This window comes from Nocardiopsis sp. NPDC058789, assembly GCF_042745575.1.
GTDB classification, from domain to species: domain Bacteria; phylum Actinomycetota; class Actinomycetes; order Streptosporangiales; family Streptosporangiaceae; genus Nocardiopsis; species Nocardiopsis eucommiae.
On the sequence record NZ_JBHYOW010000013.1, the window covers coordinates 44,062 to 100,593 of the forward strand.

The following is a 56,532-nucleotide window of genomic DNA, read 5'->3' on the forward strand; positions in this document are numbered from 1 at the left end:
GCTACCCCCTGCTGGCCCCCCTCCCCCCCCCCTATAGCCGGGGGGGCGCCCCCCCCCCCCCCGGTTGCGGGGGGGGCCCCCCCCCCCCGGGGGGCCCCCCCCCCTCCGTGGTTCCCGGACCCCGCGCCCGCCCCTGGCTGCCTCCTGGCACCTCCGACGGACCGGGGACGACCACTGACCCGGGCGACGGCCCCGGAGGCCCCAGCGACGGCCTGAGGGCCCCGGGGAGGCCTCCGGTGGAAACACGACGGACCCGGCCGCGCGATGCGGCCGGGTCCGTCGTCACGACAGGTGGACCCTAGTGGCCCTTGTCGTCCCCGTGAGAGGAGTGGTGCAGGTGGTGGCCGGTGTGGGCCTCCACGCCCTCGAAGGACACGTTGTCCTTCGTGTACCAGTGGGCGAGCGCACGGCGCAGCTTGCCGGTCGGCTTGCGGGCCGCCGGGTTCTCCACGCCGTTGTCGTCGGTCGCGTCCTCTTCCAGAGCGGTCGAGGTGATGACCGGCTTGCTCTCCAGCACGTGGGTGGTCTCGTCGGAGTTCTCCTTGTGAACCTCGATGAACTCACCGCTGGGCAGCTGCTGGATGATGCCGCTCTCGTAACCGTGTTCCAGGGTCTCCCGGTCACGGCGCTGGAGACCGAGGCAGATCCGCTTGGTCACGATGTAGCCCACGATCGGACCGGCGATGACCAGCACACGGAAGATGTACGTGGTCAGGTACAGGTCGATCGAGAAGGTCTCCGACAGGATGTCGTTCGACCCGGCGAGCCAGAGCACACCGTAGAAGACGATGCCCGCGACACCCAGACCGGTGCGGACCGGGGCGTTGCGAGGACGGTCCGCGACGTTGTGGGCCCGCTTGTCGCCGGTGATCCACTGCTCCACGAACGGCCAGGCGCCCATGGCACCGAAGATCAGGCCCGGCACCACCAGACCCGGGACCAGGACCGCCGTCATGACCGGGTACCCGGCGCCGATCGGGATCGTGAAGTCCAGGGTGTTCGGGAAGATACGCAGCGAACCCTCCATGAAGCCCATGTACCAGTCCGGCTGGAGACCGGAGGTGATGGACGTCGGAGTGAACGGGCCGAACAGGTGGATCGGGTTGATCTGGACGAACGCGCTCAGACCGGCGATCACGGCGAACGTGAAGAAGAAGAACCCGCCCGCCTTGACCGCGAACGCGGGGAACATGGGTGTTCCCACCACGGTCTTGTCCGTTCGCCCCTGTCCTGGGTACTGCGTGTGCTTCTGGTGCCAGAGGATCATGAAGTGCGCGACGATGAGCCCCAGCAGCAGCGCGGGGATCAGCAGCACGTGCAACATGTACAGGCGCGTGATGATGTCCTCGCCGGGGAACTCCCCGCCGAAGAGGAACATCGACACGTAGGAGCCCACCAGCGGCAGCGCCAGCATCACGCCCTGGAGGATGCGGACACCCATGCCCGAGGGCAGGTCGTCCGGCAGCGAGTAGCCGAAGAGGCCCTCGACCATGGCCAGGGTGAAGATGGCGACACCGATGAGCCAGTTGATCTCACGCGGCTTGCGGAACGCACCGGTGAAGAACACCCGGAGCGCGTGCACCACCAGCGAGGCCACGAAGATCAGCGCGGCCCAGTGGTGGATCTGTCGAACGAGGAACCCGCCACGGACGTCGAAGTCGATGTAGAGGGTCGAGGCGAACGCCTCACTCATCGGAACGCCCTGGAGGCGCTCGTAGGAGCCGTCGTAGACGACCTCGATCATGCTCGGCTTGAACCACAGCGTGAGGAACACACCGCTGACGAGCAGGATGATGAACGAGTACAGCGCGATCTCGCCCAGCATGAAGGACCAGTGGTTCGGGAAGACCTTGCGAAGGTTCTTCTCACCGGTCTTGGCCAGGTGGAAGCGGTCGTCGATGAAGTTTCCGACGCCGCGCAGCGCCTTGGGGGCTTGCGTGGTCTTACTCATCGACTAGTCCTTCCTGTATTCCCAGAACGTCGGCCCGGTCGGCTCGTTGAAGTCGCCCTTGGCGATGAGGTAGCCCTCATCGTCGACGCCGATCGGCAGCTGGGGCAGGGGACGGTGCGCGGGACCGAAGACCACCTTGGCGCCGTCCGAGGCGTCGAACGTCGACTGGTGGCACGGGCACAGGATGCGGTGCGTGGTGCGCTCGTAGAGCGCGGCGGGGCAACCCACGTGCGTGCAGATCTTCGAGTACGCCACGATGCCGTCGTGGGTCCAGTTGAGGCGGGTCTCGTCGCTGCCCTCGCGGACGGCGTCGTTCATCCCGCCCTTCCAGTCGTCCTCCGGCATCTTGATGAGCAGGATGACGGACTTGGCCTGGTCGGTGAGGCTGATCCCGTGCGGGTACCGCTCGTCGTCCAGGGCGGGGAGGGCGGAGATCATCCCGTACGGGTCGTTCTCCAGGTCCTCGGCCCTGATCTTGCGGTGGGTGCCCTCGACGTACATGTGCATGCCGTCGACCCACGGGGTGACCTTCATCTGCTCGCCCGGCAGAGGGCCGGTGTCGCGCAGCAGGACGATCGGCGCGATGCCCAGCGGCAGCATGGCCGCGATGAGCGTACGACGCATGAGCGGCCGTTTGGTGAAGCCGCTCTCGTCCGCGCTCTTCATGAAGAAGTCGCTGAACGACCCCTTCTCCTCCGAGCTGGACGGAAGCTCCTCGTACGGCGACGCCACCTCGTAGTGCGGCATCACGTTGCGCGCCCAGACCGTCATACCGGCGCCGATACCGAACATGGCGATGGTGAGCGTTCCACCAAGCAGCACGTTCGAGTACTGGCCGATCTGCGGGTCGGCGATCGCAGGTCCCGCCGCCGTGGGCGGGAACAGGAAGTACGAGACGATGAACCCCACACCGCCGAGGAAGGCGATGATGAACCACACCGAGGCGAGCTTCTCGCCACGGCGCTGCTTCTCCTCCGAGTGCTGGTGAGTCTCCGAGGCCAGGTACGGCCCGTTGTGCTCGCTCTCAGCCTTCGCGGAGGTCTCGGTCACCACGTCGGTGGTGTCCGTCGGGGTGCCGACGACGCGCTCCTTGGCGTCGTCCCCCGTGTTGTTGTCGTTGTTGTTCTCAGTCATGGGCACGCTGCTTCGCGGTGATCCAGATCGCGCAGGCGATGATCAGGGAGAGACCGACGGTCCACCCGATGAAGCCCTCAGCCACCTGGCCGACTCGGTCCAGGTCGAAGATGCCGCCGGCGTTGGGTTCCGCCTGGAGCGTCTTGACGTAGGAGATGAGCTCCTGCTTCTCCTCGGGGGTGATCGCGCCGTCGCTGAACATCGGCATGGCGCCGGGCCCGCTCACCATGGCCTCGTAGATCTCGCGCGGAGAGGAGTCATGGATCTCGGGGGCCCAACGGCCGTCGGTGAGAGCGCCGCCGCCACCGGACCAGCTGTGGCAGTGCGCACAGTTGGTCAGGTAGAGCTTCATGCCCATGTCGGTGTTGCTGGCGCCCTCGATGTAGGCGTCGTACTCGTCCTCGTACGCGGAGACGGCCTCTTCGTAGGCCGCCTCGTCGTCGAAGTCGGCACGCTGCGGACCGGCGTCGGGAACCTCGGTGGGCACCTCGGCTCCGGCACCGTTGGTCCTGATCTGCGCGTTGTAGTACGCGATCAGGTCCGCCAGGTCCTGCTCGGACATGGCCATCGGCTTGCGCGGCATCTGGCTGTCCGGGTCCATCGACGGCATACGACCGGTGCTGACCTGGAAGTCCAGGGCCGCGGGGCCGACCTCGCGGAGGTCGGGTCCGTTCAGAGCGGAACCCGAACCGTCCAGGCCGTGGCACGAGGCACAGGTCTGGTCGAAGATGGTCTTGCCCTGGGCGATGTCCACGTCGTCGGCGGACGGCGCCTCAGCGGCAAGGGTCTGCGCCTGCGCCTGGTCCGAGGTGGGGGCCAGTGCGGCGTACCCCACCCCGAACAGGGCTAGCGCGAGGATGACGACGACATACCCCGCCAGGGGATGCCGTCGCCGCGCGGTAATCCATTTCACGGTTTCCCCGTTTCGGGTTACTGGATGAAGTAGATGGTTACGAACAAAGCGACCCAGACGACGTCGACGAAGTGCCAGTAGTAGGACACGACGATCGCACTGGTCGCCTGCTGGTGAGTGAAGCGCTTCGCGGCGTACGTGCGTCCCAGCATGATGAGGAACGCGATCAAACCACCGATGACGTGGAGTCCGTGGAAGCCCGTGGTCAGGTAGAACATCGACCCGTAGGCGCTCGACTGGAGAGTCAGGCCCTCGTGGAAGATGAGCTCGTAGTACTCATACGCCTGTCCAAGGATGAAGAACAGGCCCATGAAGAACGTGATGAAGAACCACATGCGCAGCTTCTTGACGTCGCCGCGCTCCGCGGCCCAGACGCCGAACTGCGCGGTGAAGCTGGAGGCCACCAGGACGATGGTGATCGTCGAGGCCCAGGGCACGTTGAGGTGGACGTCCGCCCACTCGCCGAGCTCGGGGTTCCCGTTGGTCACCGATCGGATGGTGAAGTACATCGCGAACAGCGCGGCGAAGAACATGAGTTCGTTGGCAAGCCAAACGATGGTGCCAACACTCACCAGGTCAGGACGCTTTGCCACACCATGAGCTGATGCGGTTGCTGATTTTGGGTTCGCGGTTGCTGTCGCCACGGGAGCATTATTACGGCTTCTCGCGAAGGTCCGTACTCGACCCCCCGTAAGGAGGCGGATCGGTCCCGGTATCGACCGGTCTCGGCGCCCGGGACGGCGCTCCCACCGTGACTCCGGCGTTACTGTGGCCGCCCGCCCACCCAGGGTCGGCCCCAGCCGCGCTCGCCAGGGCTCAAGAGCGCGATCCGGCGCTGTTGAGGCGATCCGTACCCGGCTCAAAGGCGCTTGAACCGCCCCCAGCCAACGCCAAGGTATCGAAACGATCACCGTTGGACAACGCCGCGCCCGGGGCGGGTTAGCGCGGGCCCTCGTGTCCCTGGCATCCTGTGGTGTCGAAGGTCTCAACCCCTTCACCGGTCCGCCGACTCCCCCCAGGGGTCCGGCGGCCCCGAGGCAATACAGTCATAGGCAGAGAGCCAACGAACGCCACGGTCGCACCCCCCACGGCGGCGGCCGCGGTCAGACGCGATGGGACGGTTGCGCGATGGTGGTCAGCGGTACGGACACGGGTGCCAGGATGCGCGTGCTGGTCTACAGCGACAAGGCGGACACCCGCGAGCAGGTGCGGACGGCCATCGGCCGCCGCCCCGCCGCCGACGTCCCCAAGGTCGAGTTCGTCGAGTGCGCGACCGCGCCCGGCGTCCTGCGCAAGCTGGAGTCCACGGACCCGGCCGAGCGCGTCGACGTGGCCGTCTTCGACGGCGAGGCGGCGCCCACCGGCGGGATGGGCCTGTGCCGCCAGGTGAAGGACGAGATCTACCGCTGCCCGCCGGTGCTCCTGCTGGTGGGGCGGCGCGACGACGGCTGGCTGGCGACCTGGTCGCAGGCCGACCAGGTGGTGAGCCACCCGATCGACCCGGTCGCGCTGGCCGAGTCGCTGGCCGAGCTCATGCGCCAGCGCGTCGCGGCGCTCAGCGGCTGAACCCGTGGGGTGTGACGAGATGACCGACAGGACGAACGGCGACAGGGACCTGCGCCGTCGCATCGTGGTGGGCGGAGCCCTCAACCACGGCGCCGACATCGGGCGATGGCGTGGCCACACCACGCCCCTCCCCGTCACCCGGAGCCGTTGAGGGGGCGGGCCCGCGCGCCCGCCCCGGCTCCCCCGCCCGTCCTCCCAGGAGTCCACGTACATGAACGTCCCCGTCACACCCGAACCCCAGTCCGCCTCCGCCGTCGAGGAGCGGACCTGGTCCCACCTGATCACCGCCCTGCTGGGCGGGGTCACCCTCAGCGCAGCCGACACCGCGTGGGCGATGAACGAGATCATGGCGGGCTCGGCCACCGACGCGCAGATCGCGGGCTTCGCCGTGGCCCTGCGCGCCAAGGGCGAGAGCGTGTCCGAGGTGACCGGCCTGGCCCAGGGCATGCTCGACAACGCGGTCCGGATCAGTGTCGAGGGCCCGACCCTGGACATCGTCGGGACCGGCGGCGACCGGGCCCACACGGTGAACGTGTCCACGATGGCGGCGATCGTCGCCTCCGCCGCGGGCGCGCGCGTGGTCAAGCACGGCAACCGGGCGGCCTCCTCCTCGTGCGGTACCGCCGACGTGCTGGAACGGCTCGGCGTGGTCCTGGACCTGCCACCGGAGCTGACCGTGAGGGTGGCTCAGGAGGCGGGCGTGACCTTCTGCTTCGCCCCGTTGTTCCACCCCTCGCTGCGGTACGCGGCCAAGCCGCGCCGCGAGCTGGCGGTGCCGACCGTGTTCAACTTCCTGGGCCCGCTGACCAACCCCGCGCAGCCGACCGCCTCGGCGATCGGTGTGTTCGACGAGCGCATGTGCGAGGTCATCGCCGGCGTGTTCGCCCGCCGGGGCTCCTCCGCTCTGGTGTTCCGGGGCGACGACGGCCTGGACGAGCTGACCACGGCCACCACGTCCACGGTCTGGGTGGTGGAGGGCGGTCACGCGCGGCGTGAGCGCCTGGACCCGGCCGACCTGGGTGTGGCGCGGTCCGCTCCGGACGCCCTGCGCGGCGGGGACGTGGAGTTCAACGCGCAGGCGGTGCGGGACCTGGTCGCGGGACGGCCGGGTCCGGTGCGCGACGCCGTGCTGCTGAACGCCGGTGCCGCGCTGGCAGCCGTGGACGGGGTGGGCGGGTCCCTCACCGACGCGGTGCGCGCGGGGTACGCCCGGGCCGCTGAGGCGGTGGACAGCGGTGCGGCCGAGCGCCGCCTGGCCTCCTGGGTGGAGACCAGCCAGGGGCTGGCCAAGACCCTGTAGGGGCCCTGCCTGGGCCGGTCCCCGGGAGGGCGACCGGCCCGCTGCCCCCGGCTACCAGCCGATGGCGAAGGCCGACTCCAGGTCGTGCTTGGAGTAGGTCTGGAACGAGATGTGGGTGTCGGAGGAGAGCACGCCGGGGACCTTGTTGACGTGGCCGGGGATCACGTCGGAGAGGTCCTCGTGGCGGCGCACCCGGACCATGGCGATGAGGTCCACCCCGCCGGTGACGGAGTAGACCTCGCTGACCCCGTCGATCGCGGCGATCGCCTCGGCGACCTCGGGGATGCGGTGGACGTCGGCCTTGATCATGACGATCGCGGTGATCACTGTGCCTCCTGGGCGGTTCGGTGCGGGACGCGGTACGGGCCGGGCGCCGGGGTCGTGTTCCCTGGACCGCTCCGGTGACGGCTCCGCCGCCACCGGCCACGGCGTCCACGAGGACACTCCCTAGTAGGCGTCGGAGAGTCGTGTCCCCGAGCGCCAGCGCAACCGGTGGACCACCAGTCCCGCGATCACCCCCGCGATGAATCCGTAGACGTGTGCCGCGTAGGCCACGTTGGAGCCGGCGCCGGGGGCGGTCGAGGATGTGACGTAGAGAAGATACTGAAGTGCGAAGTAGCTTCCCACCACGGCCCACCCGGGCAGACGCATCGGGATGACGCCGAACACCAGTGTCGTGACCCGGCTGCGGAACTGCACCACCAGGTAGGCGCCGAGGACGCCCGAGATCGCCCCGGAGGCGCCGACCATGGGGACGGTGCCGTCGGAGTCGACCAGGGCGAAGCCGAGGGCGGCCACGATCCCGGTGCCCAGGTAGAGGGCGAGGAAGCGGAGCTTGCCGATGCGGTCCTCGACGACCGGCCCGAACACGAACAGGTACACCATGTTCCCGAGCAGGTGCATCGCGCCCGCGTGCAGGAACATCGAGCTGAACACGGAGAACCAGACGGACTTGCCCGCGATCCCCTCGCACGTGGGGCTCAGCGGTCCGGCCAGGTCGACCCGGCCCAGCAGCTCGTCGGGGATGGCGCCCCAGCGCATGAAGTAGTCGTCGATCGCGCAGTAGCGTCCGACCGCGTCCGCCGGGTACCAGACGGCCGTGGCCGACTGGGGCGAGACGAGGTAGACGAGGACGTTGACCGCGATCAGCCCGAAGGCGACGACGGGTGCGCGTCGGACGGGGTAGTCGTCATTGAGCGGAAGCGCGGCCATGCGCCCAGTGTGTCATCCCGGTGTGCGCTTCGGCGCTCCGCAACGGGCATGTCCACTCACCTTCCATCTCGACCAGGCGGGTCCCGGGGCGTTCGAGCCAGTCCAGGACCAGCTCGGTCTCCCCCGCGGTGGCGTTGGGGACGGGACCGAACCCCGCCGGGACGCGCTCCGCGGTGGCGGTGAGGGAGCTCAGGAAGGCGGCGGGGTCGGTTCCGGGGCTCAGGACGGCGCTGGCGGCCAGTCGGCCGTGCCGGACCACCACGGTCTCCCACCCGGTGGGGCCCGGCCCCGTGGCGACCAGGTGCGGGACGGCGGCGATCGCGGCGAGGCGCTGGGCGCGGCGGGCTCCGCGCAGGAAGGCGGAGAGGCGGTCGCGCAGGGCCGCCGCCTCCTCGTAGCGGAGTTCGGCGGAGAGTTCACCGATGCGGCCGGTGATCGCGTCCACGACCACCGCCGGGTCTCCGGTCATCGCGGTGCGGGCCGCGTCGGCGTGCGCGGTGTAGTCGGTCAGCGACTCCGTCCCGTCGCAGGGGGCGCCGCAGCGTCCCAGCTGGGCGAGGACGCACGGCTTCACACCGTTGGGGACCACCCTGAGCGGCGCGCTCCCGGCGCTCCGCCCGCCGCCGCGTACCTCCTCGACGGTGAACGTGTGGGTGCACTGGCGCAGCGGGAGCGCGTGCAGGATCGCCTCCCGGGCCTCCTCCGCCGCGCGGGGCGAGGGGTAGGGGCCGAGGTAGGGAGCACCGTCGTCCTTGATCACCCGCACCACGGACAGACGCGGCAGGGCGCCGGGGGTGAGCGTGACCCAGGAGGCGCGCTCGGGGTTGCGGGACCTGCGGTTGAAGGGCGGTTTGCGCTCCGCGATGATGCGCAGCTCGCGGACGGACGCCTCCAGTTCCGTGGTGCACACGATGGGGGTCACGCCCTCGACGAGCCCGGCCATCTCCCGGATACGCCTGCGGGACTCGGCGGCGGTGAAGTAGGTGGCGACCCGGCGGCGCAGGTTGTTGCTCTTGCCGACGTAGAGGCTCGCGCCCCGGGCGTCGGTGAAAACGTAGACGCCGGGGCGTTCGGGCAGGTCCTCGGCGAGGTGGCGACGGGCCCGCTGGGCACGGCTCGGTGGCTTGTTGACCGCGCGCAGCTCCTCCAGGCTGGTCACTCCCAGGGGCGCGAGCCGGGCCAGGAGGCCGTTGAGCACGTCGACGGTCGCGCGGGCGTCGTCCAGGGCCCGGTGGTTGGGCGTGGTGGGGGCGCCGAAGTAGGCGGCCAGGGTGCCCAGGCGGTGGTTGTGGACCTCAGGCCGGACCAGGACGGCCCGGGCCAGGCGCAGGGTGTCCACGACCGGGTAGCCGGGCCACTCGACGCCCTCGCGCTCGCAGGCGGCCTTGAGGAAGCCGGTGTCGAAGGCGGCGTTGTGCGCGACCAGCACCGTGTCGGGTTCGGCGGCCAGGAAGGCCAGCAGGTCCGGCAGCGCCCGGGTGAGGGGCGGAGCGGTGGCCACCATCGACTGGGTGATGCCGGTCAACAGGGTGATGTTGGCGGGGATGAGCACGCCCGGGTCCACCAGAGTGGTGAACTCGTCCGTCACCCGCCCGTCGCGGACGCGGACCGCGCCGATCTCGGTGATCCGGGACCGGGAGGCGCTGGTACCGGTGGTCTCCAGGTCGACCACGACGAAGGACACCCCGGCCAGCGGCGTGCCCAGGTCGCCGATGCTGGTTTGGACGCCCTCGGGCGCCGCTGACTGTCGAACCACGCGGTCAGGGTAGTCGGGGCCCACGACCAAACTCCTCCGGGCTACGGTCAGACCCGCCCGACATGGAAAGATGTGGGCCGTGGGACGGCAGAGGCCGCCGTCCCGTGAAGCACGACGCAAGGAGGAACCGTGGGGATCGCGATGCCGGGTGACAGTGAGCGTTGGCGATGCACCGCGTGCGGGAACCTCACGCGGTTCGACGTGACCCGGACCGTCCGCTCCCAGGACTTCGTGCATCAGGAGCTGTCCGGCGTCGGCGCGGTCGAGGAGCGCACGGTGCTCTCCGAGACGGTCGAGCGGGTGAAGTGCCGCTGGTGCGGCGCCACCGACAGCGTGGAGATCGTCCCCCGCCCTGACGCCGACTCGTCGGTCTCCGACGCATCGGCGGAGAGCCCGACGGGTCGGGCATGAGCGCCCGCCCGGACACGGGCGGCGGCACCGGTGACCAGGGCCGTGACCGCGCCCCCGACGCCCCGGGCCGCGAGGAGGGGGAGGCCTCGGTGCCTTCGGAGGAGGGCGGGGAACGGCTGCGCCGTCCCCTGCCCGAACCGGTGCGCGCCCGGGTCGTCGAGTACGGGTCCGACGTGCTCGGCGGCATGCGGGCCTCCGACCTCCCCCCGGTGCTGCGCCGGGTCGCGAGGTTCGAGCCCCGCCGCCGGGCGCGGCTCGCCGGGCCGCAGATCGCCGCCCAGCTGGAGAACGACCACGCGTTCCGGGGCCTGGTCGCCGCGCGGGTCGAGCAGGTCTGGCCCGAGCTGGCCGAGGGGATGCGCGCCGGGGTGGTTCCGCCGGCCGCCGACCCGGTGGCGGTGGCGGCCAGCGCCTACCTGCTGCGCCCGAAGGGGTGGCCGGAGATCGTCGAGGGCGTCCACGAGGAGCTGGAGCGCCAGACCAGCGCTCGGGAGGTGGACGAGGCCGCCGAGGCCCTCGACGACGTCCGTCGACGTCTGGAGGAGACCCAGCAGGGGCACCAGGCGGAGCTGGAGCGGCTGCGCGGGCAGATCGGTGCGCAGCGCACCGAGATCGCGGAGCTGCGCCGCAAGGTGCACAACGAGCGCCAGCGTGCCCGGAAGGCGGTGGCCGAGGCCGAGCGGGCGGTGACGGAGACCGCCGACCGGCGCCACGAGAACGAGAGCCAGGTCAGCGCTCTGGAGGTGGAGAACCGCAGGCTGCGGTCGCGGCTCGCGGACGCTGAGGCCCAGGTGGAGAACGCCCGCCGCGCGGTGCGCACCGGCCGCAACGCCGACGAGGCCCGTCTGAGGGTGCTGTTGGACGTGCTGGTGGACGCCTCCCACGGTCTGCGCCGTGAACTGGCGCTGCCCACGTCCCTGGACAGCCCGGCCGACCTGGTGGCGGAGGCCCAGGAGGAGCACCGCCGGGTGTCGCTGGGCGGACTGCCCGACGACGCCCCCGGTCTGCTCGAGCACCTGCTGACGGTCCCTCGGGTGCACCTCCTGCTGGACGGCTACAACGTCACCAAGACCGGGTACGGGACCCTGCCGCTGGCCGACCAGCGCACGCGTCTGCTCACCTCCCTGGAGGGGCTGGCGAGCAGGACCAAGGCGGAGATCACCTGCGTCTTCGACGGAGCCGACGTGGAGGCGCCGCCGGTGACGACCAGCCGCCGGGTGCGCGTGCTCTTCAGCGCGCCCGGGGAGACCGCCGACGCGCTGATCGTACGGCTGGTGCGGGCCGAACCACCCGGTCGGCCGATCGCGGTGGTCACCTCCGACAAGGAGATCGTCACCGCGGTCAGGCGAGCGGGCGCACGTGCCGTGCCCTCCGTGGTCTTCCTGCGCCACCTGGAGGCCCACTCCTGAGCGGCCCGGGCCCGGTGCGCCGCCTCCGCCGCCCCCGTTCCGGCTGAGAGCCTCACCACGCGTGGGCGCGCCGGGCCCGCGACCCTCCCCCTCCGACCTGGCCTGTCCACACCCTCCGGGCCCGGGCGACCCGCTCCCCCGGCGTGATCGTCACGGTGCCGTGGTTGAGGCGCGCAGGCCCTTCCGCTAGGTTCTTGCAGGAACGTGAGTGCCCCGTCTGGCAGTAGGCCACCCTTGCGCCTCCCCACACCGGCCGGGACCCGCACACTCCCGTGAGGCCCGTGCCCACACACGGGACCCCTGATCTTCCGTCACCCAGCACCCCATGCGGACTTCCCAACCTCAAGGAGCGTGGACCGCCATGAAGAACCCCGGTGGTCGGCGTACGGCTCGCCGAATCGCTACGACCGGTCTCGGCGTGGTCGCCGCCGGTACCTTCCTCGCCCCCGGAGTCGCTCACGCGGAGCCGACCCAGGAGGAGGTCGAGGACCGCATCGAGGAGCTGAACCAGGAAGCCTCCACAGCGGTCGAGAACTTCAACCAGGCCGAAGAGGACTACGACGCGGCCAAGGCCGCCTACGACGAGCTCGACGGCCAGGTCGGTGACGAGCAGGAGCGCTACGACGGGCTGCGGGAGAAGGTCCAGCAGTTCGCCAGCGCCACCTACCAGGGCGGCGACCTCAACTCCACCGCCAACGTCCTGACCTCCGACGGCCCCGAGGCCCTGCTGGAGCAGAACGCGGACCTCAACTACCTCTCGGACACCCAGCAGACCCAGCTGGACGACTTCGGGGAGTCCGCCGAGCGCCTGTTCGCGCTCAAGGACGAGGCCGAGAAGGCCCTCGAGGAGGCCGAGAAGGCCAAGGACGAGGCCGAGGAGGCCAAGGACGAGGTCGAGGAGAAGATCGAGGAGCAGCAGGAGATCCTGGCCCAGTTCCCCGACTCCGACGCCTCGGCCGAGGGCGGTGACGACAGCGGCGGTCAGAGCCACGGGGGCAGCGGGAACGCCTCGACGGCCCTGGACTTCGCCTACTCCAAGGTGGGTCTCCCCTACGTGTGGGGCGGCACCGGCCCCAACGGGTACGACTGCTCCGGCCTGGTCCAGGCGTCCTGGCGCGCGGCCGGTGTCGACCTGCCCCGCACCACCTACGGGCAGGCCGACGTGGGCACCCGTATCTACGACATGAGCGCCGTGCAGCCGGGCGACATCCTGTTCTTCTTCGGCGACCTGGGCCACAACGGCCTGTACGCCGGGAACGGGCAGATGGTCCACGCCCCGAGCAGCGGCCGCAACCTGGAGGTCGTCGGTCTGGCCGCCTACTGGGGCGGTCAGTTCCAGTTCGCCGTCCGGCCCTGATCCACGCGTGACCCCGTGAGGCCGCCGTCCCCGCCGGGACGGCGGCCTCACGCGTGCGGCGCGTCGCGCTCGCCCCCCTGATCCCCCTTTAGGGTCAGGAACCCTGATTTCGGACACTCCTCGTCTTCCAGCGGAATGTCACGAAACAGTTGAGAGCCCCCGAGCCATGCACTAGTGTTCGACGCCGAGCGCGGTTGCTCCTCATTCACCACCCCCCGGTGGTGACAGCCGCGCCCGGGTCGGGCACACCCCCACACCGTTTCGGCCACCCTCTCTGGCCCGAGGTTCCCCACCCGGTGCAGTCCCTTGTTCCCCGTATCGCCTGGGACAAGGGGAGAAAGGTGTTTCAGTGTCTGCATCCCGTGGCGAACGCCAACGCCGTACCGCGGTCATCGCCTCCCTGGCCGTCGGCGCCTTCCTCCTCCCCGCGGCCGTGGCCCACGCCGAGCCCACCTCCGAGGAGGTCCAGGAGGAGATCGAACGCCTCGAAGAGGAGTTCATCGAGCTCAACGCGACCTACAACGAGGCCAAGGAGACGCACGAGGCGGCCGAGGAGAAGCTCGACGGCATCCTCTCCGACATCGAGACCGCCGAGAAGAAGGTCGACTCCCTCAGCGGCGGCGTCCGCGCCCTGGCCAACACCACCTACACGGGCGTGGACCTGACCTCTCCCGCCCAGCTGATCGGCGCCACCGGCCCCGAGGAGGCCCTGGAGCACCAGGCCGACCTCACCTACCTGTCCGAGCAGCACCAGGAGAGCCTCGCCCAGTACCTGGAGGAGCTCGAACACCTGGAGGGCCTGCGCGGCGAGGCCGAGTCCACCGAGGAGGCCGCGGCCGACGCCCTCGAGGAGGCCGAGGAGGCCACGGAGGCGGCCGAGGAGGCGATCAGCGAGCAGGAGGAGATCCTCTCCGAGCTGACCGCCGAGGAGCAGGCCGCCGCCACCGAGAACGTCAGTACCGAGACCGGCGGCGGTGGAGGCGGCGGCAGCGGCGGCGGAGGTGGCGGCGGCGCCAGCTACACCGGCCCGGCCACCGGCAACGCCCAGACCGTGCTGAACTTCGCCTACCAGCAGGTCGGCAAGCCCTACGTCTGGGGCGGGACCGGGCCCAACGGCTACGACTGCTCCGGCCTGACCCAGGCCGCCTGGGCCCAGGCGGGCGTGAACCTGCCGCGCACCACCTACGACCAGATCAACGCCGGTCAGCGGGTCTCCTGGGAGAACATGCAACCCGGTGACCTGATCTTCTTCTACGGCCCCAACCCGAGCCACGTGGGTCTGTACGCGGGTGACGGCGTGATGGTCCACGCCTCCACGTCCGCCCGCCCCATCGGCACGGTCCAGCTGAGCGACTACTACCGGTCCAACTTCGTCGCGGCGGTCCGTCCCTAGGGCGCGCCCGCGACCGGGGCATGGATCACGGGGTCCCTGGGAAACCACCGTTTCCCAGGGGCCTTTCCCGTGTCCGGGCACCTAGACTCGCTCAGGTGTCGCGAACCCTGATCATCACCAACGACTTCCCTCCGCGCTCGGGCGGGATCGAGTCCTTCGTGCACGAGCTGGCCCGGCGCCGTCCCCCGGGGTCGGTGCTGGTCTACTGCTCCTCCCCCGCCGCCGAGGACCTGCGCGCGGACCCGTACTTCGATCTCCACCAGCCGTTCCCCATCGTGCGTGACGCGGCGCCGGTCCTGCTCCCCACCCCGGGAGTGGCCCGGCGGGCCCGGGTCATCGCGGAGATGGAGGAGTGCGACTCCGTGCTCTACGGGGCCGCCGCCCCCCTGGGACTGGTCGCCGCCGGGCTGCGCTCCCGGGTCCGGCGCCAGGTGGCGCTCACCCACGGACACGAGACCGGCTGGACGGTGGTCCCCGGGGCGAGTGCGGCGCTGCGGCGGATCGGAGACAGCGTCGACACCGTCACCTACCTGGGCGAGTACACCCGGAGGCGGCTGGCCCGTTCCCTCTCCCCCTCCGCCGCCGCCCGGATGCGGCGCCTCGCCCCCGGGGTCGACACCGAGCGCTTCCGTCCCGGCTCCGGCGGCGAGGAGGTCCGGCGGGAACTGGGCCTGGGTTCACGTCCCGTGGTCGTGTGCGTGTCCCGGATGGTGCCGCGCAAGGGGCAGGACACCCTGCTGCGGGCGTGGCCCCGTGTGCTGGCGGACGTGCCCGACGCGGTCCTGCTGTTCGTCGGGGACGGTCCCCTCGCGCCCCGGTTGCGCTCGGCCGCCGCGGGCACGGACTCGGTGCGCTTCACCGGCCCCGTCCCGGCCGACCGGCTCCCCGCCCACTACGACGCCGGTGACGTCTTCGCCATGCCCTGCCGCACCCGGCGGGGCGGTCTGGACGTGGAGGGCCTCGGGATGGTCTACCTGGAGGCGTCCGCCACCGGGCTGCCGGTGGTCGCCGGTGCCTCCGGCGGCGCTCCCGACGCGGTCCTGGAGGACGAGACCGGGCACGTGGTCGACGGGACGATGCCCGGTCCGACGGCCCGGGCCCTCATCCGCCTCCTGAGGGACCCCGACCGCGCCGCCCAGATGGGCGCACGCGGCCGGGAGTGGGTGGCGGCCGAGTGGTCCTGGGACCGCACCCTCGAACGCCTGGACGGCCTTCTCAGCGGCGCTGAGCCGGTCCGGGGCTGACCCGGTCGCTCCGCGCCGAGGCGACGCCACCCCTGGCCGTCCCTAGAGGCCCTCACCGTGGACGGACCCGGGGGTGTCGGAGCCGTCCGTGCGCTGGGGCTCGCCGGTGACGCTGTGGGAGAGCCACTCCTCCCAGGAGCGCTGGTAGAAGCCCCATCCGTTGTCCCACTCCAGCTCGCGGTCGGTACCGGTGGTCAGCAGGGGGTCACCCATGAGCGCCTGGTTGTGGAACCAGCGGGCGTCCTCCACCGACATGTTCGTGCAGCCGTTGGAGGTGTTGGCGCTGCCCAGGTTCCCGGCGTTCCAGGGAGCCGCGTGGGTGAACTCCCCGCTGTTGGAGGTGCGGACCGCCCAGTCCACGTCGAGTCGGTAGTAGCCGGGCGAACCCTCCGGGATGCCCACCGTGGCGGAGTCCATGACCAGTTCCTGGTACTTCTCCATGGTCAGGTGGGCGCCGGAGGTGGTGGTGTTGAAGCGCTCGTCGGCGGAGCCGTTGCTGACCGGGATGGTGCGGACGGTCTCGCCGTCGATCGACACGCTCATCTCGTGGTCGGGGACGTGCATCGTGGAGACCAGCTCACGGCCCACCTCGAACTCGATGCGGTGGTTCTCCACTCCGTAGACGCCCTCGGAGGACTCCACCCCCGCGAGCCTGAGGTCCACGGTGACCTCCTGGTAGGGGTCCCAGTACTCCTTGGGCCGGAAGACCGCCATCTCGTCGGTGACCCAGTTCCAGGCGCCCTCGGTCTCCTCCTCGGCCGTCACCTGGATGGAGTTCTCCACCTGGGCCTTGTGGGTGACGGGCAGGTCGAAGTTGACGATGACGGGCATGCCGACCCCGACCACGTCCCCGCTGCTCGGGAAGTTGGAGGCGAGTTCCAGGCGGTGACCGGGCTCCGACTCCAGGGTGGTGAACTCCGAGACCACCTCGGACTCCTCGCCCTCCTCGTCGGCGGCGGTCACCACCACGCGGACGGAGGCCCCGGGGCGCAGGTTCCAGTCGCTGACCCAGGCGTCGCCGGTCTCGTTGAGGGTGCCCGTCACCGGGAAGGGGTCCTCGGGCTCCTGGCCCTGGCCACCCTCCTCGGCGACGTCCCCGGCGCTGACCCCGTCCTCGGTGCTCTGCTCGACCCGGACGTCGGTGAGGGTGCCGTCCACGGCCTCGACCCGGACCGGGGTGTTCGGCGGGACCCCGGTGGCGCCCGGAGCGGGGGTGATCTCCACCTCCGGCCCTCGTTCGACCTCCTCGGGGGCCGCGGCGCCCCCGGGGTCGTCCCCGTCCTCCGAGGTGCACGCCGACGCGAGGAGCACGAGGGCTGCCACGGCCGCGGCCGTTCGGGATGGGGCGGTTCGTCGCTTCACGCCAAGGACCTCCAGCGTCCGTACGGGGCCCGGGCGTGGGTGCGGAGCGTGCGCACCGGCGTGCCGCCTGCGAGGCCTGGATGCGGCGTGACCTGCATGGGCAGTCGTCACGTGGGGGCCACCGAAAAAGAGTACCCCGGTGCCCGGAGGTCGTCGGGGACGACCGGTCCGGCCACCGGGGCGGTGACACTCACATCCTACCCCGCGTAGCGGTCACATCTCGAAGAGTGATGACCGCGCGGGACGCGCACGTCAGTGCTGGAACTCCTTGCGGTAGTACTCGAAGACCCAGCCCAGCGAGGTGAGGATGACGGCGAAGAAGCCGATGAAGACCATCCACCAGCCGATCGCCACGCCGACCGCCGTGAAGGCGACGGCCATCGCGACGAACATCGGCCACCAGCTGTGCGGGCTGAAGAACCCGTACTCACCGGCGTTCTCGGCGATCTCGCCGTCGAGTCGCTCCTCGGCCGGGAGGCCGTGGTGGTGCTCACTGTGGCGAGCCGACTGCCAGAGCCAGAAACCGATCATCCAGCCGAAGCCGATGGAGACCACGAGGGCGGTGGTACCCGCCCACTCGATCTCGCCGGTCTCCAGGAGGGACCAGTAGATGTACAGCGCGGCGGCCAGACCGAAGAAGGTCGAGATACCCATGAACAGGTAGGCCTGCATCTTCATGTGCTCTACCCCCTACTTCTTCTCGGCACCGGCGGCGACGGCACCGGGTGCGGCCGCGTGCGGGTGGTTGAGGTCGAAGGCCGGACGCTCGGACCGGATGCGGGGCAGCGACGTGAAGTTGTGTCGCGGCGGCGGGCACGAGGTCGCCCACTCCAGCGAGCAGCCGTAGCCCCACGGGTCGTCCACGGTGACCAGCGGCGCCTTCTTCGCGGTGACGTAGATGTTCCAGAAGAAGATCAGCGTCGAGGCGGCCAGCACGAACGAGGAGACCGAGGAGATCTGGTTCAGCTCGGTGAAGCCGTCCGTGGCCAGGTAGTCCGCGTAACGACGCGGGAAGCCCATCGCGCCCAGCCAGTGCTGCACCAGGAACGTGCCGTGGAAGCCCAGGAAGAGCAGCCAGAAGTGGAACTTGCCCAGCTTCTCGTTGAGCATCCGCCCGGTGAACTTGGGCCACCAGAAGTAGAAGCCCGCGAACATCGCGAACACCACGGTGCCGAACACGACGTAGTGGAAGTGCGCCACCACGAAGTAGGAGTCGGTGACGTGGAAGTCGATGGGCGGCGAGGCCAGGAGCACACCGGTCAGTCCACCGAAGAGGAAGGTGACCAGGAAGCCGATCGTGAACAGCATCGGCGTCTCGAAGGTGAGCTGCCCACGCCACATCGTCCCGATCCAGTTGAAGAACTTCACACCGGTCGGAACCGCGATGAGGAACGTCATGAACGAGAAGAACGGCAGGAGCACGGCGCCGGTCGGGAACATGTGGTGGGCCCACACGGTCACGGACAGGCCGGCGATGGCGATGGTCGCCGCCACCAGGCTCTTGTAGCCGAAGATCGGCTTGCGGCTGAAGACCGGGAGGATCTCCGTCGCGATGCCGAAGAACGGCAGCGCGATGATGTACACCTCGGGGTGGCCGAAGAACCAGAACAGGTGCTGCCACAGGATGGCGCCACCGTGCTCGGCGTTGAAGACCTGCGTTCCGACCATGCGGTCGGCGCCCAGGGCGATCAGCGCGGCGGTCAGGACCGGGAACGCGATGAGCACCAGGACACTGGTGAGCAGGGTGTTCCAGGTGAAGATCGGCATGCGGAACATCGTCATACCGGGCGCGCGCATGCACAGGCCGGTGGTGATGAAGTTGACCGCACCGAGGATCGTGCCCAGACCGGAGACGGCCAGACCCAGGATCCACAGGTCACCGCCGAGGCCCGGCGAGCGGACCGCGTCGGAGAGCGGGGTGTAGGCGAACCAGCCGAAGCTGGCGGCGCCGCCGGGGGTCAGGAAGCCGCTGATCGCGATCAGGCTGCCGAACAGGAACAGGTAGTAGCCGAACAGGTTGATCCTGGGGAAGGCCACATCGGGGGCGCCGATCTGCAACGGCATGAGGATGTTCGAGAACCCGACGAACAGCGGGGTCGCGAACATCAGCAGCATGATGGTGCCGTGCATCGTGAAGAGCTGGTTGAACTGCTCGTTGGACATGTACTGCATGCCCGGGGTGAACAGCTCCAGGCGCATCAGCAGCGCCAGCACGCCTCCGAAGAGGAAGAACGCGAAGGAGGTGATCAGGTACATGTACCCGATGACCTTGTGGTCGGTCGACGTCAGCCAGTTGACGATGATCGACCCTTTGCGTGACGGTGCCTGACCGTCAGTGCGGGGTTCGGTTGCCGTCGTGGTCATTTACTCGTCATTCTCCTCGGACTCGGTCGCCTCGGCTCCCGTGCCCTCAGCGTTGGTGCCGTCGGCACCCGTGCCCTCGGCGTCGTTGGTCGCGGCGGCCTCGGACTCGGCGGCAGCGGCCTCGGTGGCCTCGGCGGTCGCGGCGGCCTCGGCCTCCTGCTCGGCGGCCCAGGCGTCGTACTCGTCCTGCGGGAGGACCTCGACGTTGAAGAGCATGCGGGTGTGGTCCACACCGCACAGCTCGGCGCAACGTCCCACGTACTCGCCCTCGGAGCCCTCCTTCAGGTTGACCTGGAAGGCGTTGTCACGGCCCGGGACGACGTCCATCTTGAAGCCGAAGGACGGGATCCAGAACGAGTGGATGACGTCGGGAGAGTGGAGGTCGAAGTGGACGACCGCGCCCTCGGGGAGGACGAGGGTCGTCTGGGTGTCACGGTTGGCGGTGCCGTCCGGGTTGGGGATGCCAACCTCGGAGAAGAGCACGTCGCCGCCGTTCTCCTTGGTGTCGTCCATGTAGTTGAACTGCCAGGCCCATTGGAAGGCCACGACCTCTACGTGGACGTCGGCGGGCTCTTCGGTGTCGAGCAGGTAGGCCTGGTCTCGCGCGGTGAAGAAGAAGAGCACCGAGATGACGACGATCGGCAGAACGGTGTACAGCGCTTCGATGGGCATGTTGTACCGCACCTGCGGCGGCAACTGCTCAGAGCGCTTGCGGTGGAAGAGGATTGTCCAGATGAACAGTCCCCACACAAGGACGCCGACCGCGAACGCCGCCACCCACGAGCCCTGCCAGAGCGAGAGAACACGCTCGGCCTGGTCGGTGATCGGCTCCGGCATGCCCAAACGAGTGAGATCGTTCGACGCGCAGCCGGTCGCGGCCAGCCCCAGCACGGCGAGCGCGGCGCCGCGTGGTGCCCATCGGCGCAGTGTTGAGCGCCGATTTTTTTGGCGGGTCGGACTCACGGATTGCCTTCCCAGCGGTGAAGCCCGTGGATTCTCCACGAGCGGCCTAAGTATCCAAAGCTTGTCAGGGGGAAACATTATCGCGAACCGCCCAGCGTGCCGTTCATGGGCTTGCCTGGTCAGCGTGTTGCCAGACGCGCCCTCTCGAAACGTTCGGCGGCCCCACGGAGCCGGGCCAGGTCGCCCCCGAGGGAAGTCCTCCCGGCTGGCTACGAGGCGCGGCCCGGCGATCCCCCGGGCCCTCGTTCGCTCCCGTGCGCATCTCCGTTCGGGCGGTGGTGCGCGCGATCGCGGACGAGGCCAAGGCGAGCGTATCGCTGGGTTTACGACACCCTTAACCGGGTGCGCCTTTGGGCGCGCGCCGGATCAAGATTGGGCCACAGGACGACAACCGAATGGGGGTGGACGTGCCCGAGCGACCGACTGCGCAGCAGCCTCTGGTCACCGTGGAGGCGGTGGGGCTCAAGTGCCCGATCCCGATCATCATGCTGGCCGCCCGACTGCACGAAGTGCCTATCGGGGCGGTCATCGCGGTCACCGCGGACGATCCCGCGGCGAGCGCGGACATACCGTCCTGGTGCCGGATGAAGATGCACGAGTTCGTCGTCGAGCGGCCGCTGGCGCGGGGTAGCGCTTTTCACATCCGACGGATGTACTGACCCCCGACGACGTCACCGGAACACCGGACCGGACTTTCGGTCCCGTTGCGATAACGATTCGCACCGCCCGGTTTCCGGGGGCGGCGCGACGTACCCGATCCCCCTCCTCCGGTCCCCGTCGGGGACCGGAGGAAAGGGGTACCGGACAAGGCGAAGGCCGCGCGGACACGGGGTCCACGCGGCCTCTCCCACACTGCGGTTCCGCCCCCGAGGAAGGGAACCGCGACCGCGGGAACCGTCTAGCGAGCGTAGTACTCGACGACGAGCTGCTCGTCGAAGGGCACGGGGATCTGCTCACGCTTGGGGCGGTCGACGACCGCGATGCGCAGGTCCTTGTGGCTCACGGCGAGGTAACCGGCGATCTTGTCGTCGGCGTGGATGCCCTCGGCGGCCTCGACGAACGGGACCATCGTGCGGGACTTCTCCCGAACGCTGATGATCTGGCCCGGCTTGACCTGGTACGACGGGATGTCGACCTTCTTGCCGTCCACGGTGATGTGACCGTGGTTGATGAACTGACGCGCGGCGTAGATCGAGGCGGCCAGACCGGCGCGCAGCACGACCGTGGCCAGACGCAGCTCGAGCTCGCCGAGCATCTCCTCACCGGTACGGCCGGGACGCTTCTTGGCGTTCTCGTAGATCCTGACCAGCTGCTTCTCGGTCAGGTCGTAGTACCAGCGCACCTTCTGCTTCTCCGCCATACGAACGGCGTAGTCGCTGCTGTTGCGTCGGACGCGACGACCGTGCTCGCCGGGCGGGTACGGACGCTTCTCGAAGTAGCTGACCGCCTTACGGGTCAGCGGGGTGCCGGCGCGCCGGGACAACCGCACCTTCGGTCCGGTGTAGCGCATGCGAAGTCCTTTCAGGGTGAATCAGGGAATCCCAGGTAAGGCTGGCCTAGATCTGGGAGGCGCTCAGGGCGCCCGAGCCCCGGTGTCCCGCGGTGCGGGTCGGAAGCGGGTTCCCCACCGCCGCGCGTGACCCGGCGCGAGCGGTTCGGGCGAATGACCCGGCACGCGTTTCAGCGCACCGGGCGGGCACGGGGAATCCCCGTGCGGGTCACAGCCATCCACTTTACGGGCTCCGGGGCACCACCCCGACCAGAGTGCGTCCTTTTCCGGCCGGGGAGGACCCGGGTCACACGAAGGGGCGGACCTCCGCGGCGGCCTCGGCGCCGTAGGAGCGCTCCAGGCGCTCCAGCAGCGAGTCACCGGTCAGCGTGTACTCCTGCGGTCCGTCGGCCTCCAGGCAGTGCACGGCGGTGGCGTTGCCGACCTGGGCCGCCCGTTCCAGGGACAGGCCCCAGGAGTGGGCGGACAGGAAACCGGCGCGGAAGGCGTCTCCCATGCCGGTGGGGTCGACGAGCTCGTCCACGGTCGCCGAGGGCACGTGGACGCTCGGCTCGCCCTCACGGTCGATGCGGGCGCCCTTGGCCCCGAGGGTGGTCACGCGCGTGCCCACCAGGGACAGGATCTCGGCGTCGGACCAGCCGGTCTTCTGCTCGGCCAGGGCCTTCTCGTACTCGTTGGTGAACAGGAAGGTGGCGCCCTCGATGAGCGTGCGCACCTCCGGGCCCTCCATGCGGGCCAGCTGCTGGGAGGGGTCGGCCGCGAAGGGGATGGAGCGGGTCCGGCACTCCTCGCTGTGGCGGACCATCGCGGCCGGGTCGTCGGCGCCGATCAGAACCAGGTCGAGGCCGCCGACGCGGTCGGAGATCGGCTGGAGCTCGATGTTGCGGGCCTCGGCCATCGCGCCCGTGTAGAAGGAGGCGATCTGGTTCTGGTCCAGGTCCGTGGTGCAGACGAACCGGGCGGTGTGCCGCAGCTCGGAGATGTGCACCGCCGAGGTGTCGACACCGTGGCGGTCGAGCCACGAGCGGTACTCCTCGAAGTCGGCGCCGGCGGCACCGACCAGGACCGGGCTCAGACCGAACCCGCCCATGCCGAAACAGATGTTGGCCGCGACGCCGCCGCGGCGAACGTCCAGCTCGTCGATGAGGAAGGAGAGGGACAACTGCTGGATCTGCTCAGGGATGATCTGCTCTGCGAACCGACCCTGGAAGGTCATCAGGTGGTCGGTGGCGATGGATCCGGCAACCGCGATACGCACGGGACGTGGGCTCCTTGCTGGCGAGGTGGATCGCTCGTGGACGATCCGGCGAGCTGTTCAGGGCATGCCGGGGACGTGCCCGTTCGGACCAGCCAAGGGTACCCAGAGGGGGAGGGCGAACGCTCGTCCGCGTCCGCCCTCCCCCTGTGGTTCCGAGAACCTGAACGCTCCGCTGGGGAGCCCTGGACACCTAGTTGAAGGAGTCACCGCAGGCGCAGGAGCCGGTCGCGTTGGGGTTGTCGATGGTGAACCCCTGCTTCTCGATGGTGTCCACGAAGTCGATGGTCGCGCCGATGAGGTAGGCGGCGCTGCGGCGGTCGGTGACGACCTCGACACCGTCGAAGTCGGCGATGACGTCGCCGTCGAGGTCGCGCTCGTCGAAGTAGAGCTGGTAACGCAGCCCCGAGCAACCACCGGGCTGGACGCCCACGCGCAGGCGCAGGTCGTCCCGGCCCTCCTGGTCAAGGAGCGTCCGAACCTTGTCGGCCGCACCATCGGTGAGGATGACTCCCTGCGCGGTGGCCTCGCTCTGAACCGTCATGTTGTAAAGCTCCTCTGGAAAGGGGTTGCGGCCGTCTGGCGACCCCGGTCGCTTACCGGATCGGCCCGCGTCGGCGGGTCCAGTCCTCTTCAACGGGTCCCAACGTCGGAGGCCGGCGTGGCATTCCGTCGTGTGGCCGCTGTGTTCGCCCTGTCACCTCGGTCGCCCGGTACGGGTGTGACCTCGGTGACGCACGGGTGTGCTCGTACCTCCAAGGGTAATTTGTCCTGGCCCCGGATGCCATCTCCGGACGCACCCACCTCAGAGTCCCGGAGCGCCGTAGACCGGGAACCAGCGGGAACGGTCCTTCTCCATCGGCAGGTCGTCCCCCACCGCGGCCTCCACCTGGAGTTCCAGCGCGTTGTCGCGCCGCTGGGCACCCTGGGGCGCGAACGGGTAGAAGGTGCCGCGCTTGTACAGGTAGACCAGGCCCACGGAGCGGCCCCGGGAGTCGGTGAAGCCCACCAGGGAGCACAGCAGCGAGGGCCCGTAGCCGTTGACCTCCAGGGTCGAGTTGACCGCGTGCAGGTCGGTGACCAGGCCGGTGATGTCGGTGTCCACGAGCTCGCCGCCCGAGGGTCCGCCGCCGTCGGCCGCGGCCTCGGCGGCACCCGGGCGCAGCACGAGCCAGGTGTAGCCGTAGTCGTCCGTGGTCTGTTCGACCGACGGCCCCTCCCCCGCGTTGAGCAGGGCGGTCACGTCGCGTTCGACGTCCGCGAAGGCGGCGCCCTCGGCGGCGCGGAAGGCCACCGACCCCGATCCGGTGGGCGTCAGGCCCACGCCCGCCCGCAGGGTGAGCGCGGCCGAGGGCAGGCCGAAGAGCGCGTCGAGGTCGGGCTTGACCGGCTCGGAGCGGCCGAGCAGGGTGCGCCAGAAACTCATGTGGTGGGTCCCCTCGTGGGTGTCTGGGGTCAGGCTCCGCGACCGAGCTGGCGGGAGATGTCGGAGAGCTGGGCCAGGCGCTGCTCGACCGGCGGGTGGGTGGCGATGAGCTGGTTCATGCTGAACCCCTTCTTCGCGAAGGCCGGGGCGAAGAAGAACGCGTTGAACGGCTCCGCCTGGCGCAGGTCCCGGGTGGGGATGCGGGCCATGTCGCCGGTGATCTTGGACAGAGCGCTGCCCAGCATGGACGGGCGCCCGGTCAGGTACGCGGCGGCGCGGTCCGCGGCGAGCTCGCGGTAGCGGGACAGGGCGCGGGTGAGCAGGAAGCTCAGGATCCAGGCGACCGCGCTGACCACGACGACCAGGAGCGCGACGACGGCCGGGGCGGGGCCGTTGTTGTTGCCGCGACCGCCCGCTCCGGCGAACATCGCGAAGCGCAGTCCGGCCTGGGTGAGGAACCCGGCGACGATGCCGAGGAACCCGGCGATGGTCATCACCATCACGTCGCGGTGGGCGATGTGCGAGAGCTCGTGGGCGACGACCGCCTCCAGCTCGGGGCCGTCCAGGCGACGCGTGAGCCCGGTGGTGACGCAGATGACCGCGGACTTCTCGTTGTGCCCGGTCGCGAAGGCGTTGGGCACGTCGGTGTCGGCGATGCCCACACGCGGCTTGGACATGTCCGCCATGGCGCACAGGCGGTCGACCATGGCGTGCAGGTCGGGCGCCTGCTCCGGGGTGACCTCCTTGGCGCCCATCGCGAACATGGCGATCTTGTCGGAGGAGAAGTAGGAGAACAGGGCGAACGCCACGACGAGGACCAGGACCAGGACCACGTTGAGCCCGGCCAGGACCAGTCCCACGACGAAGGCGACGTAGACCAGGAACAGCAGGACCATGGTCATCACCATCCGGGCCGTCAGCCCCCGGTCCGGACGGAACTTCGAACCAGCCACGCCGACTCCCTCCCCCTACGGATGTGTCGGAGTGTAGTTCCGGCAGGTGAGAATCGGGTTAAAGCGGGACACCGCGTGTCCCCCGCGCGCATGACCCCGGACACACCCCGGCCGCCGTGACGGATCACGGCGGCCGGGGTGGAAGAGCGTACGCGAGCACCGAGTACGGGGGTCCCTAGCCCGGGATGAGCCCGTCGTCCTGGAGCATCTCCCGAACCTCGTCCATGCTGGCGTCGGCGGGCGGGAGGATGAACTGCGAGGGCTCCAGGGAGTCGGGCGGCAGGGGCTTGCTGTCCTGCCGGACCTTCTCCAGGAGGTCGTGGAGGGCCTTGCGGAACGTGGACTCGTCGCCCGACTCGATCGCGGCCTCCAGGGCGGCGTCGAAGTCGTTGAGCACGTCCAGGTCTGCGTCGGTGAGGTCGACCTGACCCTCACCCATGATGCGGACGATCACGAGCCCTCCCGGTTCCCGGCACCGTTGCCACCCTCGATCTGCGGGGTGGCGCCACCACCGCTGCCGCCGCCGAGTTCGAGCTTCATGCGCTCCAGCTCGGCCTCGACACCGGTCGTGCTCGCCATCTGGTCGAGCTCGTACTGGATGTCGTCCTTGGGGCCGGTGCCCGTGACGTCGTCCAGCGCGCCGGAGGCGAGGAGCTCGTCCACCGCGCCCGCGCGGGCCTGCATCTCGGCGGTCTTGTCCTCCGCCCGCTGCACGGCCATGCCGACGTCGCCCATCTCCTCGGAGATGCCGGAGAAGGCCTCGCTGATCTGCGTCTGCGCCTGGGCGGCGGTGTAGGTCGCCTTGATGGTCTCCTTGCGCGTGCGGAAGGCGTCCACCTTCGCCTGCAGGCGCTGGGCGGCCATCGTGAGCTTCTGCTCCTCGTTCTGGAGGTTGGCGTGCTGCTCGCGCAGCCCCTCCATCTGGCTGGTGAGGCCGGAGCGGCGGGTGAGCGCCTCGCGGGCGAGGTCCTCACGGCCCTGGGTGAGGGCGGCGCGGCTCTGGTTCTCCAGCTTGCCGGACTGCTGCTCCAGCTGCTGGATCTGGAGCTCGACCCGCTTGCGGGAGGTCGCGACGTCGGCGACGCCACGACGGACCTTCTGGAGCAGTTCGAGCTGTTTCTGGTACGAGTAGTCGAGGGTTTCCCTGGGGTCCTCGACCGAGTCCAGGGCCTTGTTGGCCTTGGACTTGAAGATCATCGAAAGTCGCTGAAACACGCTCATTGGCGTGGCCGTCCCCTTCTCGGTGCGTACATCGGCTGTTCCCAGCGGGCGCTTTGCCCAACCCTACGCGGTCTGGCCCGCGGTCGCCATAAAGCTATGACCGGCTACCCTGAGGGTGTGTTCCGACGTCGCTCCGCTTCCGCAGCCCCGGATTCGACCACGGCCGAATCCGCCAGCCCTGAGGCCACTGAGGCCACCCAACCTAAGGGATATACCCCCAAGAAGGGTGTGCCCACCCCTAAGCGCAGGGAATCCGAAGGCATCCCGCGCCGACCGGTGAAGGCCCCTGAGACCCGTAAGGAGGCCTACCGCGCCTACCGGGACCGTCTCGAACGTCAACGCGGCACGACCGCCCGGCGTTCCGGCGCGCCCAAGGGAGACGAGAGGTACTTCCGGCAGCAGGACCTCGGCAAGGCCCGCGCCTACGCCCGGGACTTCATCGACTCGCGCCGCAGCGCGAGCGAGTTCTTCCTACCGTTCTCGATCCTCATCATCGCCCTGTTGTTCGTCAACAGCCCGGTCTTCCAGGTGGGCGTCGCCTACGTCCTGTGGCCGCTGATGATGGTGACGATCATCGCCGAGGGCGTCATGATCGGCCGCACGGTCAAGCGCCGCGCCACCGAGTACTTCCCGGACGACCCGGCGATCAAGGGCATCGGCATGTACGCCGCCATGCGCCAGCTCCAGTTCCGGCGCCTGCGTCTGCCCAAGCCCCGGGTGAAGGTCGGAGACGACCCCACCCCGAGCAGCGCCCGCTGATCCACCGCCGTCCCACCTCCCCATCCCCGACGACGTGAGCGGGGCCGGTGACCGCACCGGCCCTTCACCTCTCCACGGTCCCCGCGGAGTCCGCCGGGGGCGCGCCAACTAGAGTGCTCGGCATGGAATTTCGGCATCTTGGCAACAGCGGTCTGATCATCAGCGAGATCGCGTACGGGAACTGGATCACCCACGGCTCCCAGGTCGAGGAGGACACCGCGGCCTCCTGCGTCCGTGCGGCGCTCGACGCGGGCATCACCACCTTCGACACCGCGGACGCCTACGCCCAGGGCAGGGCGGAGGAGGTGCTGGGCCGCGCGCTCAAGGGGCAGCGCCGCGACGGTCTGGAGATCTTCTCGAAGGTCTTCTGGCCGGTGGGCGAGGGCCGCAACGACCGGGGCCTCAACCGCAAGCACGTCATCCGCGGCTGCGAGGACTCCCTGCGCCGTCTGGGCACCGACTACCTGGACCTGTACCAGGCGCACCGGTTCGACTACTCCACCCCGCTGGAGGAGACCATGCGGGCCTTCGAGGACCTGGTCCGCCAGGGCAAGGCCCTGTACATCGGTGTCTCCGAGTGGCGCGCCGACGAGATCGCGCGGGCGCTGAGGATCGCCGACGAGATGGGCTTCGACCGGATCGTCTCCAGCCAGCCGCAGTACAACATGATCTGGCGGGTCATCGAGTCCGAGGTCGTCCCGCTCTCCGAGCGCGAGGGCATCGGCCAGCTGGTCTGGTCCCCCATCGCGGGCGGCGTCCTCACGGGCAAGTACAAGCCGGGCCAGGACCTCCCGGCCGGTTCGCGGGCGAGCGACCCCAAGAGCGAGCGCTTCCTGGCGGACAAGGTCGCGGACCAGACCCTGCTGGAGCGGGTGCAGCGGCTGGAGCCGCTGGCGGCCGAGGCCGGACTCACCCTGTCGCAGTTGTCCGTGGCCTGGGTCCTCCAGAACCCGAACGTTTCCGCCGCGATCATCGGGGCCTCCCGCCCCGACCAGGTCGAGAGCAACGTGAAGGCCGCCGGGGTCACGCTCGACGCCGAGCTGATGACCCGGATCGACGAGATCCTGGCCGACAGCGTGGAGCGCGACCCGGAACTCACCAAGAGCCCGGAGAACATCCGCGGCTAGGAAGTCTCCCCGGACGCGTTCCGGAGCGCGGGGCCCGGCGGTCGTACGGACCGCCGGGCCCCGTGCGTTCACTCGGTTCCGAGGGGCATCGTGTAGAGCTCCCGGTCGTCCTCCAGGAGCGCGACGCTGGCCACACCGCCCTCAGCCAGCTCGGCCCAGTTCTCGCCCAGCCAGCTCTCGGCGTCACCGCGCGACGTGAACGACTCGGCCGGCAGTTCCTCCGCCCCCGTCCGGTCACCGTCGGTGCCGATGTACCGCCACGTCCACGCCATCCTCGACCGCCCTTCGTCGCCGGTTCCACGGTGGATGCACCGCGATCCTGTGCCGAGCTTAACCAAGGCTTGGCGCACGATGCTGTTTACTCTTCCGGGTGCGTATCCGATTTCTCGGGACAGCGGGACACACGGGCTGGCCAGCCCCACAGTGCACCTGCTCGTCCTGTAACAAGGCCCATGCGGATCGCCGCCTGCCGCTGCGGGTGACCGTCGACGACCGCTTCCGCCTGCGTGAGGCCGGTGCCGTCGGACCGGTCCCGCCCGGCTACACGGTGACGTCCACGCCGGACGGCGCCCTGGTCGAGAGCGCGGACGGGGGACGTCTGCTGTTCGCGCGCTCCGGTCCGGGGCCACTGCCCGGGGGACCGCCCGCCGACGGTCGGCCCTCGGGGGCGTCCGCGTACTCGTCCGCGCCCGCCCAGCAGGTGGACATGGTGATCGTGGACGCCGCGCAGCGCCCGGAGGTGGTCGGAGAGCTGCGCCGGTCCGGGGTGATCGGGGTGACCACCGCCGTCGTGGCGGTCGGCGGCGACCACCGGATCCGGTCTCCCGAGGAGTTCGCCCGGCGGGCCCGGCTGTGGGGCGCCCTGGTCCCGGGTGACGGCACCGTCATGTCGTGCCCGCCCACGGTGTGGCCGGAGTCCCGCCCGCACGGGCCGTACCGGACCCTGATCACGGGCGGGGCGCGCTCCGGCAAGTCCACCGAGGCCGAACTGCGTCTGCTGACCGAGCCACGGGTGGTCTACGCGGCCACCGGCCCGGTCCCCGACGGCACCGACCCGGAGTGGGCGGAGCGAGTCGAGCACCACGCCCGGCGGCGCCCCTGGTGGTGGCGGACCGAGGAGACCAGCGGCCTCGCGGTCCTGCTGAGACAGGCGCGCGGCGCGGTCCTGGTCGACTGTCTGGGCACCTGGCTCACGGGGGTGATGGGCGAGTGCGGGCTCTGGGAGGACGAACCGCCCGAGGACGCCGAGGAGCGGTTGGAGACCGCCGTCCACGAGCTGTTGGAGGCCTGGCGGTCGACCCAGGCCTACGTGGTGGCGGTCACCAACGAGGTGGGGTCGGGTGTGGTTCCGCCCACCCGCTCGGGCCGGATCTTCCGTGACCGGCTGGGACTGCTGAACCAGTGGGTGGGCGCCGAGTCCGAGGTCGTGGTGCTGGCGACGGCCGGGCGCGTGGTGGAGCTCGGGTGAGCGGCGCCGACGCCCTGGCCGGGGCCCGCATGGCCGTGGGCACCTTCACGGTCTGGCCGGTGCGGGTGGAGCGGGTGGACCGCGCCGTGGCGGGGTGGGCGATGTGCTGGGCCCCGGTCGTGGGCGGGCTGCTCGGCGCGGTGACCGGGATCGTCGCGGTCGTCGGGGCGTGGTGGTGGTCCGACCCGCTGGCGGCGCTGCTCGCGGTGGGACTGGGGGCGTTGCTCACCAGGGGACTGCACCTGGACGGGCTGGCCGACCTCGCCGACGGCCTCGGCAGCGGTCGCCCGGCGGAGGGCGCGCTGGAGGTGATGCGTCGCTCCGACATCGGACCGTTCGGTGTGCTCACCCTGGTGGTGACGGTCGGGGCCCAGGTCCTGGCGTTGGCCGGGCTGGTCGAGGCCTCCCCCTGGGCCGCCGTCGCCGGTGCCGTGGTCGCGGGCGCGACCGGGCGGCTCGCGGTGACCCTGGCGTGCGCGGGCGCGCCCTCGGCCCGCCCCGACGGGCTCGGCTCGTTCGTGGCGGGGACGGTGCGGCCCCTGGCGGCGGCCGTGTGCGCGGCGGGGGTGCTGGCCGCCGCCCTGCTCGGTCTGGCGTACTCCCCCGGGTTCGCCGTGGCCTGCGCGGTGGGCGCGGTGGCCGGGCTGGCCGCGGCCGGGGTCCTGCTGTACCGGGCGGTGCGCAGGCTGGGCGGCGTGACCGGCGACGTCCTGGGCGCCCTGGTGGAGACGGCCGTGACGGTGGTCCTGCTGGTGACGGCGGCGGCCACACGGGGCTGAGTGCCCCGGTCAGCGGTCGCGCTGGCGGCGGTTCCACCGCTCCAGGCGTTCGCGCGCCTGTTCCGTGCGGCGGCGGACGGCGAGGACGCGGTCGATGTCGTTCGCGCGTTCGTTGTCCCCCTTGAGCTGTTCGTACTCCCTCAGGTGGGTCTCGAACTCCTCCACGGAGTCGGTGGCGGGCGCCTCGGCCCGGGCGAGCGCCTCACCCAGGTCGGTGATGCCCAGGTCGTTCTCGCCCTGGATGGCGGCGACCCGGGCCGCCTCCTCGGCGCGCAGTTCCTCCATGGTCTCGGCGTCCTCACGCTCGGCCGCCAGACGCTCCTGTTCCCGCTCCCGTACGGCCTGCGTCCGACGCCGTCCGAGCACGCCGACCAGCCCGACCGTGGTCAGGACGACCGAGAGCAGCAGGCCGACCACGGCGGGCCAGGGCAGCGTCGGGGTTCCCTCTCCGCTGGCGGGTTCGTCCGCGGAGAGCACCGATGCGTCACCGAGCTCCGACAGGAGACCGTCCACCGAGTTCCGGGCGCTGGCGTGGTCGAGTCCGAAGAAGACGGCGGTGTCGAGGTCGTACCCGCCTCCGGAGACGTCTCCGCGCACCGGGTAGTGCTCCACCCCGCCGGAGCCGTCCAGCGTGTAGACGACGACCGGGTCGTCCGAGATGCTGGCCACCGCGTCGGCCAGCGGCTCGGCGCCGCCGTCCGGATCGGCCTCCAACCGTGCCCCGGAGGGCAGGACCGCGACGCGGACCGGTTCGTCCCTCGCGGCCAGGGCGGCGTCGAGTTCGACGCGCTCGGACTCGGTGATGTCGGCGCCCGCCCGGGGGTGCACGAAGAGGTGGTCCTCGGTCAGGGCGGCCCGGGTGTCGGCCACCACGTTCCCGTCCACCGCTCCGGCGAAGAGGTGGAGCGCGGGCGCCAGGCCGTCCGGGCCGGGGCCGAGTGGCAGCAGCCACGCGAGGTCCTCGGGCGCGGGACCCTCCGGGGCGGAGGCGGGCGTGAGGTCGAAGTCGTCGTGGGTCCAGACGGCGAGCAGGGCGGTGCCATCGTCACCGAGTGGTGCGAGCAGGGCGTCGGCGTACGCCTCCTCGTACCCGGGGGTGTCCCGTCCCGGTGGGGGCACGACCGCGACCCGGGTGTCGTCCAGACCGTCGAACCGTTCCCGGAGGGCCTCGGTGTCGAGGTCGGGCAGGGCCGCCTCGACGGCGGGGTGGACGTGGACCGTCTCCTCCCGGGCCGCCGACGCGACTTCCGGAAGCAGGTCACCGTCGAGTAGGTCCACGGCGCTGACCATCTGCTCCACCGGGCCGCCTCGGGAGAACACGAAGTGGTCCTCCAGGTCGGCGCCGCCGGTGTCGATCCCCACGGCGGTCCAGGACAGGCTGGTCGTGACTCCCCCGGTGGCGGCGCGTTCCTCCGTGGCCACCACGTACAGTCCCGGTTCGCCGACCTCCTCGGCGAGGGTGTGGACGGCCCGTGCGGGGTCCACGCCTTCGAGGAGGGCGCCGCGGATCGGCGTCCGCGCCTCGGAGAGCCGGGCGCGGGCCAGGGCGAGGGTCTGCTCGGACACCTCGGGGCCGCCCTCCGCGACGTGGACGTGTTCCCCGGAGGAGAGGTCCCGGGCCGCCTCCGCGAGCGGTGACTCCGCCCGGGCCGGGCCGGGGACCGCGACGCACAGGGCGAGCAGGGCCAGCGCGAGGGTGGCCGAGCGGAAGGCCCGGAGGGTCGGGGAGGCGGGGGTCGCGGGATCCGGCATCTGTTCTCCCGTGCAGGTCAGAGGCGAGGGAGGGCTCGCCCGAGTGATCCTAGGATGTGGCGGGTCGGGGGTGGCGTCCAGGGTGTCCGGGAGGGCGCGGAGGGGGCGGGGTCGACCCCGCTGTGAACGACCGGGGCCTGCTTCACCTGCCGATTCACGCGGTCTGATAGTTTTCCGCGGCGGCCGGATGTCGCCATCATCACATTTTTTCACACTCAGTTTCACGCGGACGGACCCGGGGAGAGGGTGTCCGGGCGCCGCCGACCGCGTGCGACACCTCCCACGAGGGACCAGAGGCCCCACGAGGCGCGGCCGGAGGCGGACCCACCCGGGGTCACCCGTTCGCCGCGCGACGGCGGGGAGCGCCGCGTCAGGGCCCCCGGGGGCGCGGCGCGCGGCGTCACCGCCGGGGGCGCGGGAGGACTAGCATCGAGGACGTGAGCACGACGTTGTCAGTAAACACGGAGTCCCCCAGTTCGCTCGACGCCGACGCGGTTGTCGTCGGTTACCACTCCGGAGGCGACGCCCCGGAGCCCGCATCGGGCGCTCATAGCGTCGACGCCGCCTTCACCGGCGGCCTCGGCTCGACCCTGTCGCTCCTGGGAGCGAGCGGCGCCCCCGAGGAGGTGCACACCATCGCCTCCCTCGGAGCCGTCACGGCCCCGATCGTCGTCGCCGTCGGTCTCGGCCCGGCGCCCACCGACGGTGCCGTCGACCCCGACGTCCTGTCCCGTGCGGCCGGCGCCGCACTGCGCGCGCTGAGCTCCCGCCCCGAGGGCGCGGGCCGCGTCGCCCTGGCCCTGCCCGCGACCACCGCCGACCAGGCGGGCGCCGTCGCGCTCGGCGCCGAGCTCGGCACCTACAGCTTCGACCGCTACCGCACCGGGGAGAAGGCCGAGAAGAAGGCCGCCCGCCCCTCCGCCACGCTCACCGTGGTCAGCGGGGCCGACGGCGCCGCCGACGCTGTGGAGCGCGCCGCCGTTCTGGCCGAGGCCGTGTCCTTCACCCGTGACCTCGTCAACACCGCCCCCGCCGACCTGGTCCCCGAGGACCTGGCCTCGGCGGCCCAGGAGATCGCCCAGCAGGCCGAGCTGGAGATCGAGGTCCTGGACGAGCGTGCCCTGTCCGAGGGCGGCTACGGCGGCCTGACCGGCGTCGGTCAGGGTTCGGCCAACCCGCCCCGCCTGGTGCGGCTCGCGTACACCCACCCCGAGGCCACCAGGACGGTCGCCTTCGTCGGCAAGGGCATCACGTTCGACTCCGGCGGCCTCTCCCTCAAGCCCGCGGGCGGGATGGACTCGATGAAGTCCGACATGAGCGGCGCCGCCTCCGTGCTCGCCGCCATGCGCGCCATCTCCACCCTGGGCCTCAAGGTCAACGCGGTCGGCTACCTGACGGTGGCCGAGAACATGCCCAGCGGCACGGCCCAGCGCCCCTCCGACGTCCTGAGCATCTACGGCGGCAAGACCGTCGAGGTCCTCAACACCGACGCCGAGGGCCGCCTGGTCATGGCCGACGGCCTGGTCCGCGCCCACGAGGACCAGCCCGACCTGATCGTGGACATCGCCACGCTGACCGGCGCCCAGCTGGTCGCGCTCGGCACCCGCGTGTTCGCGGTCATGTCCAACGACGACACCGTGCGCGACGAGGTCGTCGCCGCCGCCACCGCCGAGGGCGAGGCCTCCTGGCCGATGCCGCTCCCGGGCGAGCTGCGCGCCGGTCTCGACTCCTCGGTCGCGGACATCGCCAACGTGGCGGGCGAGCGCTGGGGCGGCATGCTCTCGGCGGGCGTCTTCCTCCAGGAGTTCATCGAGGAGGGCACCAAGTGGGCCCACCTCGACATCGCCGGGCCCTCCTTCAACCAGGGCGGCCCGCACGGATACACCCCCAAGGGCGGCACGGGTGCGGGTACCCGCACCCTCGTCCGGATCGCCGAGGACTACGCCCGCAAGCAGTAGTCCGGAAGGGCGGGGCGGCGCTCCCGAGCCGGCAGCGCCGCCCCGTCCCCGGCAGCCGGGGTCCCCGATGACACACCGCCACCGGCGACGGCGGGCCACGGTCTTCCACCACCCATCACCAGCCACCACAACTAGGAGTTCGTTCCCGTGAGTGAGAGCGGCGGCACCTTCGACCTCGTCGTCCTTGGCGGCGGCAGCGGCGGCTACGCGGCGGCCCTGCGCGCAGCCGAGCTGGACATGAGCGTCGTCCTGATCGAGAAGGACAAGCTCGGCGGCACCTGCCTGCACCGCGGCTGCATCCCCACCAAGGCCCTCCTGCACTCGGCCGAGGTGGCCGACACCGCCAAGGAGAGCGAGAACTTCGGTGTCCGGGCCACGTTCGAGGGCATCGACATCGACGCGGTGCACCAGTACAAGGACAAGGTGATCAACGGCCTGCACAAGGGCCTGAGCGGGCTGATCAAGTCCCGCAAGATCACCGTCGTCGAGGGTGAGGGCAAGCTCACCGCCAAGGACGAGGTCACGGTCGACGGCAAGGTCTACAAGGGGCGCAACATCCTCCTGGCGACCGGCTCCAAGCCCAAGACCCTGGGCCTGGAGATCGACGGCGACAAGGTCATGACCAGCGACCAGGCCCTGGGCCTGAACCGCGTCCCCGAGTCCGTCATCGTCCTGGGCGGCGGCGTGATCGGCGTGGAGTTCGCCAGCGTGTGGCGTTCCTACGGCGCCGACGTCACCATCGTCGAGGCCCTCAAGCACCTGGTCCCCGTCGAGGAGGAGTCCAGCTCCAAGCTGCTGGAGCGCGCCTTCCGCAAGCGGAAGATCAAGGCCGAGCTGGGCACCCCGTTCGAGTCGGTCAAGACCACCGACTCCGGCGTGGTCGTCACCCTCCAGGGCGGCAAGACCCTGGAGGCCGAGGTCCTGCTGGTCGCCATCGGTCGCGGCCCCGTCTCCGAGGGCCTGGGCTACGAGGAGCAGGGCGTCACCCTGGACCGCGGCTTCGTCAAGGTCGACGAGAACCTGCACACCGGCGTGGGCAACGTCTACGCGGTCGGTGACCTCATCCCGACCCTCCAGCTCGCGCACGTCGGCTTCGCCGAGGGCATCTTCGTGGCCGAGCACATCGCCGGGCAGAACCCGCCCGCGATCGACTACGACGGTGTTCCCCGGGTCACGTACTGTGAGCCTGAGGTCGCCTCCGTCGGTCTCACCACCAAGGTGGCCAAGGAGCGCGGTCACGAGGTCGTCGAGATGAACTACAACCTGGCGGGCAACGGCAAGAGCCAGATCCTCCAGACCCAGGGCGCGGTCAAGGTCATCGCCGAGAAGGACGGCCCCGTGCTGGGCGTCCACATGGTCGGCAGCCGCGTCGGCGAGCTCATCGCCGAGGGCCAGCTGATCTACAACTGGGAGGCCCTGCCCTCCGAGGTGGCCCAGCTGATCCACCCGCACCCGAGCCAGTCGGAGGCGCTGGGCGAGGCTCACCTCGCGCTGGCGGGCAAGCCGCTGCACGTCCACGACTGACCGCTTCACCCCCGGGGGCGGGCCCTGACCGGCCCGCCCCCGCACACATCCGCGCTGCCCATCAAGGCCTGGGCAGGTACCGCGTCCAGATCCAACGAGGAATCCATGCCGACTTCCGTTTCCATGCCCGCCCTGGGTGAGAGCGTCACCGAGGGCACCGTCACCCAGTGGCTGAAGAACGTGGGCGACACCGTCGAGGTAGACGAGCCGCTCCTCGAGGTCTCCACCGACAAGGTGGACACCGAGATCCCGTCCCCGGTGGCCGGAGTGCTCACCAAGATCCTCGTCGACGAGGACGAGACCGTGGAGATCGGCGCGGAGATCGCGATCATCGGCGGCGACGGTGACGGCGCCGACGACGCGGCACCCGCGCCCGAGGCCGTACAGCCCGAGGCCGCCGAGCCCGAGCCCGAGCCGGAGCCCGCCGCTGAGGAGCCCGCCCCGGCACCCGCGGCCGAGCCCGAGCCCGCCGCCCCGGCCGCCGGGTCCGACGGCCCCGGCACCCCCGTGACCATCCCCGCCCTGGGTGAGAGCGTCACCGAGGGCACCATCACCCAGTGGCTGAAGAACGTCGGTGACACCGTCGAGGAGGACGAGCCGCTCCTCGAGGTCTCCACCGACAAGGTGGACACCGAGATCCCGTCCCCGGTGGCCGGAGTGCTCACCAAGATCCTCGTCAACGAGGACGAGACCGTGGAGATCGGCACGGAGATCGCGATCATCGGCGGCGCCTCCGGTTCCGCCCCCGCCCCGGCGGCACCGGCCCAGCCCGCCCCCGCGCCCAAGAGCGAGCCCGCCCCCGCCCCGTCCGCGCCTGCTCCCGCCGCACGTGAGCAGGACTCCGACAGCCCGTCGGTGGACATCGAGACCCTCAGTGGCACGGGTCAGGCCTCCGGCACCGACGCCGTGGCCGAGGGGTACGTGACCCCGCTGGTCCGCAAGCTCGCCAGCGAGCACCGCGTCGACCTCGCCCGGGTCACCGGCACCGGCGTGGGCGGTCGCATCCGCAAGCAGGACGTCCTCAAGGCCGCCGAGGCCCAGCGTTCGGCCGCCGCCGCTCCCGCGGCGCCCGCCGCGCGCCAGGTCACCTCGGACACCTCGGTGCGGGGCCGCACCGAGAAGCTGAGCCGTCTGCGCAAGTCCATCGCCGACCGCATGGTCGAGTCGCTGCGCGTCTCCGCCACGACGACCCAGGTCATCGAGGTCGACGTCAGCAAGATCGCGCGCCTGCGCGACCAGGCCGCCGACGACTTCGCCAAGCGTGAGGGTGTGGAGCTGGGCTTCTTCCCGTTCTTCGCCCAGGCCGCCGTGGAGGCCCTCAAGGCCCACCCGAAGGTCAACGCGGTGATCAACGCCGCCGAGCAGACGGTGACCTACCACGACGTCGAGAACCTGGCCGTCTCGGTGGACACCGAGCGCGGTCTGCTCGCCCCCGTGGTCAAGGACGCCGGTTCGCTGAACCTCGGTGGTCTGGCCCGCGGCCTCACCGACCTGACCGAGCGCGCCCACACCGGCAAGCTCGGCCCGGACGAGTTGGGCGGCGGCACGTTCTCGATCTCCGAGACGGGCCACACCGGCGCGCTCTTCGGCACGCCTATCATCAACCAGCCGCAGGTGGCGATCCTGGAGACCGGCGCGGTCGTCAAGCGTCCCGTGGTCGTCGAGGACGAGGCCATGGGCGGCGAGGTCATCGCGGTCCGCTCGATGGTCTACCTGTCGATGGCCCACGACCACCGTCTGATCGACAGCGCCGACGCCGGCCGCTTCCTCCAGACCGTGAAGGTGCGCCTGGAAGAGGGCGCCTTCGAGGGCGACCTCGGTCTGTCCTGAGCCCCTCCTCCCCTCCGGGAGGCCGCTCTCCGGCCCGGGCCGGGCACCCCACGGGTGCCCGGCCCGGGCCTTCTTCACGCCGGCGGCGCCCACCCGCCACCCCGACTTGACCTCAACAGGACTTGAGGTCCTATCGTTGTCTGGCCTCCCCGCCCTGCACTGCCACGGCCACCCGAAGACGAGGAACCCCCATGCACCAGCCGGACCTGCGGATCGCCGTCATCCTGGGCGGAAACCTCAACGGCCGCACCGGCACCGTGGTCTCCGGATGGTTCCTGGAGCGGGCCGCCTCCCGCCAGGACGTGGTCCTCGACGTCCTGGACGTGGCCGAGCTCGATCTGCGTGACGGCCACGGGACGGCGCTGGACGCCTTCTCGCCCCGGATCGACGCGGCGGACGGGTTCGTGGTGGTGACCCCGGAGTACAACCACGGCTATCCCGGACCGCTGAAGAGCGCCATCGACTCGGCGCGCAAGGAGTGGTTCGCCAAACCGGTCGCGTTCGTCTCCTACGGAGGCATGTCCGGCGGCCTGCGCGCCGTGGAACAGCTGCGCGCGGTCTTCGCCGAGCTGCACGCCACGTCGGTGCGGACCTCCGTGAGCCTGCACAACGCCCAGCGGATGTTCGGCGCGGAGGGCGGCCCCGTCGCGGAGCTGAGGGGAGCCGAGGACGCGGTGGAGGAGATGCTGGACCAGCTCGTGTGGTGGGCGCTGTCGCTGCGTGAGGCCCGCGCGCGCCGCCCCTTTCCCGGCTGAGGGAGAACAGGCGGCGAACGGTGGACGGGGCGGCGCCTGAACGGCACCGCCCCGTCTTTCTACCCCACCAATCACCATCCCCTGATGATCCCCATCATCAAAGGTCTGCGGGTCGGCGAACGCCTGCCAGCCCGACAGTGCGTCGCCCACGGTAGCTCCGCGCTGACGCGGAGTTCCATGTCCCACTCACAACCTAGAAGACCCAGCCGTCGCCCGCAGTCCTTTCACCGAAAAACTCGAGAAAAGTTCGACGGCAACGCCCTCGCGGGTCCTCCTATTCCCCCGACGACCCCGGCCACGGCAGTGCGCTATCCGACATCCTGCCCTGACCCGCCCCTCCCGCCGGGGCGTAAGGTGGAGGTGTGAGTGATCTCGTTTACGCATGGCTGGGCGACACTCCCGTCCCGTACCACCAGGGCTGGGATCTCCAGAGACGGCTCCACCAGAGCCGCGTCGCCGATGAGGTGGCCGACACGGTCCTCTTCCTGGAACACGAGCCGGTCTACACGGCGGGCAAGCGCACCGGGAGGTCGGATCGTCCCATGATCGATCCCGGGGCTCCCGTGGTGGACATCGACCGGGGCGGCAAGATCACGTGGCACGGTCCCGGCCAGCTGACGGTGTACCCGATCGTCAAGCTGCCGGACCCGATCGACGTGATCGCCTACGTCCGCATGCTGGAGGAGGCGATCATCCGCACCCTCTCCGACTACGGCCTCACGGGCCGACGGGTCGAGGGCCGCACCGGGGTCTGGCTGGACGCCGATCCCGAGCGCGGACTGACCGAGCGCAAGATCGCCGCGATCGGCTGCCGTATCGCCCGCGGGGTGGGGATGCACGGTCTGGCGTTGAACTGCGACAATGACATGTCGTGGTTCGACCGGATCGTCCCCTGCGGGATCTCCGACGCGGGGGTCACCTCGCTCACCAACGAACTGGGGCGCACCGTCACCGTCGCAGACGCGCGACCGCGCCTCGAACGGCACCTGGCCGACGTCCTCGGCGCGGCGGAGTACAGCCACACCGACGGCTCCGGAATGCTCTCCGGCGCCACCGCCCGCGGATGACTGACCACAGCCCCCATGAGGGGCGCGAGGGTCCCCGTCAAGGGGTACAGAAGGGAACGGGTTCGCGTTGACCATCGCTCCTGAGGGCCGCAAGCTGCTGCGCGTGGAGGCGCGCAACAGCGAGACCCCGATCGAGAGAAAGCCGCCGTGGATCAAGATCAAGGCGCACATGGGGCCCGAGTACACCGAGCTCCAGTCCCTGGTCAAGGGCGAGGGCCTGCACACCGTCTGCCAGGAGGCGGGCTGCCCCAACATCTTCGAGTGCTGGGAGGACCGGGAGGCCACGTTCCTCATCGGCGGTGACCAGTGCACCCGCCGCTGCGACTTCTGCCAGATCGCCACCGGCAAGCCGTCGGCGCTGGACCGGATGGAGCCGACCAAGGTCGCCACCTCCGTCAGGAAGATGGAGCTGCGGTACGCGACCGTCACCGGTGTGGCCCGCGACGACCTGGAGGACGGCGGCGCCTGGCTCTACGCCGAGACGGTCCGCAAGATCCACGAGCTCAACCCGGACACCGGCGTCGAGCTGCTCATCCCGGACTTCAACGCCGACCCCGACCAGCTGGCCGAGGTCTTCGGCTCGCGCCCCGAGGTCCTGGCCCACAACGTGGAGACCGTGCCGCGCATCTTCAAGCGCATCCGCCCGGGCTTCCGCTACGAGCGCTCGCTGAGGGTCATCACCGAGGCGCGTGACGCCGGTCTGGTCACCAAGTCCAACCTGATCCTGGGCATGGGCGAGACCCGCGAGGAGATCAGCGAGGCCATGCGCGACCTCCACGAGGCCGGGTGCGACCTGCTGACCATCACCCAGTACCTGCGCCCCTCCAAGCTGCACCACCCGATCGACCGCTGGGTGAAGCCGCAGGAGTTCGTGGAGCTGGGCAAGGAGGCCGAGGAGATCGGTTACGCCGGAGTCATGTCCGGTCCGCTCGTGCGTTCGTCCTACCGCGCCGGGACCCTGTACAAGCAGGCCCGCGAGAAGCGTGACGCCGAGGCCGCCAAGGTCACGAGCGACGCATAACGGCTGATACACCCGAGTCGTGACCAAGCTGGAACGGTGGCCCGCGGGCCACCGTTCCGCATCTCGGGAGCCGGACACATATCCTGGTGTTCCAAGGCGCCCAGCTGGCGGCGCCGGAAGGCGCCGCACCATAGGTCGACCGCGAAGAGGAGGCAAGGCAGCCCAGGGATCTCCTTCCCCACCGACGAGTTCGGTGTGCGCTGCCTGAAAGCACGATGGCGAAGAAGTCCGAGAAAACGACCGCCGGTCAGGGTGGCGAGAAGCAGCCGGGCCGGTTGAAGCAGATCGGCATGGTCGCCAAGGTCGTGCACAAGCAGAGCCCGCGGACGATCCCGATCGCGGTGGCCGTCGCGGTCGTGATCTTCGCGGCCTTCGTCGGTGTCGGCGTCTGGACCGGATCCTGGATCATCTGGCCGCTGACCGGTCTGCCGGTCGCCTTCCTGGTCGGTTTCATCATGTTCACCCGCGCCGCGCAGCGGGTCCAGTACCAGATGCTGGACGGCCGACTGGGCGCCGGGATGGCGATCCTGGAGAACATGCGCGGCAACTGGGCGGTCGAGCCCGGCGTGGCCGCGAACAAGCAGATGGACGTCGTCCACCGCGTGGTGGGCCGCCCCGGTGTGGTCCTGGTCGGTGAGGGCGACCCCGGTCGACTCAAGGGCCTGATCGCCGGCGAGAAGAAGCGCGTCGCCCGTGTCGCCCACGACACGCCCATCTACGACTTCAAGGTCGGCAACGGCGAGGACCAGGTGCCGGTCTCCAAGCTCCAGCGCGCGCTGGTCAAGCTGCCGCGCAACCTGGACAAGGGTGACACCGCCGAACTGAACTACCGGCTCAAGGCGCTGCCGCCCGCGATGCGGATGCCGAAGGGCCCGATGCCGAAGGGCGCGAAGCTGCCCAAGGGCATGCGCGGCAACAAGGCCGGGGGCTGATCCAGCCCGAGTACACGCGAACGGGGCCGTCACACCTGGTGTGACGGCCCCGTTCGCGTGTGGTGGGAGAACCTAGGAGCAGCTGACCTCGTCCTCGGCGGCGGAGGTGGTCTCGATGTCGTCGGCGGAGCCGCCCTCACTTCCGGGCTGCCCCCCGCCGGCCAGGCCGTCCCAGTCGGCGCCGCCCATGACCAGTTCCAGGTCGTCCCCGAGCGAGGGCTCCTCGACCACCTCCGCGACGGACAGGGCGGAGGCCAGGACCTCGGCGTGCTCGGCGCGGTCGGGCCCGTGGTAGACCGTGGTCGCGTCGGGGGCGCGCAGCTCGGGGTTGGTGGACTCGGTGACCACGAACCCCTCCGCCTCCAGGAGTCCCTGGACCTGGTTGCCCAGACCGTCGATCCCGGTGTTGTTGAGGACCCGCAGGGACACCTCGGAGGGCGCGACGCCGCCGGAGTCCTCCGCCTCCGCCTCGTCGTCCCCGGAGCCCTCGGTCATCTCACCCGACGCCACCGCCGTGAACAGCTCCTGGGCGGCGGTCTCCTCCAGCGCGACCTTGTTGGCGTCGGCGGGGTAGTCCGTGACCGGGGCGGTGACCATGTTCATGCGGCCCAGGTCGACCTCGCGCATGGCGACGGCCAGCTCGGTCATCTTGTCGGTGCCGAACTCGCTGTCGGTGGTCAGGCTGTCGGTGATGGAGTCCAGGAAGCCGTAGAGGGTGCTGGGGCTCGACAGGATCTCGCCCTCGGTGACCTCGCGCAGGATCGCGCCGATCATGCGCTGCTGGTTCTCGATCCGACCCAGGTCGCTGCCGTTCTCCGCGCTGTCGCGGGAGCGCGCCAGCCCCAGGGCCTGTTCCCCGTCGAGCCGCTGGAGTCCGGCGTCCAGCACCAGGTGCGCCTTGGGGTCGTCGATGGGCTCGGGGACGCACATCTCGATGCCGCCGATCGAGTCCACGATGTTCTCGAACCCGGCGAAGTCCACCAGGACCATGTGGTCGAGGTGGATGCCGGTGACGGTCTCCACCGTGTTGCCCTGGCAGTCCATGCCGCCGTAGGTCATCGCGTGGTTGAGCTGGTCGACGCCGCCGTTCCAGCCCTCGCCCTCGTCGCCTCCGGCGCAGGGCGGGATCTCGACCATCGTGTCGCGGGGGAGGTTCACCATGGTCACCCCGCCCGCGTCGACGTCGATGCTGACGACCACCAGGACGTCGGGGCGGATGCCGTTCAGCTCGTTGTAGCCAGCGTCGTCCCCCGCCCGCTCGTCGGTGCCCAGGAGCAGGATGTTGTGCACCCCGTCCACCTGGGCGGGCCGGTCACCCCAGCCGTCGGTGTCGATCTCGGCGGTGTCGAGGGCGAAGACGTCCTGGTAGACGCCGTAGCCAGCCAGACTCCCGGCGATGACCACCCCGGTCATCCCGCACGCCGCCCACTTGCCGAGGGTCATCCCGGCGGCGGCCTTCGACACGTTTCCTGGAGCCAAGAGGGCACCTGCGATCCGATCTGGGACATGAGAGGAGAAAGCGCCCGAAGGGAAACCAGTCACGGGGGGCTCCCCCTGACTACTCGGACGTAACCCCCCGGATGGTACCGGAACGGTCTCGTTGTGTCAGACCCCGCTCACGAGAACGGGGGCGCCCCGGCCAGGGCGCCCCCGCGAGATCGTGGTCAAGGGCGTGTTTTTGTGGATGCTTTCGCCGGTGGCGGCGGAGCCGCCATCGATGCGAGCGGCCGTCAGGCCATCTCTCGCAAGACGATGAGTGAAGCTGCCCCTACTGTGCCCTGCTACGCGAGCTCCGCAGCTTCGCACAGCGGGGGCCCGCCCGGGTTTGGCTGTCCGAGCTTCATCGGCGCGGCGAGAGGCAGCCTGGCAACGCGAGCGCGGAATGATCCACAAAACACGGTCTAGCAGGCGCTTTCCTGCTTCTCGGCGGTGACGCCGCCGAGGTCGTCGGTGATGGACAGGTCACTCCCGGAGGAAGAGCCGCCGAAGCCCTCCCAGTCCGATCCGGCGACGAGTTCGAGGGTCTGTTCCAGGCCCTCGGCCTCCTCGGTCTGGGCGTTGGTGAGGCTGTCCGCGAGCAGCTTGGCCGCGGCCTCGTCCCCCGGACCGTGGTAGACGGTGGTGAGTTCGGGAACACGGGCCTCGGGGTTGCCGACCCCCGTGACCACGAAGCCCTCCTGGACCAGGACGGCCTGGATCTCCAGGGCGAGGCCGTCGATTCCGGTGTTGTTGGCGATCTCGACCGAGACGTCGCCGGGCTCGACCGTGACGTCCTCGGCCTGGTTGTCGTCCTTCGCGTCGCCGTCGCCGTCGCCGCCGAGGTCCTCGCCGTTGTTGATCGCCTCGAACAGGGCCGGGGCCGCGTCACTCATGATGATGCGGTTCTCGTCGGCCGGGTGGGCGCCGTTGGGAACCGTGACGAACTGGACCCGGTCCAGGTCGACCTCGCGCATCGAGATGGCGATGTCGGCCATGGTGTCCACCGTCAGCTCCTCGTCGGTGGTGATCGAGTCGGTGACGGCGCCCAGGAAGCGGGTGATGGTGACGGGGCTGGTCATCACGTCGCTGCTGAGCACCTCGCGGAGCATGGCGCCCATGAACTCCTGCTGGCGGTCGATCCGGGACAGGTCGCTGCCGTCGCCCTGGGAGTAGCGCGAGCGGACGAAGCCGAGCGAGTCCTCACCGTCCAGGGTCTGGAGCCCGGCGTCGAGCACCAGGTGCGCCTTGGGGTCGTCCACCGGTTCGGGGATGCACATCTCGACGCCGCCGATGGCGTCCACCATGTCCTTGAAACCGACGAAGTCCATCATCAGGAAGTGGTCCAGGTGCACACCCGTGACCTGCTCGACCGCCTGCCACTGGCAGCCCACCCCGCCGAAGGTCATGGCGGAGTTGATCATGCCCTGCTGGGCCTGCATGCCCTCGTAGCCCTCCGTCGCCTCGCAGCCGGGCAGGTCGACCATGAGGTCGCGGGGCAGGTTCACCAGGGTCGCCGCGCCGTTGTCCACGTTGATGCTCGCGATGAGCATCGTGTCCGGACGCTCGCCCTCGACCTCGCCGTACTCGGCGTTCTCCCCCGAGCGCACGTCCGAGCCGATGATGAGGATGTTCATGACGCCCTCGACGCTCGTGGGCCGGTCCCACTCGTCGGTGTCCACCTGGGCGGTCGTGATGTTGCCGATCAGACCCTGGTACCAGCCGTAACCGCCGAGGCTGGCGATGATGGCCAGCGCGGTCGCGACGCACGCGACCCACTGTCCGGCGGACAACCGGGCGGTGCTGAGGGCACCGGTGTTGCGAGGGGCGGAGCGTCTTCCAGCCATGCGAACCTTCGAGGGTGCGAGGAGACCTTGAGGGGGGCGGGTTCAGGGCAGCCAGGGCGCGTCCGGACGGCACACCCGCCGGAGTGGCGGGGCGTCGACGTGCGGTACACGGCCCGAGGTCGCGGGGGTCCCTGCGGGAATGCCGTGAACGGATGCTAACAGCAGCTCGGTACGGGTTCGCACGCGCGTGCGCATGGCGTCCGGGGAGCGTGGGACCGGGCGAGTGCGCTCAGTAACGGGTCGCGACGGTCCCGGCGGCGCGGTCGTGCAGGCCCCGGGTGTCACGGTCGTAGACCACGGCCGGGATCACCAGGCACAACAGCAGGGTGCGCACGGCCATGGAGGCGATCCAGGGCCAGCCGCGCTCACCGGTGGCGGTGATACCGATCCCGACGAGTCGGCGTCCGATCGTCGTGCCGAACATGGTCAGCAGGAGGAGGTTCATCGCCGCGAACACCACCAGGGTGGACAGGGTGGTGAAGTTGGTGAGGGCGATGGCCTCGGGGTCGCCCCCTGCCGCCGCCGCTGCGGCCAGTTCCTGACCGATGAGCCCGAAGCTGAGCGCGACCCACACCAGCATCGCGGAGATGGCCCAGTCGAGGGCGAGGCCGACCAGGCGGCGCATGACCCCGGGCACCGACCCGCTGCCGCTCTCGGGCAGACCCAGCCGGTTGCCGCGGTAACGGAAGTCGTCATCGGAGACCGTGGGGGCGCCGCTCCGGCTCTTGTCGCTCATGTTTTTCACGTTATCCGCCCCGTGTCACCCCCCGCGCGCGGGTCCGCTCGACGCCGGTGACATGCGGACGGAGGGCGCGTGGCACAGGTCACTCCGAAGGCCGCCGACGCCCCGGTTTCGCCCCGAAACAGGCGGAATCACCGTTCCGGGACCACCGGCCAACCCGGGCGACCGGCTCCGTAACATGCAGGAAACAATAGAGACACGGCGTGGAAATCACGCGCTCCTAGCTTCGATGACGAGGCCGGGAGACGGCGCGTGGTTCGACACGGCCGCGATGGCGCGGGCCGCGAACCCGCCGTCTCAGCTATCTGCACGGAGGTTCCGTTTTGTTCAGCAGCGTCGACGAGGTGCTCGCCTACATCCGAGATGAGGACGTCAAGTTCTTCGACGTCCGGTTCACGGACCTGTTCGGGGGCGTCAACCACGTTACCCTCCCGGTCGAGAACGTGGACGCGTCCACGTTCACCGATGGTCAGATGTTCGACGGTTCCTCGATCCGCGGGTTCCAGGCCATCCACGAGTCCGACATGCTGCTCCTGCCCGACCTGAGCACCGGTGTCCTGGACCCGTTCCGCAAGCACAAGACGCTGAACATGACGTTCTTCGTCCACGACCCGCTCACGCTGGAGTCGTACAGCCGCGACCCGCGCAACGTCGCCCGCAAGGCCGAGGCCTACCTCACGGGCTCCGGTGTGGCCGACACCGCCTTCTTCGGCCCCGAGGCCGAGTTCTACATCTTCGACGACGTCAAGTTCGAGACGCGCGCGAACACCGGCTACTACGAGATCGACTCGATCGAGGGCGCCTGGAACACCGGCTCCGCGATCGAGGGCGGCAACCGCGGCTACCGTCCGCGCTTCAAGGGCGGCTACTTCCCCGTCGAGCCGGTCGACCACTACAGCGACCTGCGCTCGGACATGGTGCGGACCCTGATCGACTCCGGTATCGAGGTGGAGCTCCAGCACCACGAGGTCGGCACCGCCGGCCAGGCCGAGATCGGCATCAAGTTCGGCACGCTGCTCCAGCAGGCCGACAAGGTCCAGCTGTACAAGTACATCGTGAAGAACGTGGCGAACGAGGCGGGCAAGACCGCCACGTTCATGCCGAAGCCGCTCTTCGGTGACAACGGTTCGGGCATGCACTGCCACCAGAGCCTGTGGAAGGACGGCGCGCCGCTGTTCTTCGACGAGGCCGGCTACGGCCAGCTCTCGGACACGGCCCGCCACTACATCGGTGGTCTGCTCAAGCACGCCTCGGCGCTGCTGGCCTTCACCAACCCGACGGTGAACTCCTTCCACCGCCTGGTGCCGGGCTACGAGGCCCCGATCAACCTGGTCTACAGCCAGCGGAACCGTTCGGCCTGCATCCGCCTGCCGCTCACCGGCTCCAACCCGAAGGCCAAGCGCATCGAGTTCCGGGTGCCGGACCCCTCGGCCAACCCGTACCTGGCCTTCTCCGCCATGCTCATGGCGGGTCTGGACGGCATCAAGAACAAGATCGAGCCGCCGGAGCCGGTCGACAAGGACCTGTACGAGCTGCCCCCGGCCGAGGCCGCGGCGATCGAGACGGTCCCGGCGTCCCTGGAGGCCGCTCTGGAGGCCCTGGAGGCCGACCACGAGTTCCTGCTGGAGGGCGGGGTCTTCACCAAGGACCTCATCGAGACCTACATCGACTACAAGCGCACCGAGGAGATCGACTCCCTGCGCCTGCGCCCGCACCCGCGCGAGTTCGAGCTCTACTACGACATCTAGTCACACCCCCTCGGGGCCGGTATCCAGTTCGGGTACCGGCCCCGAGCCGGTTCCGGGGTCCGGATCCCCGATACGGCTACCGTTGACGCGTGGCAAGGGACGGAAGAACCAACATGACAGCGGGCGCGCTCGCTCGACGCGGTTTCAGTGACAGCACCCGGGCCCTGCGGCTGGTGGAGGAGGCGGGGCTGGACGCCCTGGCCGACACCGAGGTGATCGGTGCCCTCGCAGCGGCGGCCGACCCGGACCAGGCGCTGCTGGGCCTCCTCCGGCTGCTGGAGGTCGCACCGGACCCGGAGGAGGTGCGTGTCGCCCTCCGCGAGGAACGCGACCTGCGCACCCGGCTGTGCCGTGTCCTGGGGGCCAGCACGGCGCTCACCGACCACCTGGTGCGGCACCCCGGTGACTGGCGTGAGCTGCGCGGCGCCGACGCCGCGCGCACCCCGGACCGCGAGGAGCTGCGCCGGGGGCTGATGCACACCGTGGGCGCGTGCCCCGACGAGCCCGCTCCGACGGCCGACCTCTCTCTGGGGCAGGGCGAGGAGGGGGAGGCCTCGGCCGTGCTGCGGCACACGCTGCGGGTGGCCTACCGGCGCCGTGTGCTGCGGCTGGCCGGGCGGGACCTGACCGGGGTGAACACCGTGGACGAGGTCGCCGCCGAGCTTGCCGACCTGGCGGCGGCGACCCTGGACGCGGCGCTCGCGGTGGCCCGCGCGGAGTCCCCCGAGGACGCCGCGCTGTGCCGTCTGAGCGTGATCGGGATGGGCAAGTGCGGCGGCCGTGAACTGAACTACGTCAGTGACGTGGACGTGGTGTTCGTGGCCGAGCCCGCCACCGGCGCCGACGGTGCGCCCGCCGACGACCAGGAGGCCCAGCGGGCCGCCACCCGGCTCGCGACCGCCATGATGCGCGTCCCGTCGGAGACCGACGCGGAGGGCACCCTGTGGGAGGTGGACCCGGCCCTGCGTCCGGAGGGCCGTAACGGTCCCCTGGTCCGGCCGCTCGCGGGGCACCTGGCTTACTACGAGCGCTGGGCCAAGACCTGGGAGTTCCAGGCGTTGCTCAAGGCCCGGCCGATCGCCGGTGACGAGGAGCTGGGACGGCGGTACGCGGAGGCCATCGCACCGCTGGTGTGGGAGGCCTCCGGCCGCAAGGACTTCGTGGAGGACGTGCAGGCCATGCGCCGCCGGGTGGTGGCGCACATCCCCGCCGGGCAGGCCGAGCACGAACTGAAGCTGGGGCCCGGGGGGCTGCGCGACATCGAGTTCTCCGTGCAGCTGCTCCAGCTGGTGCACGGGCGTTCGGACGAGCGCCTGAGGTCGGGCAACACCCTCCAGGCGCTCTCGGCGCTGTCGGAGTACGGCTACGTGGGGCGGCGGGACGCGGCGGGGCTGTCCGACGCCTACCGCTTCCTGCGGCGGGTGGAGCACCTGCTGCAGCTGGAGCGGCTGCGCCGGACCCACCTGATGCCCGATCCCCAGGCCGCCGACGGTCCGTCACGGCTGCGGCAGCTGGGCCGTGCCCTGGGGTTCACCGCCGACTCGGTGCGCGAGCTGACCGATGCGCGCAAGCGGGTGTCTGCGGAGGTGCGGCGCCTGCACGAGAAGCTCTTCTACCGCCCGCTGCTGAACGCGGTGGCCGCCCTGCCCGAGGACGAGATCCGGCTCTCCGCCGACCAGGCCGTGGAGCGGCTGGGGGCGCTGGGCTTCGTGGACCCGCGCGGGGCGCTGCGCCACCTTCAGTCGCTGACGTCGGGGCTGTCCCGGCGCGCGGCCATCCAGCGCACACTGCTGCCGGTGATGCTGGGCTGGTTCGCGGACTCCCCCGACCCGGACGCGGGACTGCTCGGGTTCCGTCAGGTCAGCGACGCGCTGGGCACCACGCCCTGGTACCTCCGGCTGCTGCGCGACGACGTCCGGGTGGCCGAGCGGATGGCGTGGCTGCTGGGGACCAGCCGGTACGTGACCGAACTGCTGCTGCGGGCCCCGGAGGCGGTGGCCATGCTGGGCGACGACGCCGACCTCCGACGGCGCGAGCGCAGGTCGCTGATGGCCGAGGCCGACGCGGCCCTGCGCCGCTACGACACCCCGGAGGAGGCGGTGTCGGCGGTGCGGGCGCTGCGCCGGCGGGAGCTGCTGCGCACGGCCGCCGCCGACCTGCTGGGCGTGTGCTCGGTCGAGGAGGTGGGCCGGGCGCTCACCGGGATCGCGGAGGTCACCATCGACGCCGCCCTGCGCGCGGCCTACACCAAGGTGATCTCCGAGTCCGGCGGCGAGGTGCTCACCCGGGTGTGCGTGGTGGCGATGGGCCGGTTCGGCGGTGGTGAGCTGACGTACGCCAGCGACGCCGACGTGATGTACGTGCACGACCCCATGCCGGACGTGGACTCGGGCGCGGCCACCAAACAGGCCATGGCGATCGTGCGGGAACTGGCCCGGCTGCTGGAGATGCCGCAGGCCGAGCCCGCGCTGAAGGTCGACACGGACCTGCGCCCGGAGGGCCGCAGCGGGCCGGTGGTGCGCACGCTGGACTCCTACGCCGCCTACTACGGGCGCTGGTCGCAGGTGTGGGAGAGCCAGGCGCTGCTGCGGGCGCGGCCGATCGCCGGGGACGAGGGGCTGCGTTCGGCGTTCGTGGCGCTGATCGACCCGATCCGCTATCCGGTGGGGGGCGTCTCCCCCGCCTCCGTGTTGGAGATCCGCAAGCTCAAGGCACGTATGGAGGCCGAACGGCTGCCGCGCGGGGCGGACCCGACCCTGCACACGAAGCTGGGCCGGGGCGGGCTGTCGGACGTGGAGTGGGTGGCGCAGCTGCTGCAGCTGCGGCACGCGCACGAGTTCCCGGACCTGCGTACCCCGCAGACACTGCCCGCGCTGGCGGTGGCGGTGGCGCACGGGTTCCTGGCCGCCGACGACGGTGTGGTGCTGGAACGGTCGTGGCGGCTGGCCTCACGGGTGCGCGGCATGGTGATGCTGGTACGCGGCCGGGGCGGCGACTCGATCCCGCACGACCTGCGGGTGCGCGCGGCGCTGGCCCAGGCCATGGGGTACGGCGACGGGGACGGGGACGACACGGACGGCGAGGGTGCCGAGGAGGACGGCGCGGCGGCGGAGGGTCCCGAGCCCGAGGGTCCGGCGGAGCAGCTGACCGAGTCCTACCTGCGCACGACCCGGCGGGCGCGCGCGGTGATGGAACGGGCCTTCTACGACGACTGACGGGTGTCCCGGGCGGGGAGGGTGACCGTGACGGTGAGACCCCCTCCCTGGTCGGCCCCGCGTGGGCGCAGGTCCAGGGTGCCGCCGTGGACCTGCGCGACCCGGGCCACCAGAGCCAGACCGAGCCCGTGTCCCTGACCGGTACCGACCCGTCCCGCGCCGCGCAGGAAGGGTTCGTGCAGGCGGGCGGCGGCCTCCGGGGTGTACACGGGGCCGGTGTTCTCGACCCTCAGGACGACGCCGCCGGTGCGCGGGTCGCGGTCGGTGGTGACGTGGGCGGTCCCACCCGGGCCCTGGAGGTTGTGCCTCAGGGCGTTGCGCACCAGGTTCTCGGTGAGCTGGGTGAGCAGCGCGGTGTCACCGACCACCGGGGCCGGGGAGAGCGCGTGGTCCAGTCGCACCCCCGCCTGACGCGCCTCATCGGCGGTCTCCGCCGCGACCTCGCGGGCGATCTCGGCGAGGTCCGCGGGTGCGGACACGGCGGTGACGGCGTTGGCGTCGGCCAGCCGCAGCAGCGCCTCGGTGAGGGCGATCGCCCGGGCGTTGGTGAGGTCCAGGCGTTCGAGCAGGCGCGGGTGGTCCTGGCCCTCGGGGTCGCGCCGGGCCACGTCCAGGAGGGTCGCGTTGACCGCCAGCGGGGTGCGGAGTTCGTGGGAGGCGTTGGCGGCGAACCTCTCCTGCGCCTCGAAGGCGTCCTGGAGGCGGTCCAGCATGTGGTCGAAGGCGTCGGCCAGCTGGCGGAACTCGTCGTTGCGGCCGGAGAGCGCGACGCGGTGCCCGAGCCGCCCGGTCGTGGCGGCCAGCACGGCCTCGTTGATCCGGTTCAGGGGCCGCAGCACCCACCCCGCCAGGTACCAGCCGCCGACCAGCCCGATCACGGCCAGCACCAGCAGGACGCCGCCGGAGACGCGGACGACGGCCTCCAGGATCTGGGCGCGGGCCGCGATGGGCTGCCCGAGGTCGCTGGGGTTGGCGGCGGTGAGCGGGTAGTCGGGCACGTACCGCAGCACCACGTACACCCCGGCCAGCACGGCCAGGCCCGCCACGACCAGGAACCCGGCGTAGCCCAGGGTGAGGCGCAGGCGGGCGCTGACCCGTACCCGCACGCCGTTCACCGGGCCTCCCCGGGGACCACCAGGCGGTAGCCCACGCCGGGAACGGTCACGATGGGGTCCGGTTCCCCCAGCACCCGGCGGAGTTGGGACACCGTCACCCGGGGCGCGCTGGTGAAGGGGTCGGCGTGCTCGTCCCAGACCTTCTCCAGGAGGGTCTCCGCGCTGACCGCTCCCCCGTCCGCCCGCATGAGCAGTTCGAGGACGGCGAACTGCTTGCGGGGCAGCCGGAGGTAGCGGCCGGAACGGTGGGCCTCCCGGCGGTAGGGGTCCAGACGCAGGTCGCCCCGCTCCAGCACCGGCTGGACCGTGGCGGCGGGCCGCCGGGCCAGCGCGCGCAGGCGCATGACCAGCTCCTCGACCGCGAAGGGTTTGGTGAGGTAGTCGTCGGCGCCCAGGGCGAAGCCGTCCACCTTGTCACGGAGCCGGGCGGCGGCGGTGAGCATGAGCACCCGTGTACCGGGGTGGTCGCGGGCGATGACCGCGCACACCTGGTCACCGTGGGTTCCGGGGAGGTCCCGGTCGAGGACGACCACGTCGTAGTCGTTGACCCCGATCCGCTCCAGGGCCGCGTCACCGTCCAGGGCGACGTCGGCGGCGATGGCCTCGTGGCGCAGACCCGCCTGGAGTGCCTCCGCCATGAAGACCTCGTCCTCGACCACCAGCACGCGCATGCGCTCCCCCCGTCCCTCGGCCGACGGCCCAGTCTAGGCAGGGGCGGTGTTGCGGAAGTGTTGGCTCGTCCGCACACATCCGCGCAACACCGTCCCTGGTGACCTGGGGCCTTCGGTACCGGACACGGGGTCCGGTCCACGGAGGAGGGACGTCCCATGTGCCGTCGACCGACCGTTCTGGCCACCGTCGCCGTGGCCGTCCTGACCCTGGCGGGGTGCGCCTCGGCCGGGGCGGCCGACGGGGGGAAGGCGCGGACCGGCCTCCCGGTGACCCGGCTGACCCCGTTGGGCGAGGGCGACGGGTTCGTCCCCGAGGGCGGGGGCCTGGACCCCGACGAGGACGTGCCCGCGCTGTCCGAGCTGGACCCGGACCTGGTGGCGGCGGTCCGAGAGGCCGCCGGGGCCGCTCTGGAGGAGGACGGCATCGAGGTGCTGGTGACCAGCGGATGGCGCAGCGAGCGCTATCAGCGGTTCCTGCTGGAGTCGGCCGTGGGGGTGTACGGGAGCGAGGAGGAGGCGGCCCGGTGGGTGGCCTCCCCCGAGGACTCCTCGCACGTCACGGGGGAGGCGGTGGACGTGGGCCGCACCGACGCCGCGTACTGGTTCGCCCAGCACGGGGCGCGGTTCGGGCTCTGCCAGACCTACGCCAACGAGGTGTGGCACTACGAGCTCGCGGTGGACCCGGGCGGGACCTGCCCGGCGCCGAAGGAGGACGCCTCGGCGGGGTGAGCCGGACCGGGCGCCCCCGTGGGGACGCCCGGTGGCCTCAGCGCTGACCCCAGGTGACGGTGGTGGCCGGGCCGACGCGGTTGGCGCCGGGCTCCCAGTCCGCGCCGTCCGGGGACACCCGGACCAGCTTCCACTCGGTGTCGGCGCCGAGGGTGACACGGCCGGACCACTGCGGGTAGGTGGACGCGTCGGTGCTCAGCGGGGCGCCGTCCGCCGGGTTCCACGACCCCAGTTCGGGGGTGGAGCCGACGACGAACACCTCCTGACCGGGCCGGGTCTCGACCGTCGCGGTCAGGGTGTCGCCGGGCTCGCCCGGCTCGCCCGGACCTCCGCCGCAGTCCTGCTCGCACTCGCCGCCCACGTGCAGCGCCAGGGCGCCGTCGGCGGGGACGGTCGCACTGACCTGGCCCGAGGAGACCGTGGCGGTGCCGGGTCCGGACGCGTTGTCGTACTCGCCGTCCGGGAGCGCCGTCGGGGCGGTCAGGGCCCAGTCTCCGCCCGAGGCGTTGAAGGCGGCGAACCCGGCCTCGCCCCGGTCGAAGGCCACACGGGAGGATCCGTCGCGGGCCCGTTCGGTGAGGCCGGAGTCCCCCACCGCCGACCGGAAGGCCACCATGCCGCTGACGGCCTCGTTCCGGTGCTCGCAGACCCACGCGGCGCCGGAGCAGTCGCTGTCCTCGGTGATCCACCCGGCGGGGTTGCCGTCCTGGCCCGCGCTGGGCGGGCCCTCGGTCACGTTGCCCTCGAAGTCGTAGCTGGACATCACCACGGGGGTGCCGTAGGGGTGGGCGAGCATGAACGCGGTGGCGAGGTAGTAGCGGTCGCCGTCCACGTAGGTGAGGGTCGGCTCGTAGCGCTGGGTGTCGTGGTTGTCGACGAAGACCACGGCCTCGTCGGAGGTGAGGCCGCCGTGGTCGGGCATGTCGGTGAGCCCGGCGATGTCACCGTTGGCGAAGCCGGAGGCGACGGAGCGCTTGTAGTCGAAGTTGGTGACCTGCCCGTAGGGCGTGTAAGCGGTGTAGGGGATGGTCTGGTCGCCGTAGACCTCGTGGAACACCCGGGGGGCGCCGCCGAACCCGGGGACGTCGTCCAGGGCCCCGATGATGGCGCCCATGTCGTCCTCGGGGACGTGCTTGGAGGCGTCCACCCGGAAGCCGCCGACCCCCATGGCCACCAGGCCGTTGAGGTACCGGACGATCTGGTCACGGACGTGCGGGGAGCCGGTGTCCAGGTCGGCCAGGTCGAGGAGCTGGCAGTTCTGCACCTCGTCCTTGTCGTTCCAGTTCTCGATGGTGTCGTAGCAGGGACCGAAGTCGTCGTAGGAGTAGGCGGCCGTGCCGTCCCCGAACAGGTCGGGGTACTCGTAGCGCTCCCACTCGGTGCCGGCGCTGCCGGTGCTGGTGCCCTCGGCCGGTCCGGTCATGTGGTTGATGACGGCGTCCACGTAGATCCGGACGCCGTTGTCGGCACACGTGGAGACCATCGCCTGGAAGTCCTCGGCGGTGCCGCGCCGGGTGTTGTCGATCCGGTAGGAGACCGGCTGGTAGTCCTGCCACCAGGGGTGGTTGCCGCCCTCGGAGAAGGGGACGACCACGTGTTCCTGGGGCGGGGAGACCTGGACGCCGCCGTACCCGGCGGGGCCGAGGAATTCGGCGCACTCGGCGGCGACGGAGTCCCAGTTCCACTGGAAGAGGTGGACGATCGTGTCGTCGTTGGCGTTCTGCGCGGAGACGGGTGCGGCGTCCTGGGTGGCGGCCTGGCCGGGTACCGCCAACAGGGCGGCTCCCATCAGGGCCGCTCCGAGGAGGGCGCCGACGCGGGGTGTTCTCATGTGCGCTCCTTGGGGGGAGGTGCCGCATGCTCTTGCAGTTTGCGCAAGAGTTTGCGTTGAGGTGACGAAGGTAACAGACCGACCTCGACCTGTGAACACCACGTGAACACCGGATCACCCGGAAATGCAGCCCTGATCTGGACGAAAGGGCCTGCAAGATTTTCCAGACGAAAAAGCCGGTGGCGGTCCGGAGCACTCCGGACCGCCACCGGCGGCAGACCCGTGCGGGCGGGTCGGCGGGCGTCTACCAGAAGACCGCGACACCGATGTTGACGATGGCCAGGACACCGGCGATGATCGCCAGGTTCTTCGCGGGCTTGCGCAGGTTGAGCACACCGACGACCACGACGCTCAGGGCGATCACGAGCTTCACGCCGATCTTGACGTGGTTGAGTTCGCCGATGTCGGCCATCTCGGCCACACCGACCAGCAGGAGGCCCGTGACGAACTGGAGCAGGGCGCTGTGCAGCAGCACCTTGGTCGCCTTGACGTTGTCGGTCATCAGCTGCATGAGGAAACCGGCGATGATCCCGGCCAGGCCGATCATGTGCAGGAACACGAGCGCGGAGTAAAGGAAGTCCATACGCTTAGACTACTACGCGTTGTAGTTGAAGCCCGCGTCTTGCTGACGCCCTGACGTAACAAATCGGACACCCGTCGGGTCAGGTGCCGCGTGAGGCGCCCCACTGTCGCCACATCAGCCACACCAGCACCATCAGCACCCCCACGCCCACCGCGCGGACCAGGCCGTCCCGGTCCACCATCTCCCCCATCTTCGAGAGCACCGTTCGGTCCCCGACCAGCAGGGTGTCGCTCGCGCAGGCCACGGGATCGCCGTCCCGGTCCAACAGCAGGCAGGCGGTGCTCACCACCCGCTCCCCCGGCTCGGCGTCCTCCGGCACCCGGACCCGGACGGTGTAGGCGGCCTCCCCGTCCTCCGGCAGGTCCACCCTCCAGTTGGCGACGCCCTCCTCGACGATCCCGCCCTGGCCGACCTCCCGGACATCGAGGGGTTCGGGCACGTGCTGTGCGAGCAGCCCCTCCTCGACCTCCCCGGCTCCGCCGTTGACCACGGTGGCCCGGTAGACGACCTCCTCGCCGGGGAGCGGCGACCGGTCCGCACCGGACAGGGACAGCCCCACCGCGTCCCCGCCGTCGTCCGCCGAGGCGGGGGCCGCGCACAGCCCGGCGAGGGCCAGCCCGGCGACCACCCCTGCGGCCCTTCGCCCGAACGCGCCCCGTCGGTCGGTCCCGCAAGCGACCCGAGTCATCCCACGACCTCCTGAGATCCGCCATCAGTGCTGGCCGGAGCACCCCCGGGAGGAGACGCCCAGCCCCCACACACTTGCCCGCCCCGAGGCACCGGAGTCAAGGAACCTCCGGGGCGTTTGGCGAATCGGCGGGACTCACGAGGGTTCTTAGGACGGATCTCACCCCTCTTAGGAGGCCGTCCGACGCTTTGGCGGCCGATCCACTGATTCCTCCC

General features: G+C 70.7%; 51 protein-coding genes. 23 read left to right on the forward strand and 28 right to left on the reverse strand.

Annotation, left to right across the window (positions count from 1 at the left end; genetic code table 11):
* Nucleotides 1-298 precede the first annotated feature (298 nt).
* From ACFW3L_RS19780 to ACFW3L_RS19795, 4 genes are all read right to left on the reverse strand, one after another.
* Nucleotides 299-1,951, reverse strand: a complete 1,653-nt coding sequence (locus ACFW3L_RS19780) for a cytochrome bc complex cytochrome b subunit (RefSeq protein WP_378742556.1) — start codon at nt 1,949-1,951, stop codon at nt 299-301.
* 3 nt (nt 1,952-1,954) lie between these two features.
* A complete protein-coding gene (locus ACFW3L_RS19785) occupies nt 1,955-3,085 on the reverse strand; it encodes a Rieske 2Fe-2S domain-containing protein (protein ID WP_378742558.1) in 1,131 nt (376 codons plus the stop codon).
* Nucleotides 3,078-3,920 carry a cytochrome c gene (locus tag ACFW3L_RS19790; protein WP_378742836.1) on the reverse strand — a complete coding sequence of 281 codons (843 nt, stop codon included), beginning with the start codon at nt 3,918-3,920 and terminating at the stop codon, nt 3,078-3,080. Before ACFW3L_RS19790 ends, ACFW3L_RS19785 begins: the two co-directional genes overlap by 8 nt.
* A gap of 95 nt (nt 3,921-4,015) precedes the next feature.
* A complete protein-coding gene (locus ACFW3L_RS19795) occupies nt 4,016-4,591 on the reverse strand; it encodes a heme-copper oxidase subunit III (RefSeq protein ID WP_378742560.1) in 576 nt (191 codons plus the stop codon).
* A 535-nt stretch (nt 4,592-5,126) separates the two neighbouring features.
* On the opposite strand from ACFW3L_RS19795, the gene ACFW3L_RS19800 reads away from it, so the two are divergent.
* From ACFW3L_RS19800 to trpD, 3 genes are read left to right on the forward strand one after another with little or no spacing between them, the layout of a single operon-like run.
* Nucleotides 5,127-5,564: a hypothetical protein gene (locus ACFW3L_RS19800; protein WP_378742563.1), complete on the forward strand. Its 438-nt coding sequence runs from the start codon at nt 5,127-5,129 to the stop codon at nt 5,562-5,564.
* Nucleotides 5,565-5,583: 19 nt separating this feature from the next.
* Nucleotides 5,584-5,715 (forward strand): hypothetical protein, encoded by a 132-nt coding sequence (locus ACFW3L_RS19805; protein ID WP_378742565.1) that lies wholly within the window; start codon nt 5,584-5,586, stop codon nt 5,713-5,715.
* Nucleotides 5,716-5,775: 60 nt separating this feature from the next.
* Nucleotides 5,776-6,864: an anthranilate phosphoribosyltransferase gene (gene trpD, locus ACFW3L_RS19810; protein WP_378742567.1), complete on the forward strand. Its 1,089-nt coding sequence runs from the start codon at nt 5,776-5,778 to the stop codon at nt 6,862-6,864.
* Between the two features lie 51 nt (nt 6,865-6,915).
* On the opposite strand, the gene ACFW3L_RS19815 is transcribed toward trpD, so the two are convergent.
* From ACFW3L_RS19815 to ACFW3L_RS19825, 3 genes are all read right to left on the reverse strand, one after another.
* Nucleotides 6,916-7,191 (reverse strand): Lrp/AsnC family transcriptional regulator, encoded by a 276-nt coding sequence (locus ACFW3L_RS19815; RefSeq protein ID WP_378742569.1) that lies wholly within the window; start codon nt 7,189-7,191, stop codon nt 6,916-6,918.
* A 120-nt stretch (nt 7,192-7,311) separates the two neighbouring features.
* Complete coding sequence (locus ACFW3L_RS19820) at nt 7,312-8,076, reverse strand: rhomboid family intramembrane serine protease (RefSeq protein WP_378742571.1); 765 nt, start codon at nt 8,074-8,076, stop codon at nt 7,312-7,314.
* On the reverse strand, nt 8,054-9,832 hold the full coding sequence (locus ACFW3L_RS19825; protein WP_378742573.1) for a DEDD exonuclease domain-containing protein: 1,779 nt from the start codon (nt 9,830-9,832) through the stop codon (nt 8,054-8,056). Before ACFW3L_RS19825 ends, ACFW3L_RS19820 begins: the two co-directional genes overlap by 23 nt.
* A 129-nt stretch (nt 9,833-9,961) precedes the next feature.
* On the opposite strand from ACFW3L_RS19825, the gene ACFW3L_RS19830 reads away from it, so the two are divergent.
* The 5 genes from ACFW3L_RS19830 to ACFW3L_RS19850 all read left to right on the forward strand — a co-directional run bounded on the left by ACFW3L_RS19830 (nt 9,962) and on the right by ACFW3L_RS19850 (nt 15,646).
* The gene (locus ACFW3L_RS19830) at nt 9,962-10,243 is read left to right on the forward strand and encodes a hypothetical protein (RefSeq protein ID WP_378742575.1); all 282 of its coding nucleotides are present in this window, start codon (nt 9,962-9,964) and stop codon (nt 10,241-10,243) included.
* A complete protein-coding gene (locus tag ACFW3L_RS19835; RefSeq protein ID WP_378742577.1) occupies nt 10,240-11,652 on the forward strand; it encodes an NYN domain-containing protein in 1,413 nt (470 codons plus the stop codon). Before ACFW3L_RS19830 ends, ACFW3L_RS19835 begins: the two co-directional genes overlap by 4 nt.
* A 361-nt stretch (nt 11,653-12,013) precedes the next feature.
* Nucleotides 12,014-13,009 carry an NlpC/P60 family protein gene (locus tag ACFW3L_RS19840; protein WP_378742579.1) on the forward strand — a complete coding sequence of 332 codons (996 nt, stop codon included), beginning with the start codon at nt 12,014-12,016 and terminating at the stop codon, nt 13,007-13,009.
* Nucleotides 13,010-13,358: 349 nt separating this feature from the next.
* Nucleotides 13,359-14,402 carry a C40 family peptidase gene (locus ACFW3L_RS19845; protein ID WP_378742581.1) on the forward strand — a complete coding sequence of 348 codons (1,044 nt, stop codon included), beginning with the start codon at nt 13,359-13,361 and terminating at the stop codon, nt 14,400-14,402.
* Nucleotides 14,403-14,497: 95 nt separating this feature from the next.
* Complete coding sequence (locus tag ACFW3L_RS19850; protein WP_378742583.1) at nt 14,498-15,646, forward strand: glycosyltransferase family 4 protein; 1,149 nt, start codon at nt 14,498-14,500, stop codon at nt 15,644-15,646.
* 42 nt (nt 15,647-15,688) lie between these two features.
* Here the strand turns inward: ACFW3L_RS19850 and ACFW3L_RS19855 are convergent, their stop codons facing one another.
* From ACFW3L_RS19855 to coxB, 4 genes are all read right to left on the reverse strand, one after another.
* A complete protein-coding gene (locus ACFW3L_RS19855) occupies nt 15,689-17,008 on the reverse strand; it encodes an Ig-like domain-containing protein (RefSeq protein WP_378742585.1) in 1,320 nt (439 codons plus the stop codon).
* 252 nt (nt 17,009-17,260) lie between these two features.
* On the reverse strand, nt 17,261-17,686 hold the full coding sequence (locus ACFW3L_RS19860; RefSeq protein WP_357768088.1) for a cytochrome c oxidase subunit 4: 426 nt from the start codon (nt 17,684-17,686) through the stop codon (nt 17,261-17,263).
* A 12-nt stretch (nt 17,687-17,698) separates the two neighbouring features.
* Complete coding sequence (gene ctaD / locus ACFW3L_RS19865) at nt 17,699-19,372, reverse strand: cytochrome c oxidase subunit I (RefSeq protein WP_378742588.1); 1,674 nt, start codon at nt 19,370-19,372, stop codon at nt 17,699-17,701.
* Complete coding sequence (coxB, locus tag ACFW3L_RS19870; protein WP_378742590.1) at nt 19,373-20,209, reverse strand: cytochrome c oxidase subunit II; 837 nt, start codon at nt 20,207-20,209, stop codon at nt 19,373-19,375.
* 521 nt (nt 20,210-20,730) lie between these two features.
* On the opposite strand from coxB, the gene ACFW3L_RS19875 reads away from it, so the two are divergent.
* The gene (locus ACFW3L_RS19875) at nt 20,731-20,994 is read left to right on the forward strand and encodes a sulfurtransferase TusA family protein (RefSeq protein WP_378742592.1); all 264 of its coding nucleotides are present in this window, start codon (nt 20,731-20,733) and stop codon (nt 20,992-20,994) included.
* Nucleotides 20,995-21,233: 239 nt separating this feature from the next.
* Here ACFW3L_RS19875 and rpsD read toward each other — a convergent pair whose 3' ends face one another.
* From rpsD to ACFW3L_RS19910, 7 genes are all read right to left on the reverse strand, one after another.
* Nucleotides 21,234-21,845: a 30S ribosomal protein S4 gene (rpsD, locus tag ACFW3L_RS19880; RefSeq protein ID WP_378742594.1), complete on the reverse strand. Its 612-nt coding sequence runs from the start codon at nt 21,843-21,845 to the stop codon at nt 21,234-21,236.
* Between the two features lie 286 nt (nt 21,846-22,131).
* Nucleotides 22,132-23,103, reverse strand: coding sequence for a carbohydrate kinase family protein (locus ACFW3L_RS19885; RefSeq protein WP_378742596.1), 972 nt, complete (start codon nt 23,101-23,103; stop codon nt 22,132-22,134).
* Nucleotides 23,104-23,293: 190 nt separating this feature from the next.
* Nucleotides 23,294-23,644, reverse strand: a complete 351-nt coding sequence (locus ACFW3L_RS19890; RefSeq protein ID WP_378742598.1) for a HesB/IscA family protein — start codon at nt 23,642-23,644, stop codon at nt 23,294-23,296.
* 261 nt (nt 23,645-23,905) lie between these two features.
* The gene (locus ACFW3L_RS19895; protein WP_378742600.1) at nt 23,906-24,526 is read right to left on the reverse strand and encodes a hypothetical protein; all 621 of its coding nucleotides are present in this window, start codon (nt 24,524-24,526) and stop codon (nt 23,906-23,908) included.
* Between the two features lie 29 nt (nt 24,527-24,555).
* Nucleotides 24,556-25,479 carry a zinc metalloprotease HtpX gene (htpX, locus tag ACFW3L_RS19900; protein ID WP_378742602.1) on the reverse strand — a complete coding sequence of 308 codons (924 nt, stop codon included), beginning with the start codon at nt 25,477-25,479 and terminating at the stop codon, nt 24,556-24,558.
* A 175-nt stretch (nt 25,480-25,654) separates the two neighbouring features.
* Entirely contained in the window at nt 25,655-25,933 is a 279-nt protein-coding gene (locus ACFW3L_RS19905) for a hypothetical protein (protein ID WP_378742604.1), read from the reverse strand.
* Nucleotides 25,930-26,700 carry a PspA/IM30 family protein gene (locus ACFW3L_RS19910; RefSeq protein ID WP_378742606.1) on the reverse strand — a complete coding sequence of 257 codons (771 nt, stop codon included), beginning with the start codon at nt 26,698-26,700 and terminating at the stop codon, nt 25,930-25,932. The genes ACFW3L_RS19905 and ACFW3L_RS19910 overlap by 4 nt, the downstream gene beginning before the upstream one ends.
* Before the next feature lie 96 nt (nt 26,701-26,796).
* On the opposite strand from ACFW3L_RS19910, the gene ACFW3L_RS19915 reads away from it, so the two are divergent.
* Both ACFW3L_RS19915 and ACFW3L_RS19920 read left to right on the forward strand, forming a co-directional pair.
* Nucleotides 26,797-27,459: a DUF3043 domain-containing protein gene (locus ACFW3L_RS19915; RefSeq protein ID WP_378742608.1), complete on the forward strand. Its 663-nt coding sequence runs from the start codon at nt 26,797-26,799 to the stop codon at nt 27,457-27,459.
* Between the two features lie 122 nt (nt 27,460-27,581).
* Nucleotides 27,582-28,586 (forward strand): aldo/keto reductase family protein, encoded by a 1,005-nt coding sequence (locus tag ACFW3L_RS19920; RefSeq protein ID WP_378742610.1) that lies wholly within the window; start codon nt 27,582-27,584, stop codon nt 28,584-28,586.
* Between the two features lie 68 nt (nt 28,587-28,654).
* Here the strand turns inward: ACFW3L_RS19920 and ACFW3L_RS19925 are convergent, their stop codons facing one another.
* Nucleotides 28,655-28,858 (reverse strand): hypothetical protein, encoded by a 204-nt coding sequence (locus ACFW3L_RS19925; RefSeq protein WP_378742612.1) that lies wholly within the window; start codon nt 28,856-28,858, stop codon nt 28,655-28,657.
* Between the two features lie 206 nt (nt 28,859-29,064).
* Here ACFW3L_RS19925 and ACFW3L_RS19930 point away from each other — a divergent pair, with 206 nt between their 5' ends.
* Together ACFW3L_RS19930 and ACFW3L_RS19935 are read left to right on the forward strand one after the other, a co-directional pair.
* Nucleotides 29,065-30,054 carry a bifunctional adenosylcobinamide kinase/adenosylcobinamide-phosphate guanylyltransferase gene (locus ACFW3L_RS19930; protein ID WP_378742614.1) on the forward strand — a complete coding sequence of 330 codons (990 nt, stop codon included), beginning with the start codon at nt 29,065-29,067 and terminating at the stop codon, nt 30,052-30,054.
* Complete coding sequence (locus ACFW3L_RS19935; protein WP_378742616.1) at nt 30,051-30,833, forward strand: adenosylcobinamide-GDP ribazoletransferase; 783 nt, start codon at nt 30,051-30,053, stop codon at nt 30,831-30,833. The genes ACFW3L_RS19930 and ACFW3L_RS19935 overlap by 4 nt, the downstream gene beginning before the upstream one ends.
* 9 nt (nt 30,834-30,842) lie before the next feature.
* On the opposite strand, the gene ACFW3L_RS19940 is transcribed toward ACFW3L_RS19935, so the two are convergent.
* Nucleotides 30,843-32,585, reverse strand: a complete 1,743-nt coding sequence (locus ACFW3L_RS19940) for a hypothetical protein (RefSeq protein WP_378742618.1) — start codon at nt 32,583-32,585, stop codon at nt 30,843-30,845.
* Nucleotides 32,586-33,022: 437 nt separating this feature from the next.
* Between ACFW3L_RS19940 and ACFW3L_RS19945 the strand changes: the two genes are divergently transcribed.
* The 7 genes from ACFW3L_RS19945 (at nt 33,023) to ACFW3L_RS19975 (ending at nt 41,672) form a co-directional block, all read left to right on the forward strand.
* Nucleotides 33,023-34,543, forward strand: a complete 1,521-nt coding sequence (locus tag ACFW3L_RS19945; protein WP_378742620.1) for a leucyl aminopeptidase — start codon at nt 33,023-33,025, stop codon at nt 34,541-34,543.
* A gap of 147 nt (nt 34,544-34,690) precedes the next feature.
* Entirely contained in the window at nt 34,691-36,067 is a 1,377-nt protein-coding gene (gene lpdA, locus ACFW3L_RS19950; RefSeq protein ID WP_378742622.1) for a dihydrolipoyl dehydrogenase, read from the forward strand.
* Nucleotides 36,068-36,172: 105 nt separating this feature from the next.
* Entirely contained in the window at nt 36,173-37,897 is a 1,725-nt protein-coding gene (gene sucB, locus ACFW3L_RS19955) for a 2-oxoglutarate dehydrogenase, E2 component, dihydrolipoamide succinyltransferase (RefSeq protein WP_378742624.1), read from the forward strand.
* A gap of 191 nt (nt 37,898-38,088) precedes the next feature.
* On the forward strand, nt 38,089-38,652 hold the full coding sequence (locus ACFW3L_RS19960) for an NADPH-dependent FMN reductase (protein ID WP_378742626.1): 564 nt from the start codon (nt 38,089-38,091) through the stop codon (nt 38,650-38,652).
* 362 nt (nt 38,653-39,014) lie between these two features.
* On the forward strand, nt 39,015-39,719 hold the full coding sequence (lipB, locus tag ACFW3L_RS19965; protein ID WP_378742628.1) for a lipoyl(octanoyl) transferase LipB: 705 nt from the start codon (nt 39,015-39,017) through the stop codon (nt 39,717-39,719).
* Between the two features lie 67 nt (nt 39,720-39,786).
* Nucleotides 39,787-40,740, forward strand: coding sequence for a lipoyl synthase (gene lipA, locus ACFW3L_RS19970; protein WP_378742630.1), 954 nt, complete (start codon nt 39,787-39,789; stop codon nt 40,738-40,740).
* 215 nt (nt 40,741-40,955) lie between these two features.
* Nucleotides 40,956-41,672 (forward strand): DUF4191 domain-containing protein, encoded by a 717-nt coding sequence (locus ACFW3L_RS19975; protein ID WP_378742632.1) that lies wholly within the window; start codon nt 40,956-40,958, stop codon nt 41,670-41,672.
* A 72-nt stretch (nt 41,673-41,744) separates the two neighbouring features.
* On the opposite strand, the gene ACFW3L_RS19980 is transcribed toward ACFW3L_RS19975, so the two are convergent.
* From ACFW3L_RS19980 to ACFW3L_RS19990, 3 genes are all read right to left on the reverse strand, one after another.
* Complete coding sequence (locus ACFW3L_RS19980) at nt 41,745-43,115, reverse strand: LCP family protein (RefSeq protein WP_378742838.1); 1,371 nt, start codon at nt 43,113-43,115, stop codon at nt 41,745-41,747.
* A 458-nt stretch (nt 43,116-43,573) separates the two neighbouring features.
* Nucleotides 43,574-44,995 (reverse strand): LCP family protein, encoded by a 1,422-nt coding sequence (locus tag ACFW3L_RS19985; protein ID WP_378742633.1) that lies wholly within the window; start codon nt 44,993-44,995, stop codon nt 43,574-43,576.
* Between the two features lie 229 nt (nt 44,996-45,224).
* Nucleotides 45,225-45,731: an RDD family protein gene (locus ACFW3L_RS19990; protein WP_378742635.1), complete on the reverse strand. Its 507-nt coding sequence runs from the start codon at nt 45,729-45,731 to the stop codon at nt 45,225-45,227.
* 329 nt (nt 45,732-46,060) lie between these two features.
* Between ACFW3L_RS19990 and glnA the strand changes: the two genes are divergently transcribed.
* A complete protein-coding gene (gene glnA / locus ACFW3L_RS19995) occupies nt 46,061-47,485 on the forward strand; it encodes a type I glutamate--ammonia ligase (RefSeq protein WP_378742637.1) in 1,425 nt (474 codons plus the stop codon).
* Nucleotides 47,486-47,598: 113 nt separating this feature from the next.
* Nucleotides 47,599-50,700, forward strand: coding sequence for a bifunctional [glutamine synthetase] adenylyltransferase/[glutamine synthetase]-adenylyl-L-tyrosine phosphorylase (locus tag ACFW3L_RS20000; RefSeq protein WP_378742639.1), 3,102 nt, complete (start codon nt 47,599-47,601; stop codon nt 50,698-50,700).
* On the opposite strand, the gene ACFW3L_RS20005 is transcribed toward ACFW3L_RS20000, so the two are convergent.
* Nucleotides 50,688-51,815 (reverse strand): sensor histidine kinase, encoded by a 1,128-nt coding sequence (locus ACFW3L_RS20005; protein WP_378742641.1) that lies wholly within the window; start codon nt 51,813-51,815, stop codon nt 50,688-50,690. The genes ACFW3L_RS20000 and ACFW3L_RS20005 overlap by 13 nt on opposite strands.
* Entirely contained in the window at nt 51,812-52,486 is a 675-nt protein-coding gene (locus ACFW3L_RS20010; protein WP_378742643.1) for a response regulator transcription factor, read from the reverse strand. The genes ACFW3L_RS20005 and ACFW3L_RS20010 overlap by 4 nt, the downstream gene beginning before the upstream one ends.
* Before the next feature lie 156 nt (nt 52,487-52,642).
* Between ACFW3L_RS20010 and ACFW3L_RS20015 the strand changes: the two genes are divergently transcribed.
* Complete coding sequence (locus tag ACFW3L_RS20015) at nt 52,643-53,215, forward strand: M15 family metallopeptidase (protein WP_378742645.1); 573 nt, start codon at nt 52,643-52,645, stop codon at nt 53,213-53,215.
* 37 nt (nt 53,216-53,252) lie between these two features.
* On the opposite strand, the gene ACFW3L_RS20020 is transcribed toward ACFW3L_RS20015, so the two are convergent.
* The 3 genes from ACFW3L_RS20020 to ACFW3L_RS20030 all read right to left on the reverse strand — a co-directional run bounded on the left by ACFW3L_RS20020 (nt 53,253) and on the right by ACFW3L_RS20030 (nt 56,317).
* On the reverse strand, nt 53,253-55,046 hold the full coding sequence (locus ACFW3L_RS20020) for a carbohydrate-binding module family 20 domain-containing protein (RefSeq protein WP_378742647.1): 1,794 nt from the start codon (nt 55,044-55,046) through the stop codon (nt 53,253-53,255).
* Between the two features lie 244 nt (nt 55,047-55,290).
* A complete protein-coding gene (locus ACFW3L_RS20025; protein WP_378742649.1) occupies nt 55,291-55,629 on the reverse strand; it encodes a hypothetical protein in 339 nt (112 codons plus the stop codon).
* Nucleotides 55,630-55,708: 79 nt separating this feature from the next.
* Nucleotides 55,709-56,317 (reverse strand): hypothetical protein, encoded by a 609-nt coding sequence (locus ACFW3L_RS20030; protein WP_378742651.1) that lies wholly within the window; start codon nt 56,315-56,317, stop codon nt 55,709-55,711.
* Nucleotides 56,318-56,532 lie beyond the last annotated feature (215 nt).

Bases quoted from the DNA above. Each gene is read 5' to 3' on its own strand.
- ACFW3L_RS20000 (WP_378742639.1), top strand. From the start codon at position 47,599: ATGACAGCGGGCGCGCTCGCTCGACGCGGTTTCAGTGACAGCACCCGG.
- ACFW3L_RS19920 (WP_378742610.1), top strand. From the start codon at position 27,582: ATGGAATTTCGGCATCTTGGCAACAGCGGTCTGATCATCAGCGAGATC.
- ACFW3L_RS19915 (WP_378742608.1), top strand. From the start codon at position 26,797: ATGACCGGCTACCCTGAGGGTGTGTTCCGACGTCGCTCCGCTTCCGCA.
- ACFW3L_RS19990 (WP_378742635.1), bottom strand. From the start codon at position 45,731: ATGAGCGACAAGAGCCGGAGCGGCGCCCCCACGGTCTCCGATGACGAC.
- ACFW3L_RS19910 (WP_378742606.1), bottom strand. From the start codon at position 26,700: ATGAGCGTGTTTCAGCGACTTTCGATGATCTTCAAGTCCAAGGCCAAC.
- ACFW3L_RS20015 (WP_378742645.1), top strand. From the start codon at position 52,643: ATGTGCCGTCGACCGACCGTTCTGGCCACCGTCGCCGTGGCCGTCCTG.
- ACFW3L_RS19800 (WP_378742563.1), top strand. From the start codon at position 5,127: ATGGTGGTCAGCGGTACGGACACGGGTGCCAGGATGCGCGTGCTGGTC.
- ACFW3L_RS19985 (WP_378742633.1), bottom strand. From the start codon at position 44,995: ATGGCTGGAAGACGCTCCGCCCCTCGCAACACCGGTGCCCTCAGCACC.
- ctaD (WP_378742588.1), bottom strand. From the start codon at position 19,372: ATGACCACGACGGCAACCGAACCCCGCACTGACGGTCAGGCACCGTCA.
- ACFW3L_RS19780 (WP_378742556.1), bottom strand. From the start codon at position 1,951: ATGAGTAAGACCACGCAAGCCCCCAAGGCGCTGCGCGGCGTCGGAAAC.
- trpD (WP_378742567.1), top strand. From the start codon at position 5,776: ATGAACGTCCCCGTCACACCCGAACCCCAGTCCGCCTCCGCCGTCGAG.
- ACFW3L_RS19895 (WP_378742600.1), bottom strand. From the start codon at position 24,526: ATGAGTTTCTGGCGCACCCTGCTCGGCCGCTCCGAGCCGGTCAAGCCC.
- ACFW3L_RS19820 (WP_378742571.1), bottom strand. From the start codon at position 8,076: ATGGCCGCGCTTCCGCTCAATGACGACTACCCCGTCCGACGCGCACCC.
- rpsD (WP_378742594.1), bottom strand. From the start codon at position 21,845: ATGCGCTACACCGGACCGAAGGTGCGGTTGTCCCGGCGCGCCGGCACC.
- ACFW3L_RS19875 (WP_378742592.1), top strand. From the start codon at position 20,731: ATGGGGGTGGACGTGCCCGAGCGACCGACTGCGCAGCAGCCTCTGGTC.
- ACFW3L_RS19975 (WP_378742632.1), top strand. From the start codon at position 40,956: ATGGCGAAGAAGTCCGAGAAAACGACCGCCGGTCAGGGTGGCGAGAAG.
- ACFW3L_RS19805 (WP_378742565.1), top strand. From the start codon at position 5,584: ATGACCGACAGGACGAACGGCGACAGGGACCTGCGCCGTCGCATCGTG.
- ACFW3L_RS19890 (WP_378742598.1), bottom strand. From the start codon at position 23,644: ATGACGGTTCAGAGCGAGGCCACCGCGCAGGGAGTCATCCTCACCGAT.
- ACFW3L_RS20020 (WP_378742647.1), bottom strand. From the start codon at position 55,046: ATGAGAACACCCCGCGTCGGCGCCCTCCTCGGAGCGGCCCTGATGGGA.
- ACFW3L_RS19925 (WP_378742612.1), bottom strand. From the start codon at position 28,858: ATGGCGTGGACGTGGCGGTACATCGGCACCGACGGTGACCGGACGGGG.
- ACFW3L_RS19980 (WP_378742838.1), bottom strand. From the start codon at position 43,115: ATGACCCTCGGCAAGTGGGCGGCGTGCGGGATGACCGGGGTGGTCATC.
- ACFW3L_RS19960 (WP_378742626.1), top strand. From the start codon at position 38,089: ATGCACCAGCCGGACCTGCGGATCGCCGTCATCCTGGGCGGAAACCTC.
- ACFW3L_RS19785 (WP_378742558.1), bottom strand. From the start codon at position 3,085: ATGACTGAGAACAACAACGACAACAACACGGGGGACGACGCCAAGGAG.
- sucB (WP_378742624.1), top strand. From the start codon at position 36,173: ATGCCGACTTCCGTTTCCATGCCCGCCCTGGGTGAGAGCGTCACCGAG.
- coxB (WP_378742590.1), bottom strand. From the start codon at position 20,209: ATGCCGGAGCCGATCACCGACCAGGCCGAGCGTGTTCTCTCGCTCTGG.
- ACFW3L_RS20025 (WP_378742649.1), bottom strand. From the start codon at position 55,629: ATGGACTTCCTTTACTCCGCGCTCGTGTTCCTGCACATGATCGGCCTG.
- ACFW3L_RS20030 (WP_378742651.1), bottom strand. From the start codon at position 56,317: ATGACTCGGGTCGCTTGCGGGACCGACCGACGGGGCGCGTTCGGGCGA.
- ACFW3L_RS19835 (WP_378742577.1), top strand. From the start codon at position 10,240: ATGAGCGCCCGCCCGGACACGGGCGGCGGCACCGGTGACCAGGGCCGT.
- ACFW3L_RS19940 (WP_378742618.1), bottom strand. From the start codon at position 32,585: ATGCCGGATCCCGCGACCCCCGCCTCCCCGACCCTCCGGGCCTTCCGC.
- ACFW3L_RS19840 (WP_378742579.1), top strand. From the start codon at position 12,014: ATGAAGAACCCCGGTGGTCGGCGTACGGCTCGCCGAATCGCTACGACC.
- ACFW3L_RS19860 (WP_357768088.1), bottom strand. From the start codon at position 17,686: ATGAAGATGCAGGCCTACCTGTTCATGGGTATCTCGACCTTCTTCGGT.
- ACFW3L_RS20010 (WP_378742643.1), bottom strand. From the start codon at position 52,486: ATGCGCGTGCTGGTGGTCGAGGACGAGGTCTTCATGGCGGAGGCACTC.